General features: G+C 71.7%; 45 protein-coding genes and 1 pseudogene. 29 read left to right on the top strand and 17 right to left on the bottom strand.

Annotated elements, in window-relative coordinates:
• Positions 1 to 169: 169 nt before the first annotated feature.
• The gene (locus ACW9TB_RS36615) at positions 170 to 796 is read left to right on the top strand and encodes a hypothetical protein (protein ID WP_472752708.1); all 627 of its coding nucleotides are present in this window, start codon (positions 170 to 172) and stop codon (positions 794 to 796) included.
• A 79-nt stretch (positions 797 to 875) separates the two neighbouring features.
• Here ACW9TB_RS36615 and ACW9TB_RS36610 read toward each other — a convergent pair whose 3' ends face one another.
• The 3 genes and pseudogenes from ACW9TB_RS36610 to ACW9TB_RS36600 form a co-directional block, all read right to left on the bottom strand.
• Entirely contained in the window at positions 876 to 1130 is a 255-nt protein-coding gene (locus tag ACW9TB_RS36610) for a hypothetical protein (RefSeq protein ID WP_472752707.1), read from the bottom strand.
• Between the two features lie 248 nt (positions 1131 to 1378).
• A pseudogene (locus ACW9TB_RS36605) lies at positions 1379 to 1816 on the bottom strand (winged helix-turn-helix domain-containing protein); the annotation flags it as partial.
• 135 nt (positions 1817 to 1951) lie between these two features.
• Positions 1952 to 3229, bottom strand: a complete 1278-nt coding sequence (locus tag ACW9TB_RS36600) for an ROK family protein (protein ID WP_472752706.1) — start codon at positions 3227 to 3229, stop codon at positions 1952 to 1954.
• A 202-nt stretch (positions 3230 to 3431) separates the two neighbouring features.
• Between ACW9TB_RS36600 and ACW9TB_RS36595 the strand changes: the two genes are divergently transcribed.
• From ACW9TB_RS36595 to ACW9TB_RS36580, 4 genes are all read left to right on the top strand, one after another.
• Positions 3432 to 4649 (top strand): ABC transporter substrate-binding protein, encoded by a 1218-nt coding sequence (locus tag ACW9TB_RS36595; RefSeq protein ID WP_472752705.1) that lies wholly within the window; start codon positions 3432 to 3434, stop codon positions 4647 to 4649.
• 138 nt (positions 4650 to 4787) lie between these two features.
• On the top strand, positions 4788 to 5636 hold the full coding sequence (locus tag ACW9TB_RS36590) for a carbohydrate ABC transporter permease (RefSeq protein WP_472752704.1): 849 nt from the start codon (positions 4788 to 4790) through the stop codon (positions 5634 to 5636).
• The gene (locus ACW9TB_RS36585; protein ID WP_350966575.1) at positions 5633 to 6481 is read left to right on the top strand and encodes a carbohydrate ABC transporter permease; all 849 of its coding nucleotides are present in this window, start codon (positions 5633 to 5635) and stop codon (positions 6479 to 6481) included. Before ACW9TB_RS36590 ends, ACW9TB_RS36585 begins: the two co-directional genes overlap by 4 nt.
• Positions 6478 to 8379: a DUF2264 domain-containing protein gene (locus tag ACW9TB_RS36580; protein WP_472752703.1), complete on the top strand. Its 1902-nt coding sequence runs from the start codon at positions 6478 to 6480 to the stop codon at positions 8377 to 8379. The genes ACW9TB_RS36585 and ACW9TB_RS36580 overlap by 4 nt, the downstream gene beginning before the upstream one ends.
• Before the next feature lie 27 nt (positions 8380 to 8406).
• Here ACW9TB_RS36580 and ACW9TB_RS36575 read toward each other — a convergent pair whose 3' ends face one another.
• From ACW9TB_RS36575 to ACW9TB_RS36565, 3 genes are read right to left on the bottom strand one after another with little or no spacing between them, the layout of a single operon-like run.
• A complete protein-coding gene (locus ACW9TB_RS36575; RefSeq protein ID WP_472752702.1) occupies positions 8407 to 9402 on the bottom strand; it encodes a TIGR04500 family putative peptide maturation system protein in 996 nt (331 codons plus the stop codon).
• On the bottom strand, positions 9399 to 10391 hold the full coding sequence (locus ACW9TB_RS36570) for an MvdC/MvdD family ATP grasp protein (protein WP_472752701.1): 993 nt from the start codon (positions 10389 to 10391) through the stop codon (positions 9399 to 9401). Before ACW9TB_RS36570 ends, ACW9TB_RS36575 begins: the two co-directional genes overlap by 4 nt.
• A 53-nt stretch (positions 10392 to 10444) precedes the next feature.
• A complete protein-coding gene (locus ACW9TB_RS36565; protein ID WP_472752700.1) occupies positions 10445 to 10600 on the bottom strand; it encodes a hypothetical protein in 156 nt (51 codons plus the stop codon).
• Positions 10601 to 10944: 344 nt separating this feature from the next.
• Here ACW9TB_RS36565 and ACW9TB_RS36560 point away from each other — a divergent pair, with 344 nt between their 5' ends.
• The 6 genes from ACW9TB_RS36560 to egtD all read left to right on the top strand — a co-directional run bounded on the left by ACW9TB_RS36560 (position 10945) and on the right by egtD (position 17203).
• Positions 10945 to 11607 carry an RNA polymerase sigma factor gene (locus tag ACW9TB_RS36560; RefSeq protein ID WP_472752699.1) on the top strand — a complete coding sequence of 221 codons (663 nt, stop codon included), beginning with the start codon at positions 10945 to 10947 and terminating at the stop codon, positions 11605 to 11607.
• A gap of 167 nt (positions 11608 to 11774) precedes the next feature.
• Positions 11775 to 12140: a zf-HC2 domain-containing protein gene (locus ACW9TB_RS36555; protein WP_472752698.1), complete on the top strand. Its 366-nt coding sequence runs from the start codon at positions 11775 to 11777 to the stop codon at positions 12138 to 12140.
• A 431-nt stretch (positions 12141 to 12571) separates the two neighbouring features.
• On the top strand, positions 12572 to 13816 hold the full coding sequence (locus ACW9TB_RS36550) for a glutamate-cysteine ligase family protein (protein WP_472752697.1): 1245 nt from the start codon (positions 12572 to 12574) through the stop codon (positions 13814 to 13816).
• 161 nt (positions 13817 to 13977) lie between these two features.
• A complete protein-coding gene (egtB, locus tag ACW9TB_RS36545; protein WP_472752696.1) occupies positions 13978 to 15402 on the top strand; it encodes an ergothioneine biosynthesis protein EgtB in 1425 nt (474 codons plus the stop codon).
• Positions 15403 to 16119, top strand: a complete 717-nt coding sequence (egtC, locus tag ACW9TB_RS36540) for an ergothioneine biosynthesis protein EgtC (protein ID WP_472752695.1) — start codon at positions 15403 to 15405, stop codon at positions 16117 to 16119. It begins immediately after the preceding gene.
• Positions 16120 to 16222: 103 nt separating this feature from the next.
• On the top strand, positions 16223 to 17203 hold the full coding sequence (gene egtD, locus ACW9TB_RS36535) for an L-histidine N(alpha)-methyltransferase (protein ID WP_472752694.1): 981 nt from the start codon (positions 16223 to 16225) through the stop codon (positions 17201 to 17203).
• 37 nt (positions 17204 to 17240) lie between these two features.
• Here the strand turns inward: egtD and ACW9TB_RS36530 are convergent, their stop codons facing one another.
• Both ACW9TB_RS36530 and ACW9TB_RS36525 read right to left on the bottom strand, forming a co-directional pair.
• Positions 17241 to 18398 (bottom strand): hypothetical protein, encoded by a 1158-nt coding sequence (locus ACW9TB_RS36530; protein ID WP_472752693.1) that lies wholly within the window; start codon positions 18396 to 18398, stop codon positions 17241 to 17243.
• Complete coding sequence (locus tag ACW9TB_RS36525) at positions 18395 to 18913, bottom strand: SigE family RNA polymerase sigma factor (protein WP_472752692.1); 519 nt, start codon at positions 18911 to 18913, stop codon at positions 18395 to 18397. The genes ACW9TB_RS36530 and ACW9TB_RS36525 overlap by 4 nt, the downstream gene beginning before the upstream one ends.
• Before the next feature lie 302 nt (positions 18914 to 19215).
• Between ACW9TB_RS36525 and ACW9TB_RS36520 the strand changes: the two genes are divergently transcribed.
• Positions 19216 to 20649 (top strand): glycosyltransferase family 4 protein, encoded by a 1434-nt coding sequence (locus ACW9TB_RS36520; RefSeq protein ID WP_472752691.1) that lies wholly within the window; start codon positions 19216 to 19218, stop codon positions 20647 to 20649.
• A 246-nt stretch (positions 20650 to 20895) separates the two neighbouring features.
• Here ACW9TB_RS36520 and ACW9TB_RS36515 read toward each other — a convergent pair whose 3' ends face one another.
• Positions 20896 to 21186 carry a hypothetical protein gene (locus ACW9TB_RS36515; protein ID WP_472752690.1) on the bottom strand — a complete coding sequence of 97 codons (291 nt, stop codon included), beginning with the start codon at positions 21184 to 21186 and terminating at the stop codon, positions 20896 to 20898.
• 361 nt (positions 21187 to 21547) lie between these two features.
• Between ACW9TB_RS36515 and ACW9TB_RS36510 the strand changes: the two genes are divergently transcribed.
• The 3 genes from ACW9TB_RS36510 to ACW9TB_RS36500 all read left to right on the top strand — a co-directional run bounded on the left by ACW9TB_RS36510 (position 21548) and on the right by ACW9TB_RS36500 (position 23909).
• On the top strand, positions 21548 to 22891 hold the full coding sequence (locus tag ACW9TB_RS36510) for an XRE family transcriptional regulator (RefSeq protein WP_472752689.1): 1344 nt from the start codon (positions 21548 to 21550) through the stop codon (positions 22889 to 22891).
• Positions 22888 to 23430, top strand: coding sequence for a flavoprotein (locus ACW9TB_RS36505; protein WP_472752688.1), 543 nt, complete (start codon positions 22888 to 22890; stop codon positions 23428 to 23430). The genes ACW9TB_RS36510 and ACW9TB_RS36505 overlap by 4 nt, the downstream gene beginning before the upstream one ends.
• Before the next feature lie 107 nt (positions 23431 to 23537).
• Entirely contained in the window at positions 23538 to 23909 is a 372-nt protein-coding gene (locus ACW9TB_RS36500; protein ID WP_472752687.1) for a signal peptidase I, read from the top strand.
• Positions 23910 to 24009: 100 nt separating this feature from the next.
• Here the strand turns inward: ACW9TB_RS36500 and ACW9TB_RS36495 are convergent, their stop codons facing one another.
• Genes ACW9TB_RS36495 through ACW9TB_RS36475 form a run of 5 tightly spaced genes read right to left on the bottom strand, consistent with a single transcriptional unit; the run spans position 24010 to position 30040 of the window.
• Positions 24010 to 24606, bottom strand: a complete 597-nt coding sequence (locus tag ACW9TB_RS36495; protein ID WP_472752686.1) for a DUF1349 domain-containing protein — start codon at positions 24604 to 24606, stop codon at positions 24010 to 24012.
• On the bottom strand, positions 24603 to 25712 hold the full coding sequence (locus ACW9TB_RS36490) for a Gfo/Idh/MocA family protein (RefSeq protein WP_472752685.1): 1110 nt from the start codon (positions 25710 to 25712) through the stop codon (positions 24603 to 24605). The genes ACW9TB_RS36495 and ACW9TB_RS36490 overlap by 4 nt, the downstream gene beginning before the upstream one ends.
• The gene (locus ACW9TB_RS36485; RefSeq protein ID WP_472752684.1) at positions 25694 to 26704 is read right to left on the bottom strand and encodes a zinc-dependent alcohol dehydrogenase; all 1011 of its coding nucleotides are present in this window, start codon (positions 26702 to 26704) and stop codon (positions 25694 to 25696) included. Before ACW9TB_RS36485 ends, ACW9TB_RS36490 begins: the two co-directional genes overlap by 19 nt.
• A gap of 1 nt (position 26705) precedes the next feature.
• Positions 26706 to 28817 (bottom strand): N,N-dimethylformamidase beta subunit family domain-containing protein, encoded by a 2112-nt coding sequence (locus tag ACW9TB_RS36480; RefSeq protein ID WP_472752683.1) that lies wholly within the window; start codon positions 28815 to 28817, stop codon positions 26706 to 26708.
• The gene (locus ACW9TB_RS36475) at positions 28814 to 30040 is read right to left on the bottom strand and encodes a galactosyltransferase-related protein (RefSeq protein ID WP_472752682.1); all 1227 of its coding nucleotides are present in this window, start codon (positions 30038 to 30040) and stop codon (positions 28814 to 28816) included. Before ACW9TB_RS36475 ends, ACW9TB_RS36480 begins: the two co-directional genes overlap by 4 nt.
• A 301-nt stretch (positions 30041 to 30341) precedes the next feature.
• Here ACW9TB_RS36475 and ACW9TB_RS36470 point away from each other — a divergent pair, with 301 nt between their 5' ends.
• The 6 genes from ACW9TB_RS36470 to ACW9TB_RS36445 are packed head-to-tail and all read left to right on the top strand — an operon-like array spanning position 30342 to position 38061.
• Entirely contained in the window at positions 30342 to 31535 is a 1194-nt protein-coding gene (locus tag ACW9TB_RS36470) for a radical SAM protein (RefSeq protein ID WP_472752681.1), read from the top strand.
• A gap of 15 nt (positions 31536 to 31550) precedes the next feature.
• Positions 31551 to 33632 (top strand): DegT/DnrJ/EryC1/StrS family aminotransferase, encoded by a 2082-nt coding sequence (locus ACW9TB_RS36465; protein ID WP_472752680.1) that lies wholly within the window; start codon positions 31551 to 31553, stop codon positions 33630 to 33632.
• Positions 33629 to 34837, top strand: coding sequence for a hypothetical protein (locus ACW9TB_RS36460; protein WP_472752679.1), 1209 nt, complete (start codon positions 33629 to 33631; stop codon positions 34835 to 34837). Before ACW9TB_RS36465 ends, ACW9TB_RS36460 begins: the two co-directional genes overlap by 4 nt.
• Before the next feature lie 44 nt (positions 34838 to 34881).
• Complete coding sequence (locus ACW9TB_RS36455; protein WP_472752678.1) at positions 34882 to 35943, top strand: acyl-CoA synthetase family protein; 1062 nt, start codon at positions 34882 to 34884, stop codon at positions 35941 to 35943.
• Positions 35943 to 36812, top strand: a complete 870-nt coding sequence (locus ACW9TB_RS36450; RefSeq protein ID WP_472752677.1) for a phytanoyl-CoA dioxygenase family protein — start codon at positions 35943 to 35945, stop codon at positions 36810 to 36812. Before ACW9TB_RS36455 ends, ACW9TB_RS36450 begins: the two co-directional genes overlap by 1 nt.
• Positions 36799 to 38061 (top strand): MFS transporter, encoded by a 1263-nt coding sequence (locus tag ACW9TB_RS36445; protein ID WP_472752676.1) that lies wholly within the window; start codon positions 36799 to 36801, stop codon positions 38059 to 38061. Before ACW9TB_RS36450 ends, ACW9TB_RS36445 begins: the two co-directional genes overlap by 14 nt.
• Positions 38062 to 38229: 168 nt before the next feature.
• On the opposite strand, the gene ACW9TB_RS36440 is transcribed toward ACW9TB_RS36445, so the two are convergent.
• Entirely contained in the window at positions 38230 to 39432 is a 1203-nt protein-coding gene (locus ACW9TB_RS36440) for an ROK family transcriptional regulator (protein ID WP_472752675.1), read from the bottom strand.
• 147 nt (positions 39433 to 39579) lie between these two features.
• Here ACW9TB_RS36440 and zwf point away from each other — a divergent pair, with 147 nt between their 5' ends.
• The 7 genes from zwf (at position 39580) to ACW9TB_RS36405 (ending at position 48504) form a co-directional block, all read left to right on the top strand.
• On the top strand, positions 39580 to 41055 hold the full coding sequence (zwf, locus tag ACW9TB_RS36435) for a glucose-6-phosphate dehydrogenase (protein WP_472752674.1): 1476 nt from the start codon (positions 39580 to 39582) through the stop codon (positions 41053 to 41055).
• A 59-nt stretch (positions 41056 to 41114) separates the two neighbouring features.
• A complete protein-coding gene (gene edd, locus ACW9TB_RS36430; RefSeq protein WP_472752709.1) occupies positions 41115 to 43010 on the top strand; it encodes a phosphogluconate dehydratase in 1896 nt (631 codons plus the stop codon).
• 358 nt (positions 43011 to 43368) lie between these two features.
• Positions 43369 to 44325: a glucokinase gene (locus ACW9TB_RS36425; RefSeq protein WP_472752673.1), complete on the top strand. Its 957-nt coding sequence runs from the start codon at positions 43369 to 43371 to the stop codon at positions 44323 to 44325.
• A complete protein-coding gene (eda, locus tag ACW9TB_RS36420; protein WP_472752672.1) occupies positions 44322 to 44933 on the top strand; it encodes a bifunctional 4-hydroxy-2-oxoglutarate aldolase/2-dehydro-3-deoxy-phosphogluconate aldolase in 612 nt (203 codons plus the stop codon). Before ACW9TB_RS36425 ends, eda begins: the two co-directional genes overlap by 4 nt.
• A 419-nt stretch (positions 44934 to 45352) precedes the next feature.
• Positions 45353 to 46606, top strand: a complete 1254-nt coding sequence (locus ACW9TB_RS36415; RefSeq protein WP_472752671.1) for a TIGR03118 family protein — start codon at positions 45353 to 45355, stop codon at positions 46604 to 46606.
• Positions 46607 to 47483: 877 nt separating this feature from the next.
• Positions 47484 to 48104, top strand: coding sequence for an AAA family ATPase (locus ACW9TB_RS36410; protein WP_472752670.1), 621 nt, complete (start codon positions 47484 to 47486; stop codon positions 48102 to 48104).
• Positions 48105 to 48171: 67 nt separating this feature from the next.
• Positions 48172 to 48504, top strand: a complete 333-nt coding sequence (locus ACW9TB_RS36405) for a cupin (protein WP_472752669.1) — start codon at positions 48172 to 48174, stop codon at positions 48502 to 48504.
• Between the two features lie 66 nt (positions 48505 to 48570).
• Here the strand turns inward: ACW9TB_RS36405 and ACW9TB_RS36400 are convergent, their stop codons facing one another.
• Positions 48571 to 49647: a helix-turn-helix transcriptional regulator gene (locus ACW9TB_RS36400; RefSeq protein WP_472752668.1), complete on the bottom strand. Its 1077-nt coding sequence runs from the start codon at positions 49645 to 49647 to the stop codon at positions 48571 to 48573.
• A 121-nt stretch (positions 49648 to 49768) separates the two neighbouring features.
• On the opposite strand from ACW9TB_RS36400, the gene ACW9TB_RS36395 reads away from it, so the two are divergent.
• The gene (locus tag ACW9TB_RS36395; RefSeq protein ID WP_472752667.1) at positions 49769 to 50302 is read left to right on the top strand and encodes a hypothetical protein; all 534 of its coding nucleotides are present in this window, start codon (positions 49769 to 49771) and stop codon (positions 50300 to 50302) included.
• A gap of 111 nt (positions 50303 to 50413) precedes the next feature.
• Here ACW9TB_RS36395 and ACW9TB_RS36390 read toward each other — a convergent pair.
• Positions 50414 to 51415 (bottom strand): ABC transporter ATP-binding protein (locus ACW9TB_RS36390; RefSeq protein ID WP_472752666.1); only part of this gene is annotated, 1002 nt, incomplete at its 5' end.

Genomic DNA, 51415 nt, shown 5'->3' with positions numbered 1-51415 from the left:
TCCTCGGCCGGGTACCAGCCCTTGGCGACGGCCTTCTCGACGCTGACGACGGTCCGGGGCAGGAAAGCTCCCGCCGGGCCGTTTCGCCGGTCCTCCCCACATCCCGGGCCCGTGACGGCCCGCGTCGCGGAGGCCGGTGGGTGGCGCGGCACGTGCCCGGAAGGCGCCCATGCCCCCGACCGCCCCCTCCACCGACCGTACCGACAGCACAGCCCCCGCCGCCCGCCGCCCGGTGGTCGTCATGTCGCCCCCGGTCCGCAAGGCCGTCCTGACCCTGCACGTGGCGGTCTCGGTCGGCTGGCTCGGGCTCGACCTGGGACTGCTCAGCCTCGGGATCACCGCCCTGACGACCGGGAGTCCCGAGCTGCTGCGGGCCTCCTACCTGGCCATGGACGTCTTCGGTGACACGCTGATCGTCCCGGTGAGCCTCGGCGCGCTGCTGACCGGCGTGCTGCTCTGCCTGGGGACGCCGTGGGGACTCGTCAGGTATCACTGGGTGCTGATCAAGCTGGTGACCACGCTGGCCGCGGTCACCGCGTCCGTTCTCGCGCTGCGCCCGCACATCGAGACGGCCGCCGCCAAGGTGTCGGGAGTCCTCCCGTCGGAGCTGCTCTCCCTGGATCTCGACGGCGTGGACCGCGTCCTGGTCATCGCGCCGAGCGTCGCGCTGTTCCTCTACCTGCTCAACGTGGTGCTCTCGGTCTTCAAACCGTTCGGCCGGACCCCGTACGGACGGCGGCGGGCCAGGCCGGATCGTCCGGCCGGGCTCGGGCGGGCGGCGCCACCGGCGCCGTGACGGCGAACGGCGCCGGGCGCGGTGACCACGCCCGGCGCCGTCGCACCTCACCCATTACCGTTTTCTACCGTTTCCTGGCTTACCAGTAGGTGTGGAAGACATAGGGACGGTAGTACGACTGGAAGCCGAAAGGCACGTAATTGTTGTAGAGACCGAAGGGCGAGTAGCGGGGGTAGAAGCCGTACGGGTTGAAGGGGTCGAAGTTGCTGCTTCCGGCGACCACCGAGACCTGCTGGGTTACCGCGCTTGCCCCGGCGGGCTGGGCCGACACCGCCATGCCGACTACCAGGGTGGAGGCCGCCAGGATTCCGGCGGCGAGAGCCTGCTTGAACATGAAAGATCACTCCGTGTCTGATGATTGAACCCGGCATGCCGCCAGGATTTGCAGGGCGCCGACCAGATTTCCAGGAATATGCTGAATCGACGTCACGTAAGACGCTAGTTCAGAGCCATAACGGTCTTCGCCCCAGAAAAGACAAAGCCTTGGTCCGGGATCATTTCCCGGAAGGAAACGCGGAGGTTACACCGGAGTGGAGCTCACGATCCCGCTCCCTTCGGGGATCCGCCCCCCGGCCGTACGGTCCGCCGCGCGGCCCGGCGCACCGGCAGCTGGAAACGGCCGGTCCAGCCCAGCCGGTCCAGGAGATAGGCCACCCCGCGCGCCGTGTAGGACACCTGGAACCTCTCCGCGATCAGCACGGCGACGCGCGCGGCGGTCCAGTGGCTGTCGTCCCAGCCGTGGGCGGCGGCCCCCTCCGCCAGGGCCGCCTCCAGCCGTGCCAGCTGCTCGTCGGTGAGCTTGCGGCCGCTGCCGGTTCCCTTGGAGACCAGTGCCTCCTTGCCGCCCCGCCTCCAGAGCGCGTACCACTCGTAGGCGGACTTCCGGGTGATTCCCAGCAGGCGGGCCACCCGCGCGGGCGCGATCTCCCCCGCGAACATGTCAGCGGCCCGGAACCGCAGCCTCTCGCGCCTGGCCCGCTCCTGCGCGGACAGCCCACCGCCCCTGTCTGAATATCTCATACTTTAAGGCTCTCACCTGGGCAAATAGGATCTAACAGGCACCCACCCCGTGTCACCCCGGCCTTTCCCTCCCGGGTCCCGGCGGCCGGGCCGGACGAACCCTCCCCCGGCCAAAGGCGCGGGCGGAGGCTCCGGTCAGCGGGAGGCGGGGATCCGCGCGGAGGGGTGGGAGTTCAGGAACTCGTCCAGGACGAGGGTGGCGGCCCCGTGGGCCACGGCGTCGGGGCCGAGGCGGCCCAGCACGATGGAGGTCGCCGCGTACGGCTGGGACAGGGAGTTCTCCGCCGACGCGGCGCGGATGTCGTCGAGCAGGTGCCTGCCGAGCAGGAGCCCGAGCCAGCCGCCGATGACGATCCGCTCGGGGTTGATGAGGTTGATCAGGTTGGACAGGCCGACGCCCAGGTAGGTGACGGTCTGGGTGATCACCGGTGACCTGGACTCCACCAGGGCGGCCAACTCGGCCTGCCAGTCGGTCGTCCGGGTGGGCACCCCGGCGCGGTCGAGGACGCCCTCGGCCCCGATGTAGGCCTCCAGGCAGCCGCGCGCGCCGCACCGACAGGTCCGACCATTGACCACGATCTTGGTGTGGCCCCACTCCCCCGCGCTGCTGCTCACGCCCCGGAAGGTCACGCTGTCGGAGACGATGGCGGCCCCGACACCCGAGCCGATCAGCACGATCACCGCGTCACCGGACCCGCGTCCCGGCCCGCCGGAGCCGGTCACCGCCCCGGTGGGACCGTGCCCCGGGCCGCCAAGACCACCCGCGCCGTCGCGGCCCGGGTCGCCGCCCCGGCGGGGGTCGGCCCACAGCTCGGCGCGGCCCAGCGCCTTGGCGCCGTTCTCGACGAACAGCGGGAGCGTGGTGCCCGCGCGTAGGAGCGCTCCCAGGGGAACCCCGTCCCAGCCGAAGGTCCTGGTGTGGATGAGCGCGTCGGGACCGCCCTCGACGATGCCGGGGACGCCCACGCCCACCCCGAGGGCCTGGGCGGCGGGAACGCCCGCGTCGTCGAGGACGACCTCGATCCCGGCGAGGATGTGGCGCACCACGAGCTCGATCTGGTGCCCGGCGGGGCGCAGGGCGTACTCGACCCTCGCCCTCTCGTTCATCTCGAGGTCGAACAGCTCGACGCGTACGTGGGTCTCGGCGACGTCGACGCCGATCACGTAGCCGTACACGGGGTTGACGCGGAGGATGGCGCGGGGGCGTCCGCCGTCGGACTCGGCCTGTCCGGCCTCGACGACGATGTTCTCGGTGAGGAGGTCGCCCGTCATGCTGCTCACCGTGGCGGCGCTGAGGCCGGTGAGCCTGGTCAGCTCGTTGCGGGTCGCGGGGCCGCTGAAGTAGAGGGTTCGCAGCAGCATGGCCCGGTTGCCCTTGCGCACGTCGCGGACCGTCCTGCGCTCGGGCCTCACGATGGCCTACCTCCCCATGTCAGGGCACATGGTAGTTGAAGATCTGAAGATATTCGTCCGACCCCTGACCTCCGGATGGCCCCCGTCCCACGGGTGACCGACGTCCGTCTTTCCTCCGTGTTACCAAAGCGTTTCTTAAGGGGACTGAACTTTTTTCACATCTTACATTATCGTCCGTTGCACCCCCCATCAGGAGGAAGAAATGATCAGGAGAGTCACAGGGGCTGCGGCCGGTATGGCACTGCTCGCCGGACTCGTCGCCTGCGGCGGCGACAACGGGACGGCCTCGGAGGCCACGACACTGACCTACTGGATGTTCCAGGACCGCACCCCGCAGGCGGGGGAGGTCGTCGAGAAGCTGCGTACCGACTTCGAGAAGGCCAACAACGTCACCGTAAAAATCGTCAAGATCCCCAAGGACGACTACAACACCAAGCTGGGCAGCGCCGTCGCCGCCGGGACCGTCCCCGACGTCGGCATCCTGGACCAGCCGCTGGTGGCCAGGTACGCGCTGGACGGCACCATCAAGGAGGTGCCCGCCGGTACGGTCGACGAGAAGATCTACTACGAGGGCGCCCTCAACACCAACAAGGTGAACGACAAGCTCTACGGGCTGCCGCTCGACCACACCGCGGTGGCGCTCTTCTACAACAAGAAGCTGGTGCCGACGCCTCCCAAGACCTGGGACGAGCTCAAGGCGACGGCCGCGAAGGTCCACCAGGCCGACCCGAAGATCGCGGGCATGGTGGTGCCGAAGGGTGACGGCTACGGCGGCTGGATGTGGCCGGGCTTCCTCGGCGGCGCCGGAGGCTCCCTCGTCGACGAGAAGAACAAGAAGATCCTGTTCGACCAGCAGCCCGGAGTCGACGCGCTCCAGCTCTGGGTCGACCTGCTGCCCTCGTCGCCCCGCCAGATCACCGACTCGGACAAGCCCTTCGAGAACGGCCTGGCCGGAATGATGATCTCCGGTCCCTGGGACGTGGCCACGATCAAGGCCGACTTCCCCGACCTGGAGTTCACCACCGCCCCGCTGCCGTACAAGACCGAGCCCTCCGGCAACATCGGCGGCGAGAACGCGGTGGTCTTCAGCAAGGGCAAGAACGCCGAGCTGGCGTGGAAGTGGCTGACCTACCTGACGAACGCCCAGAACAACACCACGCTCGCACAGGCGCTGGGCGGCTTCCCGACCAACATCGAGGCGGCCGAGCGGGACGCGGCCACGTTCGGCCCCGACCAGGCGGCGTTCCTGGAGCAGCTCAAGGTCGCCCAGGCCAGGCCCGCCCTGCCGGAGTGGATCCAGATCAACGACGAGATCATCGCACCCGCCCTTGAGGCCGCGCTGAGCGGCAAGGTCACCTCCCAGCAGGCGCTGACCGAGGCCGCGGACAAGACGCGTGCGCTGCTCAAGTGGAACGGCTAACGCGAAAGCGAGGCAAACGTGGCATCTCCGGTGCTGGCTGACAAGCCCGCCGTGACGCCTCCTCCCGGGCGGCGACGCCGTCGCCCGGGTTTCGGGCGACGCGACCACGTCATCGGGTGGCTTCTGATCGCCCCCGCGGTGATCTACTTCGTCATCTTCCTGCTCTATCCCGCACTGGCCGCCCTCTACTACAGCTTCACCGACTGGAACCTGCGGACGGCGCCGAACTGGGTGGGCCTGGCCAACTACACCGACCTGCTGTTCGACGACGTGAAGTATCCGCACTTCTGGAAGTCGGTCCAGGTCACCCTGCAGTACACGCTGATCGCCGTGCCGCTCACGCTGGGCACCGCGCTCGTCCAGGCGCTGCTGATCAACGCGATCCGCCGGGGGTCCAACCTGTTCCGGCTGCTGCTGTTCCTGCCGGTCGTGACCGCCGAGGCGGCCGTGGGCGCCATCTGGCGATGGCTCTACGACCCGCAGTACGGCCTGGTCAACACCCTGATCGGCATCGTCGGCATCCCGCCGCAGAACTGGCTGAACACCCCCGACCTGGTCATCCCGGCGCTGTCGTTCATCGCCGCCTGGCAGTGCGGCATCTCGATGATCATCTATCTCGCCGGACTGAAGGGCATCCCCGACTCGATCCGCGAGGCCGCGATCATCGACGGCGCGGGGCCCGTCCAGCGGTTCTGGAAGATCGTCGTGCCGATGCTGCGGCCCACCACCTTCTACCTGCTGGTCACCGGCGTGATCGCGGCGCTCCAGGTCTTCGGCCTGGTGTACGTGATCTTCTCGGGCGGCGGCGGCAGGAGCGTCACCGGCGGCCCCGAGCAGGCGGGCCTGACCTACGTCCTGCACCTGTACCTGTTCGCGTTCCGTTACGACGCGATGGGCGCGGCCTGCGCGATGTCGTTCATCCTATTCGTCTTCATCATGATCATTACTGCGCTGCAGTTCAAGTTCGTCAAGCAGGAGGCGTCGTGAAGGCCGCGAGGAAAGTACGGCTCGCGCCCATCTACATCGCGCTGGTGCTGCTGGCCCTGGTGTCGGTCGTCCCGTTCCTGTGGATGCTGGCGACCTCGTTCAAGCACGGCTCGGACGTCTACACCAAGGTGCCCAGCCTGCTGCCGCTCGACCGCAAGACCGGCGAGTTCTCCCCCACCCTGGAGAACTACGACCACGTCCTTCAGGTCAGCGGGCTGGGCCAGGCGTTCGTCAACAGCGTCTGGGTCTGCCTGATCCTGGTACCGGCCAAGCTCCTCGTGGACGCGCTGGCCGCCTACGCCTTCGCCAGGATCCCCTTCCCCGGCAGGGACAAGCTGTTCGTCGTCCTGCTCGCGGGCATGATGGTCCCCACGATCACGCTGCTGGTGCCGCGCATCCACGTCACCCAGGCGCTCGGCATGTTCGACTCCGGGTGGGGGCTGATCCTGCCCAACGTGGCCTCGGTGCTGGACATCTTCCTGCTGCGCCAGTTCTTCATGTCGCTGCCCTCCGAACTGGAGGAGGCGGCGCGCATCGACGGCGCGGGGCGGATGCAGATCTTCTGGCGCATCATCATCCCGCTGTCGAAGCCGGTGCTGGCGGTCGTGACGATCACCAGCTTCATCTTCCACTGGAACGACCTGGTCTGGCCGCTGGTGGTGCTCAACGACCCCGAGCTCTACACGCTGCCGCTGGCCCTGCAGCAGCTGGCCAGCAGCGAGTCCGGACGGTCGTACTACATCATGGCGGGCGCGACCCTGGCGGTCGTCCCGGTCATCGTGGTGCTGCTGATCTTCCAGCGCCGCATCATGCAGGGGATCGCGTTCACCGGGCTCAAGAGTTGACCTCTCCGCAGGACGTGGGCGGGGCGACGCGCGACCGCGAGGACCCGCGAGGTACGGGCGGAGTGATGCGCGACCGCGAGGACATGCGCCGGCTCGTGACCGAGCTGGCCGAGCCGCTGGTCCCCCGCTTCAGCCCCGGGCGGGCGCGCCTGCGGCTCGGGGCGAACGCGGCCCACTACGGCGACGAGGCCGCCGAGCTGGAGGCGTTCGCCCGCCCGCTGTGGGGGCTGGCCCCGCTGGCGGCCGGAGGCGGGTCCTTCGAGCACTGGGAGCTGTGGCGGCGGGGGCTGGCCTCCGGGACCGACCCCGGGCACGGGGAGTTCTGGGGGGCGGCGACCGACGTCGACCAGCGGCTGGTGGAGACCGCCGCGATCGGCCTGGCGCTCGCCCTCGCGCCCGAGGTCGTGTGGGACCCGCTGAGCGGCGCGGAGCGGGACAACCTCGCGGCCTGGCTGCTCCACGCGATGACCCGCGAGACCGTCGACAACAACTGGCGGTTCTTCCCCGTACTGGTGGGGCTCGGGCTGGACCGGGTCGGGGTGCGCTTCGACCCGGCCCCCAACCTCGCCCGGCTGGAGCGCCTGGAGTCCTTCGCCCTGGGCGGCGGCTGGTACGGCGACGGCCCCACCGCGCAGCGCGACTACTACGTCCCCTTCGCGATGCACTTCTACGGCCTGATCTACGCCGCCCTGTCCGGCGACCGCGATTCCGGCCGGGCGGAGCGCCTGCGCGGGCGGGCGGCGGCGTTCGCGCTCGACTTCCAGCACTGGTTCACCTCGGACGGGGCCGCCGTGCCCTTCGGCCGGAGCATGACCTACCGCTTCGCGCAGGGGGCCTTCTGGGGCGCCCTGGGCTTCGCCGGGGTCGAGGCCCTGCCGTGGGGAGAGGTGCGAGGCCACCTGATGCGGCACCTGCGCTGGTGGCTGCGGCGGCCGGTCCGCGACTCCTCGGGCCTGCTGACCCTCGGGTACGGCTACGCCCAGCCCGCCCTGGCCGAGCAGTACAACGCCCCAGGCTCCCCGTACTGGGCGCTGAAGGCGTTCCTGCCGCTGGCGCTCGCCGACGGTCATCCCTTCTGGGCGGCGGGCGAGGAGCCCGCGCGGGAGCTGCCGGAGACCGGCGTCCAGCCCGAGGCCGGTGTCGCGCTGATGCGGTGCGAGGAGGGACGGCAGGTCGTCATGCTGAGCGCGGGGCAGCACCACACGTGGGTGCGGCACGGCGCGGCGAAGTACGCCAAGTTCGCCTACTCCACGTCCTTCGGGTTCAGCGTGCCCGCCGGTTCGTGGGGGCTGGAGCAGGGCGCCTTCGACAGCACCCTGGCCCTGAGCGACGACGGGACGCACTGGCGGCCCTGCGAGGTGCCCTGGGACTTCTCGGCGCGCGACGGCCTGCTCCACGCCCGGTGGGCGCCGTGGCCGGACGTGGAGATCGACACCTGGCTGCTCGCCCGCTCCCCGTGGCACGTGCGGGTGCACCGCGTACGGTCGGGGCGGGAGCTGCTGTCGGCCGAGGGGGCGTTCGCGGTCGACCGTGATCCCGTCGCGCACCGCGTCGCCGAGGGTCCCGGCCACGCCCGCCTCGACTCCCCGGCCGGGCTGTGCGTGATCGAGGACCTCGGCGGGCCCCCCGGGGCGGTAAGGACCGGGGAACTGGTCCGTCCCCTGCCGGGGACGAACGTCATCGTGCCGCGTACGGTCATCCCCACGCTGCGCGGCGAGCACGGGCCGGGCGAGCACTGGCTGGCCTGCGCGGTCCTCGGCCTCTCCTCCGTCCCTGGGCTTCCCGAGTCCGGCTCCGGGCTTTCCGGCGTCGGAGGGACCGTGGACTGGCCGGAGGCGCCCGGTCTGGAAGGCGTTCTGGGGCTCCTCCCCGCCGGTCACCCTTTCGGGACCGGCTGACTTCCCGGAAAACATGGGGCGCCGTGCTCAGAGCCAGTACCACTCGATCTTCGCCTCGGCCCGCCGTCCGGCCATGAAGGCGGAGAACGCGGCCCGCCCCGCCGCGGCGAGCGTCGCCGCGTCGGGGCTGGCCGGGCGTCGGTGGCGTACGGCGCCGAAGAGGAAGGTCTCCCGGTACGGCACGGGACCGACCGCCACGCCCTCGGCGGCGTCGCGCAGCGGCGCGGGCAGCTCGGCCGCGGCCCGCTCGGCCACCTGTACGGTCAGCTCCCCGGAGGGACGCGCCACCGCGGCGGCCAGCGCCGCGAAGGGGTCGCCCTCACCGGCCAGGACGCCGAGCCCGGACTCGGGGCCGACCGCCCACGTGGCCGACACCCGGTCGAAGTCCGCGGCGTGCTCCTCGAAGTAGGCCCTGGCCGACTCGGCCTCCTTGCGGATCCTGAACCGTCTCGTCCTGGCCAGGGAGTACAGGTGGTTCTGGTACGCCTGGGAGGTCAGGCCGACCTCCTGCAGCCATCGCAGCATGTCGGCGCGGCTGTGCAGCCCGCGCCGCCGCCGGAAGTCGTCGGACGCCCGCTGCAGCTCCTCCTCGGACGGCGCCTCCTCGTCCCAGGTCTCCAGCGTGAGGAGGCAGTGGTCGATCAGGTCGTCGTGCAGGGTCCGGTCGCGCTCACCGTACGCCCGCATCGTGAGCAGGGCCGTCTGCACCGACAGCTCCTGGCCGTCCACGCTCAGCACCTTGCTCGCCGCCCAGTGCGCGGAGTGGTCGATCGTCCACGGGACGCCGTCCTCGACGGACGCGGTGACCGCGACGGTGCCGCCGTCCGGGTGGTCGACGAGCAGGTCGTAGTCGACCATCGGCGTGCCCGGCCGCACGTCCACGACGAGCTGGGCGCGGGAGGCCGGATTGGCGGCGCGCCAGGCGGCCACGGTCGTGCGCGCGGCGGGTACGGCGTCGCGGTGGCGCGGCAGCCCGCGCAGCAGCTCGACGGCCGAGGCGAGCGTCTCCGGGTAGCCGGTCACGCGGGCACCTCCCGGGCGGCCGGGCGCTCTCCGGCGGCCAGCCAGTCGGCGACCGCGTCGGAGATGCGCAGGTCGGTGAACTCCTCCAGCCACCCCCACTGACCGTTGGGGTTGAGTTCCAGGTACACGTACTCGCCTTCCGGGGTGACGATCACATCGATGCAGCCGAAGGCCAGGCCCAGCGACCCGACCAGCTCGACGCAGCGCCGTTCCACGTCCTCGGGCAGGTCGCGGACGGCGTACTCGGTGAAGTTGCCTTCGTAGTGGCGGAAGTCCTCGCGGGTCATCCGCGACCCCTGGGAGTGGATCTCCGCGGTGAACACCCGCTCGCCCACGACGGTGATCCGCAGTTCCACGGCCTTCTCGATCCTCGGCTGGAGGATCACGGGGGCGTGCGCCAGGCGGTGGCGGCCGGTGAGGTGCCGCCGGGTGAGCGGCGTGGTGTAGAAGCTGTGACCCCTCCCGTCGACCTCGTACGGCACGAACTCGACCTCCTTGGCGATGAGCCGGCCCTCCCTCTCCTCCCACGCCTCGGCCAGCCCCTCGGGGTCGTTGGTGAAGGTGGTCTCGGGCACGGTGAAGCCGAGCCTGGCCCCGGCCGCGAGGTTGACCAGCTTGTTCTGGGTACGCAGCAGGACACCCGGGCGGGCGGGAAACCAGCGGGCGTCGAGCGTCTCCTCCCAGCCGGAGAGGTAGATGTGGCCGATCTTCTCCACGAAGTCGCGGTAGCCGGGGTCCTCGACGGTCGGCGCCGCCCGTGGCCGCCGGGGGCGGCGCACCCAGACGGTGCTGACGTCCGAGGAGTCGATCTCCGCGTCGTCGGTCACCAGCGTGTGCCGCCACGTCCCGCCGACCAGCCGGGAGGTGATCCGGGCGGCGGCGGGGTAGTCGCCGGGGTCCCACCAGTACACCTCGATGCCGCGCTCGACGAGCTTGGGCAGGACGAGGCCGACTCCCAGGTCGCTCTTCTCACTGAGTATCAGGATCACCGGGTTCTCCAGGGAAAACGGGCGGCACCCGCGCGGGTGCCGCCCTTGGCCGATCAGAAGTCGTAGCACCGGTCCGGCTGGCCGTTGTTGATGGAGGTGCACACCCTGGGACTGGGCGGAGTCATCGGCTCGCGTCCGCCGATGACGGTGTCCAGCGCGTCGTCGGACAGCTCGGCGGCGTCCCGCAGATCGTCGATACGGATGGTCATCGCCTCAACCTCGTTTCTCGTGTCACGGAATTTCCCTGCGCTTCCCGAGCCTGACAACGTGATCTTGCAGCGGGCTTGGATCCAACTTGGATCTTGCAAGTGAGGGCTTACCGGCGATCACCCGGTCCGGGTCCGGGAGGCCGGGATGATGGACGAAAAGGTGTCGAACCAGGTCAGAACGGGAATTTCCCCCCAGACTCACCATTCCCCCGGCGGCGCCCTCGACCGAGAGGGCGCCGCGACGACCGGACGGCCGAACGGGGCACCGCGTCGTCACGAGGGCCCGCGAGCGCGCCGACCGCGCACCGGCGGGTCCTCCGGACGCCCAGCGGGAGGAGGCGGGTGTGGAGTCCTTCACGGACGGCGCGTTGCCCTCGGACGACGTCGTCGTCGCGGCCCTGCGCGCCGGAGACGAGGAGATGTTCACGGCGCTGCTGGACACCTGGTCGCGGGGGATGCTGTGGCTGGCCCGCGCGCACGTGTCCACCAACGACTCGGCGGAGGAGGTCGTACAGGACACCTGGCTGGCGGTGATCCGGGGCATCGAGGGCTTCGAGGGCCGCTCGTCGGTCAAGACCTGGGTCTACCGGATCCTGATCAACACGGCCAGGAGGCGAGGCGTGCGCGAGAACCGCACGGTGCCCTGGAGCAGCGTCTTCGAACGGGAGAGCCAGACCGTCGACCGCTCGGGGTTCCAGGGGGTTTTCCAGGGGACGGACGCCCCCTTTCCCGGACATTGGAAAGATTTTCCGGCCGCCTGGCCAACCCCGGAGAGCGAGGTCCTCGCCGCCGAGGTACGCGGCCGGATCGCGGCCGCCCTGGCCGAGCTGCCGATCAGGCAGCGCACCGTGATCACGCTCCGCGACGTCGAGGGGTGCACCTCCGAGGAGGTCTGCGAGATCCTGGAGATCTCCGCGGCCAACCAGCGCGTCCTGCTGCACCGGGCCCGCACGGCCGTACGCGGGCGGCTGGAGGACTACTTCGAGACGGCGAGACGACCGGCGTAGCGCGGGTCGGCGCGAGGGACACGGGTGGTCGCGAGTCGACGCGGGTGGTCGCGGGTCGGCGCGAGTGGCACGGGTGGCCGCAGGTCGGCGCGAGTGGCACGGGTCGGCGCGGATGGCGCGGGTGGTGTGACAGGTCCGGTTGTCGGGACGGTGAGGTGGTCGGGATTGTGAAGCGGTTCAGCTGCGAGGAGGCGGTGGAACTCGTCACCGCCTTCATGGAGGGTGCGCTCGACGAGCCCGCACGGCACCGGTTCGAGGAGCACGTGGGCGGCTGCGAGGGCTGCGCGCGCTATCTCGACCAGTTCCGCGCCACCGTCGAGGCCCTCGGCGGCCTCAGGACCGCCGGGACCACCGACCGGGCCCGGACCGCCGACCCCGCAGACCCCACCGCCCCCGACGCCACGGAGACCGGGGGCACCGGGGAGACCGGGGACACCGCCGACGCCACCCCCGGCTCGCGGCGGCCGGGAGGTCTGCCGGAGAGCACGCGTGACCGGCTACTGGCCGCCTTCCGCGACCGGCGGCGCACCTGAGGCCCGGTTGGAGACTCAGCCGCCTCCCAAAACGCTGCCCCTCACACCCCACCACCTCCCAGAACAACCATCCCCAGACCCGCGCCTCCGCCACCTCCCGGAACACTGCCCCTCACACCCCGCCACCTCCCGGAACGCTGCCCCTCACGCCCCGCCACCTCCCGGAACGCTGCCCCTCACGCCTCACCGCCTCCTGGAACGGCCCTCCCCCGGCCGTGCCCCTACCACCTCGACGCCTCGCCATCTCCCGGAACGCCGTCCCCCGACCCGCATCTCACCCCTCGGCGCCTCCCGGAACGTCGTCCCCGGACCCGCGCCTCGCCCTTCGACGCCTCCTGGAACACCGTTCTTCGCGTTTCGCTGTAACGCCTGGGCGCCTCACGGCTCTATCAGTCCGTACACATCTGGATACCAGGCGAAAGGGAATGGAGATGACCGGTCTGGCGACCGAGGACACACTGATCCGGGACGCCTCGGATGTGGAGACCTTCGCGCGACGCTGCTTTCTCGGCTCCCCCGGTGACCAGGTGGGGATCGAGCTGGAGTTCCTGGTCTTCGACCGTACGGATCCCGCCCGCCAGGTCCCGATGGCCAGGATCAAAGACGCCCTGCCCCCGCTGCCCGGCGGGAGCCTGGTGACCTTCGAACCGGGGGGCCAGCTGGAACTCTCGGGGCCGCCCGGCTCGCTGCCGGGCGCGATCGCCCTCCTCGCCGCGGACGTGAACGCCGTACGCCGTACGCTGCGGGACGCCGGACTGGTGCTGGGCGGGGTGGGCCTCGACCCGCTGCGACCGGCCGGGCGGCAGCTGCGCCTGCCCAGGTACGAGGTGATGGCGCGGTTCCTCGGCACGCCGTACGGGGCGCTGATGATGTGCTCGACGGCGTCGATCCAGGTCAACCTGGACCTGGGTAACCGGCCCGCGGCACGCTGGGAACGCGCCCACCTGCTGGGGCCCGTCCTCGTGGCGGCCTTCGCGAACTCGCCGCTCAGCGAGGGCCGGCCGTGCGGGTGGATGTCGGGGCGCCAGGCGGTGTGGGAGCGGCTCGACCGCACGCGGACGGCCGCCGTCCCGGCGAGTGACGACCCCGGTGCCGCGTGGGCGGAGTATCTGCTCGACGCCCGTCTCATGGCCGTGCGCGACACCACCAAGGACGGGGACGGCGCGGAGTCGTACCGCCCGGTCCTCGACGGCTCGACCTTCCGCGACCGGCTGACCTCGTCGGAACACCCGCCGACCCTGGCGGACCTGAGCTACCACGCCACGACGCTCTTCCCGCCCGTACGGCCGCGCGGCTGGCTGGAGATCCGCTACCTCGACGCCCAGCACCCGGCGGCCTGGCCGGTGTGCGCGGCGGTGACCCACGCCCTGGTGACGGATGACCGCGCGGCCGACGCGGCGCTGGCCGCGGCCGGGCCGTGCGCGGGGATGTGGTCGGCGGCGGCGCTCCACGGCCTGGCGGAGCCCCGGTTGCGCAGGGCCGCCGACGCCTGTTTCCGTGCCGCCCTGGCGGCGCTGCCCCGGCTGGGGGCGGGCCCGGCCCTGGTCTGCGAGGTGGCCGCGTTCGCCGACCGCCACGTGTCCTCGGGGCGGTCCCCGGCCGCCGCACTGCTGGATCTGGTGGGAGAGCGGGAAGAGCGCCTGCCGGACTGGCTGGCCGAGGAAGGACGCGTCTGAGTCCTTCCCACAAGGCCCGCAAGGCCCGCAAGGCCCGCAAGGCCCATAACCGGCCCCGCGACCGACCCGGGGCCGGATCGGGGCCAGGTCGGAGCCAGGTCGGGGCCGGATCCGGGAGCCCGGGTTCGGAAGAGCCGGGGTCTCCACGCTGGAGGTATCTGATGAGCGACTTCAAGGAACGGATCGCCGCCGAGCTGACCGCCGCGCGGAACCGCTCCACGGCCTACACCGACGCCGAGGACGACCTGCTGGTCACCCAGCACTCGCCGCTGATGTCCCCGCTGGTGTGGGATCTGGCCCACGTGGGCAACTACGAGGAGCTGTGGGTGCTGCGGGAGGTCGGCGGGATCACCCCGCTCCGCCCGGAGATCGACGACCTGTACGACGCGTTCAAGCACCCGCGCGCGGACCGCCCGTCCCTGCCCATCCTGGGGCCGGTGGAGGCGCGCCACTACATCGAGGGCGTGCGCGGCCGGGTGCTGGACGTCCTGGACACGGTCGACCTGGAGGACACCGACCCCCTGCGGCGGGACGGCTTCGTCTTCGGCCTGGTGATCCAGCACGAGCATCAGCACGACGAGACGATGCTCGCCACCCTGCAGCTGTCGGGACGGCCGGGACTGGTCCGCGACGGCGATCTGCCGCCCGGCGGGCCGCCGGGCTCCGGCGAGGTGTTCGTCCCCGCGGGCCCCTTCATGATGGGCACCGACACCCAGCCGTGGGCCTACGACAACGAGCGCCCCGCCCACCGGCTCGACCTGCCCGGCTACTGGATCGACAGGCTGCCCGTCGGCAACCGCGCCTACGCGGACTTCGTCGAGGACGGCGGCTACGACGACCCCCGCTGGTGGGCCCCGGACGGCCTGCGCTGGCTGCAGCGGAGCCACGCCTCCGCCCCGCTGTTCTGGACCAGGGACGGCGACGGCTGGTGCCGTACCCGCTTCGGCAGGACCGAGCCCGTGCCCATGGACGAACCCGTACAGCACGTGTGCTGGTACGAGGCCGACGCCTACGCCCGGTGGGCGGGGCGGCGGCTGCCCACCGAGGCCGAGTGGGAGAAGGCGTGCGGCTGGGACGCCGAGGCCGGGCGGGCGCGTACGTACCCGTGGGGCGACGACATCCCGGGCCCCGGCGTTGCGAACCTCGGGCACCGGGCGGCACGGCCCGCGCCGCTCGGCGCCTTCCCCCCGGGAGCGAGTCCCTGCGGCGCCGAGCAGATGATCGGGGACGTGTGGGAGTGGACCGGCTCGTGGTTCCTGCCCCACCCCGGCTTCCGCAGCTTCCCCTACCGCGAGTACAGCGAGGTGTTCTTCGGCTCCCGCTACCGGGTGCTGCGCGGCGGATCCTGGGCGTCCGACCCGGCCGTGGTCCGCACCACGTTCAGGAACTGGGACCGCCCGGCCCGCAGGCAGATCTTCTCCGGCTTCCGCTGCGCCCGCTCGGCCTCCCCCGAACACTCCCCGGGTTCCGCGAAAAGCTCTCCCGAACGCTCCCCTGGCTCCACGGAGCACCCGCCCAGCCACGCCCCGGATCCCCCGAAGCGCTCCCCGGGGCGCTCCCGGGGACGCCCGGCGGAGCGAGGGTAGATGTGCCGCCACGCGTCCTGGCTGGGTGCTCCCCGTACCCTCGCCTCGCTGTTCCACGAGCCGGTCCACGGCCTGCTCCGGCAGGCCCACGCCCCGCGCCTGCAGCGCCACGGCACGATCAACGCCGACGGCTTCGGCATGGGCTGGTACGACGACGCCCGCGCGGAACCGGTCCGCTACCGCCGGACGATTCCCGCCTGGACGGACGCCAACCTGCCGGGGCTCGCGCGGGCGGCCCGTTCCAGCTGCCTGCTGGCCGCCGTACGGTCGGCCAGCGCCGGGATGCCGATCGAGGAGACCGCGACCGCGCCCTTCGCCGACGGGCCGTGGCTGCTCAGCCACAACGGCCGCGTCGCGCGGGAGGCGGTCAGGGAGCTCGCCGACGACGCGGAGAGCTCCTGTGACTCCGCGTGGCTCGCCGCCGCGGTGTTCGCCCGGCGGCGGGTGGGCGATCCGCTCGGCGAGGCCCTGGCGGAGGTCGTCACCCGCGCCGGGCTGAAGGATCCCCGCGCCCGCCTGAACCTGCTCGCCTGTGACGGTACGTCGATCGCCGCGACCGCCTGGGGCGACACGCTCTTCCTGCGCCTCGACGGCCACCCGCGCGACGGCGTGCTCGTGGCGAGCGAGCCGCTGGACGACCGGCCCGGCTGGCAGGCCGTACCGGACCACACCCTGGTCCTCGCCTCGCCCGACGGGGTGAGCGTCCAGCCGCTGTGACCTGGAAAACCGGGAGGAACGGGAGGAAGGAGAACGCGGGAAAGCACAACACCCGGCCACGGACCGGTGAACGGGATCGTGGCCCACACATCCGGGAGGCCCCGTGTCCGTCAGCCAGTCAGCCATCCGCCTGGTCAACCATCTCGGCCGCGACCATCTTCGCCAGGCACTCGAACACGACGTCCGCGCCGGGCTGACGTCGACGCCGAAGTGGCTACCGCCCAAGTGGTTCTACGACGAGGCGGGCAGCGAGCTGTTCTCCCGCATCACCCGGCTGCCCGAGTACTACCCCACCCGCCGCGAGCTGGACATCCTGCGCAGGGAGGCCCTCGACATCGCCGTGCGCGGCGGCGCGGACACCCTGGTCGAGCTGGGTTCCGGGACCAGCGAGAAGACCGTCCTGCTGCTGGACGCCCTCGCCGCGACGGGGACGCTGCGCGCGTACACGCCGGTGGACGTCGACGCGGCCACCCTGGGCGAGGCCGCGCACCGGCTCGCCTCCCGCTACCGGGGCCTGACCGTGCGCGCGATCTGCGCCGACTTCGAGGTGCACCTGGGCCTGCTGCCCCGTACGGGACGGCGGATGGTGGCCTTCCTCGGCGGGACCGTCGGCAACATGACCCCGGCGGCGCGCGAGGTGTTCCTGAAGGAGCTGCGCGCCACGCTCCGCCCCGGCGACACCTTCCTGCTCGGCGCGGACCTGGTCAAGGACACCCGTCGGCTGGTCGCGGCGTACGACGACGTGAGCGGGGTGACCGCCGCCTTCAACCGGAACGTCCTGCACGTGATCAACAGGGAGCTGGACGCCGACTTCGAGCCGGACGCCTTCGAGCACGTCGCGCTGTACGACGCGCGGCACGAGTGGGTCGAGATGCGGCTGCGCGCGAGCCACGACATGCGCGTGCGGATCGGCGATCTCGGCCTGCGGATCTCCTTCGCGGCCGGAGAGGAAATGCGGACCGAGATCAGCGCCAAGTTCCGCCCGGAGGGGCTGCGGCGGGAGCTCCTCGCGGCCGGTTTCGGGATGATCCGCCAGTACGTCGACCCGACCGGGGACTTCATCCTCGTCCTGGCCCATCCCTGACCGCCGCGACGCGGGGACGTCCCGCGCCTCGGTCCCGTCAGCGGCCCGCGACTCCGGGCAGGGTCAGGGTCGGTTCCGCGAACCCGGTGTAGCGGGCCAGCCGCCGGGCCTGTCCGGTGTTGACGTCGACCGCGTAGGTGCTGGCGTCCCCCTTGATCTCGTGGGCGATCGTGACCTCGGACCCGCTCCGCCAGATGGAGGTGTCGAAGATGCCCCCGCCCTTCGGCAGGCCACGGATGGTGACCTTCCGCAGGGTCCGCCCGCTCTTGGCGTCGAGAAGGGTGAGCTTGCGCTTCCCCATGTCCTTGAACTCGACGGCGGCCACCGTGCGGCCGTCCGGGGCGAGCTCGCTGAACATGATGAACACGCCGTCGAAGCGCACCGGCGAGCCCCCGCCCGTGACGGGCATCAGCCACAGGTCGGTCTTGATGTACCGGACCAGCGCGACGACGCCGTTCCTGATGCCGACCGGCTCGAACTTGCCGTTCACCGTGAGCGTCTTTCCGGTCCGCACGTCGATCAACAGGCCGGGATCCTTGGTCCCCTCCCGAGGGTCGAAGGCCACGTAGCGGCCGTCGTCGGAAACCGCGAGCATGGAGCCGATACCGATCTGTTCCCGCTTCACCGTGACGGGGGAGGTCACCTGGGAGCCGCTCACCAGGTCTCGGACCACATGCGCCCGTGCCTGGGCGCTGTAGTACGCGAGCATGCGCCCGTCCCGGCTGATCGCGACGGGTACGTGCTGCCCTCTGGCGTTCTTGACGAGCGCCTGCGGCACCCGGTACGTCGTGCCGGTGACGGTGACCACCCGCCACTCGACGGCGCTGCAGTCGAAGACCTTCGGCTGCTTCGGGTCGTCGGTCTTGCAGGACGTCTGGTACGCGTGGCTGAGCGCCCCCACCTTGCCGTCGGGCAGGTCGGGCATCGCGTCCACACCGTCCGCGTTGTCCGCGCCGCCCATGTTGTCCATGTTGTCCGCGCTGTCCACGCTCCGCGGCGTGGCCGTGTCGTCGCCACGCGACCCCGGCAGCACCACGACCGCCGTCGCCGCGCCGAGCACCGCGACCACCGCGACGGCGACCCGTGCCAGCGCGGCGCGCCGCCCGCGCCGGTGGCCCGCGGCGACCCGGTCGGCCAGGTCCACCAGGGGGGCCTCGTTGGCGATATCGTCCAGCGTGTCATGCAACCTGGTCATCGGGCGACCTCCCTGATCTCGGTATCGGACAGCAGATACTCCAGCTCGGGCGCGAGCGTGCGCAGGCGGCCCAGCGCGTGATGGGCCTGGCTTTTGACGGTGCCCACCGAGCAGCCGAGCGCCTCGGCCGCCTGGGTCTCGGTGAGGTCCTCCCAGAAGCGCAGCACGATCACGGCGCGCTGCTTGGGCGTCAGCTTGGCCAGCGCCTGGCGCAGCACGATCCGGTCGAGCGTGGCCTCGTCATGGGAGGCGCCGCGCTCCGGCGGGTCGGCGCTCGGTGACTCGGGACGTGGCCGACGCCACCAGGAGATGTACTGGTTGACCAGCGCCCTGCGCGTGTACGCCTCCGGATTGCCACTCCTGGACAGCTTGGGCCACTGCCCCATGACCTTGATCAGAACGCTCTGCAGCAGGTCCTCGGCGAGATGGGCGTCTCCCGTGAGCAGATAGGCGGTCCGCATCAGCGCCTGCTGGCGGGCGAGCACGAACTCGCGAAAGCCCTCGTGACGATTCAATGTGATGTCCTCCTGCCCGTTCCCAACGCGACCCACGGGACAAATGGTTGTAGGTCTGTCCTTTCTTCATGACCGCCTCTTCATGACCACGCCTCTTCACGGCCGCGCGGCGAAGATGTCCCCGGCGCTGGAGCCGTCGGCCAGGCCGTTGCGGACACGCACACAATCTGGGACCTGCTCGCACTTAAGCGTCCTTTGCAACCATCCACCCCATCGGAGCGTCTAGAAGGTGAAAGCGGGGAACGCGCCACGGGGACTGACAGGCGCGTGAACCCGGAGGCGAACGAGAAGGGGACTCTTAGGTGCGCGCACTGGCAGGCAAGGGCAAGGCGGCCGTTTACCAGCTGCTCAAAGCCCGCAACCGAAGGCGCGAACGATCCGCGCCGCCCCCGTCCACGCACCAGGTCAAAATCCTGATCCTGCACGCGTACGGCATGGGCGGCACCATCAGAACGGTTTTCAACCTGGCCGGTTACCTGGCCTCGACCGGGCATGACGTGGAGATCGTCTCCATCCTCAAGGAGGCGGAGGAGCCGTTCTTCCCCGTCGACCCGAGGGTGCGGTTCCGCTTCCTAGACGACAGGCTGGTCCCGCGGACCGGCCTGCGCGGCCGGCTGTCGAAGATGCCGAGCAGGCTCATCCCGCCGCAGGAGGCCGCCTACCACCGCTTCAACGTGTGGACCGACCTGCAACTGGCCCGGTGGATCCGCTCGGTCGACACCGGCGTCATCATGGCCACCAGGCCCGGGCTCAACCTGGCCCTGGCCCAGCTGGCCCCGCCGGGCGTCATCACCATCGGCCAGGAGCACGTGGCCCTGCGGGGACAGCCGCAGGAGATGCAGGAGATCGTCAAGCGCCGCTACCGCAACTTCGACGCGCTGGTCACCCTCACCAGGGCCGACATGCGCGACTACCGCGAGACACTGCGGCGCAAGCCCCGGAAGCTGGCCAGGATCCCCAACGCCGTACCGCCCATGACCGGCGGGATCTCCAGGCTGGAGGACAAGGTCGTGGTCGCCGTCGGCCGCATGACCAGGCTCAAGGGCTTCCACCGGCTGATCACCGCGTGGGAGAGCGTGGCCGCCGCCCATCCCGACTGGACCCTGCGCATCTTCGGCGCCGGGCCGCAGGAGGACAACCTGCGCGCCCAGATCGCCGAGGCGGGGCTGGAGGGCAGGGTCGAGCTGCCGGGCCCCACCGCCGACGTCGGCGCCGAACTGGAGAAAGCCTCGATCTTCGCGCTCAGCTCCCGCCACGAGGGCTTCCCCATGACGATCCTGGAGGCGATGGCCAAGGGGCTGGCGATCGTCAGCTTCAACAGCCCGCACGGCCCCAAGGAGATGATCACCGACGAGGTCGACGGGCTGCTGGTCAAGCCGCGCACCAACGCCAACCTCGCCCTCGCCCTCATCCGCGTCATCGAGGACGAGGAACTGCGCCACCGGCTGGCCGAAGGCGCCCTGGCGACCGCCACCACCTACGACGTGAATACCATCGGCGCCAAATGGGACGCCCTTCTGGAGGAACTACTGGCCCGCCGCAACGGCACCTACGTCAAACCCGCCCCCGCCGTACCGGCCTCCCCGGAGGAGCCACCGCCCGCAGCGGGCTCCCCCGGTCAAGCCGACTACGGCCCTCAAACCAGCTTCGGCCCTCAGACCGTCGCTGGCTCTCGGGCCGTCTCCGGCTCCACCGGCTCGGCGGTGATATTCACGAACGCGCCGTCGCGGAGTTGAGCCGCGCCTGATGTGATACACCCCGGTCCGGTGGGCCGGGGTCGAGGACGGAGAAGGTCCCGGCAGGTGGAGAGGGGGAAGAAGGACGCGCGGTCGCATGGGGGGCCGTACGCGTCGGCTCCGCCGCCTGCCGGGACCAGAGCTGATCAAGGGCATCGGGCCGAAGATGACCGAAGAGCGCGACGGGGCGGCGGTAACGCTCTCCGGCACCCTCCGGGCCGGAGGACACCACCCCGTCGCGCCCGCCTATCGACCGGCGTATTCGGCCAGGACCCGGGCCGCGCCCGCCACGTCGCTGATCGGGTGACGCCTCTCGGCCGACTGCCAGGAGTAGAAGGCGCCGCCGTAGCCGATGAACACCCACACGGGCAGGCCCACCCGCGGACGTTCCACCATCAGCGCACTGTCGTTGTCACGCAGCTCAGAGCGCACGCCGAGCCGCAGGAGCGCCTCCCGTAGCCGGGTGAGGACGAGGGCGTCGCCGTTCCGCCGCCGCTCGTGGAGACGAGTCGCGGCGGCCTGCATGATCGGGTTCATCCCGCCCCCCTCCCACCCCGGCCGAGCCCTTCCCGCCCGGTCGGCGAGGCCCACCGGCGAGATGGGCGGCGTGGCCCGACGTCTCCGCCACCCGGGGCGGAAACGTGGCTCGCCGGTCTCCTCTGGAGGGTCACCATTGCCATCTCCTCGAATTCGTCCACGCTTCCCGCGACGGAAAGCGGATTGACATACTGTGGTTGCTCGATGACAAGTTCACCGGCGAACCGGGGAGACGGCACCCCCCAAGGACCCCCCTCTTAACCCCTTTGATTTTTCGGCCGAAGGAGAGCCGCATATGGCCCGCAGCCCTAACAGTCGACTTCGGGCATGGCGTCAGAAGGCGGACTTATCGCGCGGCGAAATGGCCAAGATGATCAATCTGACGCTCAGTGGGATCAAATATCAGCTGGCGTGCGATGAGGAACGGGTCCGCAGGTGGGAGGCCGGTGAGGTCTTGTGGCCACGCGAGCCCTACCGTCTCGCACTGGAAGAGCTCACCCACCGGGACCCGGAAGACTTGGGTTTCTCCCCTACCAGGCGTGGCCGGACCGAGAATGGAACGGTCACAAGCGCGGTTCATCCCGTCGTCTCCAGCGACAGGATCAGCCACTTCTCTCGACCCGATGCTGTATATCTCTCCCCATCAGAAGAGAATGAGGAGGAAATGCGCCGTCGTGAATTTTTCGGATTGACCGGAGCCACCTTGTTCGGGGCGGTGCTCAATCATCCCGAGCAGCCTCACGACACGGTTCAGAGCATTGAGAACCTCGCCACGGCCCTTGTCGAACACTCCGGCTCGATTGACGGCTCCGTTGATTTGCCCCGGATCGCGGTTTCGGTCGCCGAAGCCAAGCGAAACTATCAGGCCGGGCGATACTCTCAGGTGACCGCCGGGCTCCCCTCGTTGCTGCGTACGCTGCGAGCCGCCTGCACCGCGCTGGAAGGTGACGAGAAACTACGGGCGAGCGTGCTGTCATCCGAAGCGCATCACGTGGCGGCCTCCATCTTGCTCAAGCGGGAGAGCAAAGGGCTTGCCCAACTCGCCGCCGACCGTAGTGCCCAGGCAGCCCACGCCAGCCAGAACCCCCTGGCGATCGGATCGAGTTCCCGCATCACCGCCAGAGCCTTGATGGACGAGGGACATCATCGGGTCGCCGCCGATATGGCCAGAACCGCGGCCATGCGCATGGACTCCGATCTCAAGGACCCTTCCGGTGACGAACTGTCGGTCTACGGGGCTCTGTTGCTCAGCGGAGCCGTCGCCGCGGCACTCAGCGGTGACCGGCACACCAGCGCCGAACTCCTCGACGAGGCCACCCAGGCGGCTCAACGGCTCGGCTATGACGGCAATCATCAATGGACCGCGTTCGGGCCGGTCAACGTGCTGTGCCACCGGGTGGACGTCGCCCTGAGACTTGGCGACGCGGGAACCGCGATCGACCACGCCCGTCAGATCGATCTCGACAAGCTCCAGGCCGACGAGCGCAAGGGCAGACTCCTGCTCGACACCGCGCGGGCGCTTTTCATATGCGGCAAGCACGACAAGGCCCTGCACATCGTACGGGCCGCCGAAGAGATCGCGGCCGAGGAGGTCACCGGCCGACCGGCCGCGCTGCGTCTCGTCCGCGACATCCTCGTCACAGCCCCGGCCGGTGTTCGCCGTGAGGCCCGTGAATACGCCACGTACCTGGGAGTGATCGCGTGACCGAGCCCGGCAAGGTCCTGTACGTCGTCGTGTGCGCGGCCGGTGCCGCCCGGGACGTCGGCCGTCTCGTCGCCCTCGCCCGGGACGAGGGCTGGATCGTCCAGGTCGTCGCCACCCCGTCCGCGCTGGACTTCATCGACGTCCCCGCCCTGGAACGACAAACCGGACGCCCCGTCCGCAGCCGATACCGCAGACCGGACGAGCCCAAGCCCCCCAGAGCCGACGCGATCATCGTCGCCCCCGCCACGTACAACACCGTCAACAAGTTCGCCCAGGGCATCGCCGACACCTACGCCCTCGGCCTCCTCGCCGAAGCCCCCGGCCTCGGCATCCCCGTGGTCGTCCTGCCCTTCGTCAACAGTGCCTTCGCCTCACGCGCGCCGTTCCGGCGAAGCGTCGAAAGCCTTCGAGCCGAAGGCGTCCCCGTCCTGCTCGGTCCCGGCCGGTTCGAGCCGCACGCGGCCGGGAGTGGTGGCGAGAATCTGGAGACCTATCCCTGGGCTCTCGCTCTCGAAGAGGTCAAGCGGCACCGTCGTTAGCGGGCGCAAATCACTGTTGAATTCCTTTCGCAGGTATGAAAGGCGGCTCCGCGTTCGGTCGGTGGAAGCCGCGTGAAACTCCCGACCGCCGAACCGGAGCCGTGAGCATGGCCGACAACTACTACACCGGCAACGCCACCGATGACGCCGACCAGTACAGGGGCTGGCTGATGGGCCACTTCGTCGACCCCGAGGCCGGAGGTATCCGCTCGACCGGTGTCCTTGAGGTGAAGTGGGGCATCCACCCCGCGGGCCAGCGGCGTCCCGAATGGACCGCCGACGACCGGCGCACCACCCTGCTTCTGCTCATCCAGGGCCGCTTCCGCCTCGACCTCACCACGGGCAGCACCACCCTGGAACGCCAGGGCGACTACGTCGTCTGGGGACCGGGCATCGACCACTCCTGGCAGGCCGAGGAGGACTCCACCGTACTGACCGTCCGCTGGCCGTCGACGGCCGACGCGGGCCTCCGGCGGTGACAGGGGTGGCAGGGGATAGCGGGGGTGGTGTCGGCGGTCGCGAGCCGGGCGGATCGGTGGACGTGCCACGCCCCGGTGGCCGACCGACGGGGAGAGGCGGCTACTCGCCGCCGCGCAGGTCGGCGAGGCGCTTGGGCGAGTACTCGATGTCCTCGAAACGCACGGTGCAGCCGTCGCCGGTGGGGCTCTGCGCGAGGAAGCCGACCTCCGGGTCGCCGTCGAGCGCGAAGTATCTGATGAGGTTCCAGAAACCGGACTCGTCGGCGACGTGGAAGGCGAAGGCGGAGCCGATGCGGGAGATCCGCAGCCGGATGTCCGTGCCGTCCATGGTCACGGAGTTGCAGTCGTCGGACACCCCCCGGGTGACCACCGAGACGATCGTGGGCTTGCCCTGCGGGGAGAGCTCCAGGCAGAACTTGGCCCACCGGTCGTCGTCGGCGTACAGCAGCAGGACGGCCGCGTCGTAGGTGGACAGCAGGTCGAGCCTGACCCGCGCGCTGAGCGTGAAGTCGCCGTCCAGGCGGCCGACGAGGGCGGGGGCGTTGGCGTAGCGGTTCGGCTCTCCGGGGTCGGAGAAGAGGTCGGTGCCCGCTCCCGCGACGATGGAGAGCGCGTCGCCGTCGGCGCTCCACTCCTCGGGCCGGTTCAGCCAGCGCAGCGGCGTGGGAAGGGCGGGCAGGGAGACGGTTTCGCTCACGGGTGTTCCTCCAGAGGCTTTGCGAGCGCGTAGGCGGTCGCGATGAGACGGTCGACGGTGGCGGCGTCGCGGACGGTGCAGACCGGATCGGTCCCGTCCCTGACGCTACGGGCGAAGTCGGCCATGAGGGGGAGATGCGGGTTCTCCGGCGGGGGAAAGAACTCGTCGACGGCGACCCCGTCGACGATCCCGCGCACGGTCCCCGAGTCCAGGGGGTCGAGCTCCAGGTGGCCGCCGTCGAAGGACAGAAGCAGCCGGTCGCGGCGGGCGCCGGGCGCCCACGCCGCCTCCAGGTCGGCCACACTTCCCGACGACCAGGCCAGCCCCACCCGGGCGACGCGCTCCCCGCCCAGGTCGAAGTACGGGCCCGTCCGCGCGCCGGTCACGACCGGCTCCCCCAGCAGCCAGCAGAGCAGGTCGAGGCGGTGGCTGCCCACGTCGGCGAGCACTCCCCCGCCGGAGAGCGCCGGGTCGGTACGCCAGAGCCTGGGATCGTCCGGCCCCGGATCGAAGGGGCTCCGAAACTCCACGGCCGCGTGGTGTACGGCACGCCCGCGCAGGGTCTCGCGTACCCACCCGAGCGCGGGCGCGAGACGGCGGTAGTAGGCGACACCCGCGTGAGCGGCGGCCAGCTCGGAAACCATCCCGTGGTGGTGGGGGGCCTCCGCGTGAGCGGCGGACGGCTCGGAAACCGTCTCGCGAGGGTGGGCGGCGCCCGCGTGGGGGGCAGCCGGGTGGTGGGCGCCATCCGCGTGGGCGGCGGGCAGGTGGTGGGCGGCATCCGCGTGGGCGGGTGGGTCGGGCAGCATTCCGCCGAGTGGCTTCTCCACGAGGACCGGCAGACCGGCGCGGGCCGCCGCGACCGCGAGGGGCAGGTGGAGCGCGACCGGGGTGGCGACGTAGACGACCTCGGCCACGTCGAGCAGCTCGGCGTAGTCGGACGTGCCGAAGGCGCCGGACCCGTCGCAGGCGGCCCGCGCCCGCGCGGCGTCCCTGCCCCACACGCAGGCCACGGTCTCGCCCAGGGCCAGCAGGGCGGGCAGGGCCTTCCTGCGGACGATGTCGCCGTACCCGGCGATTCCCCATTTCAATTTTTGTCCGGACATATGGCTATTTTCAGGGTTTCCGGGGGCGGGGTCTGGAAGGGCGTGGCGCCTCCGGCCGGGTGGAGGGTGGGGCTCTCGGAAAGGCGGTCGAGGGCGTCCTGGAGCCGTTCCAGCGGGTAGACGGCACTGAGGATCGCGTCGAGGCGCAGGCGCCCGGTGAAGGTGGCGGCCAGCCGCTCGGCCACGCGCATCGCCTCGGCCCTCGCGGTGTCGGTCGGCTCGGCGGAGCTGTGCACCCGCAGCCCCTTCTTCTCCCACTTGACCATGTCGAAGGTGACATGGGTGTCGATGTGGTGGGTGCCGAGGAAGACGACGAGGCCGTTCTGCCGGACCATGTCGACGCAGGCGTTGGCGGTGTGCGGGGTACCGACCGCCTCGACGGCGACGTCGAACTCCGTCCCCAGCTCCTCCGGTACGGCCTGCGGCGACTTCACCAGCACGGTACGGTCCGCGCCGAGGAGGGTCGAGCGCTCCAGGCGCCAGGGGTCCAGGTCGGCGACGGCGATCTCGGCCGCGCCACGCAGCCGCGCGACCTGCAGGGCCATCAGCCCGACCGGCCCCTGCCCCACGATGGCCACCCGGTCGCCCAGCCGTACCCCCCGGGTCGCGTGCACGGCCAGGGGCAGCAGTTGCAGGATCGCGCCCTGCTCGAAGGGCACGTCGTCGGGGAGGGCACCCACGCTGACCTCCCTCGCCGCCGCGTACTCGGCGAAACCCGAGGTGAGCGGGGTGCGGACGAACACCCGCTGTCCCGGCGCGACCCGGGTCACCCGCTCCCCCACGGCCTCGACGGTTCCGGCGACCTCGTGGCCGAAACAGCCGGTCGCGCAGTGGTCGCGCAGGCCGTAGTAGTGGTAGTAGGCCAGGTCACTGCGGTTGCAGACGGTGCAGGCCCCCACCCGGACGAGCACGTCGCCCGGCCCGATGGACGGGATCGGCGCGTCGCCGTCCAGGCGGATGCGGTGTCGGTCGACGAGTTCGATCCGGCGCACGTCACTCCTCGTTCTCGTGGTTTCCGGTCTGCGGATGTCCCGTGGTCCCGCCGTGGTCCGGTTCACGCCGGAAGCCGTGGACCAGTTCACGCCAGAACAGGTCGCCGTCCGGCGTGGCGCCGATCAGCCTGCCCGCCGTGCCGGTCAGCGTGGCCAGCCCGGGGGTGGTTCCCAGCGGAACCCACCCGCCGTCACCGTCCCCGGTCCGTGGCTCACCGTCGTCACCCCGCGCTCCGGCCAGCGACTCACCGTCAGCCCGCGCCCCGTGTGGCTCCCCATCGGCCCGCGCTCTGAGCCACGGCTCGCCGTCGTTGGCCTGTCGTCTGAAGCGCAGTTCCCCGTCGCGGGTCAGGCCGATCAGCCGTCCCCCCACGTGGGCGAGCGCGGCGAGCCTCGGCCCGCCGCCCGCGCGGGTCCACGGTTCGGACCGCCCGGCGGCGAGCGGGCGCCGCCACAGCTCGCCTTCGGCGCCGGTGGCGAACATGGTCTGGTCGATGGGGGCGATCCCGACCGCCCCCGGCGGGGCGTCGTACAGGTCCGTCCAGGGTGCCCGCCCGGTCACCGGCTCGCGGGCGACGACGCGTCCGTCGGCGTGCAGGCCGTACAGGAGAACGGGCGAGCCCGGCGTCGCCTCGCGTGGCGCGGCGAGCGCCACCAGGCCGGGCGCGGGCTCGATGCGCCGCCATCTCAGGTTCTGGGTGCGGTACGGCCGTGTCCAGAGATCGCCGTCGGTGAGGACGGCGAAGAGCTGTTGCTCGCAGGCGGCGAGCGCGAGCGCGGCGGCCCCGCGACCCATCGGCTCCCACCAGCCGGGGGCTCCGGCGAGCCTGGCGAGCACGTTGCGGGTGACGCGGTCGATGACCGGGTCGTCGAGGGCGTCGCCCCAGCCGATCGTGGCCGCGTTGAAGACGGTGCCCGCCCCCCGGCGCATGATGCCCATGGTGGCGTGGCCGCCCTGGCCCAGGTGCCGCCAGTGGCGCAGGTCGGCGGTGGCCAGGATGGCGAAGTCGGCGGGTGTGCCGTCGGCGCCCGTCGCCAGCGGGACGCCGTCGACCTCCACGTACTCCGCGGCGTCGGTCTCGTAGCCGACCGCGCCCCTGCCGAAGGTGTCGCCGTCGCGCAGCCCCGTGCCCTCGAACACCCAGTGCTCGGCGAAGCGCACCGTGTACGCCTCGGACTTCATCGCGTCCATGTCCTCCCAGCAGCCCGCGCCGCGCCGGAAGCTCACCCCGGTCAGGCTGTTCTCCGGGCGGCACACGGGGGAGCCGGACCACTCCACGGTGACCAGGCTCGGGTCGACCGTGGCCATCGGGTCGAGCAGGGCGTCACGGTGGCACACCATGGTGCGGCCGTCGTCCTCCAGCCGGATCTGCCACCAGCACGTGTTGCCGCCGAAGAAGGCGATGTTCCCCCCGGCCGCCACGAAGGACTCCGCGGCGTCACGCATCCGCCGGGTCCAGTACTCGTCGTGGCCGGGAATCACGAGCAGGCTCCGGCCGCGCAGCAGCGCCTCGGGATCCTCGTGCAGGTCCAGGTTAGAGCAGTAGTCGGCCCGCTGGCCGCCTCGGCTCAGCCACCGGTAGAAGTGGTCCTCCCAGTTGCCCGCCGGTCCGCCGCCGGGGCGGTCGAAGGTGACCCGGACGGCGCGTTCGTCGCCCTCGGTGGGATAGAGGCCCTCCCCTGGCACTCCGGCCCTGTTGTACGCCTGCCAGGTGAGGAAGGGCACCGACACCAGGATCGACCCGCCCCTCGGTTCGCGGGCCCTGACGACGAAATACGCCTCGTCGTCAGGATCGGGGGTGCCGGGGGGACCGGAGGTGCCGTGGGTGAACGCCACGGCGTAGAGCGAGCTGGGCCAGTCGCCGGGGATCTCCAGGGTCCACCAGGGCCCGGAGGCGTCCAGCTCGGCCCTGACCTCGCCGGTCACGGCGTCGCGCACCCGGGCACGGCAACCGGCCGCGCCACGCCCGCCGTGCCCGGGTGCGCCGCCCTCGCCCCCCGCGCCGTCGTCCGGGTCACCGTCCGCCGGATCCCCGGTCAGCAGGCGGAAGCGCAGCGATCCGCCCTGGGGCACCGACGTGCGCGCCGCGTAGGCGCGAACGGCCAGGGTCATCCCCTGGGACCCCGCAGGTCGCCGTACCCACCGGCGACGGTCCAGCTCAGCGGGTCGATGTGGGCGTTGAACGGCAGCCCGTCCAGGGTCATCTCCGGACGCGGGTGGGCCAGGTGCAGCAGCGGATCGTCGAACCGGGTGAACCGCCCGGCCAGGCTCAGCCGCGCCACGACGTCGTCGTCCTCGCCGCCCCAGCCCTGGTAGCGCTCGTCGAACCCGCCGATCGCGTCGAAGATCGTCCTCCTGGCCCAGAGGCAGGCCCCGGGCGGCTCCTTCAGCACCAGCGAGCGTACGGCGTCGAGCGGCACGTCGGCCTCGCCGCGCTCGCAGCGGCGGCGGATGGCGGCGGCGGAGGTCTCGGGGTCGAGGCAGTACATGCGGCGGTAGGGCAGGAAGGCCGAGAGCTCGGGCTCGCGCGCCATCCGGTCCAGGTTCCGGCTCAGGAACCGGCGGTCCGTCAGGATGTCGGTGTCCAGCACGCAGACCAGCTCGGCCTCGCCCGGGGTGTCGCGGACCCCGACGTTGACCGCCCAGGACTTGTTGAAGTGCCCGTCGTGCCGCGCGAACACGTAGTGGTCCACCAGCGGTTCGACGGTGTCGCGCCAGGTGGGCGCCGAGTCGGACTCGACCACGGTGACGCTGACCTCGTCGCCGTGACCGTCCTGGTCGCGCAGGGCGGCCAGGCAGGCCAGCAGGTTGCGGGTACGGGCGCCGCCGACGCGGTCCCGGAAGGGGATCACGATCACGGCCCGCGTCCCGGCCTGGCGCGTTCCCGGCGTCCCTGTCGCCCCCGACGTCCCCGTCGCTCCCGATGTCCTCGGCCGCGACCAGGCGGAGACCTCGGCCACCGGCACCTCGGCGGCGGAGCGGTCGGTCAGCGCGCCGTTGTGGTAGTCGACCAGCACGTGCGCGTCGGCCTCGGCGATCAGCTCCGCCAGGCGCGCGCGGTCGGCGGGTGAGCGCTCCAGCAGGGGGACGAGCGCGTCGGCCAGGGCGGTCTCCAGCCCGCGGTCCCCGGGGGAGGCGGCGAAACGAGCCAGGTCCTCCGCGGCGGGCTCTCCGGCCACGAAGTGGGCGAGGGCCTCGGCCACCGCGCCGTAGTGCGGGCCGCTGATCTCCCACCAGTCCGCGGCCACCAGGGGAACCGACGGGTCGTTGGCGAGGAAGACGTACGCGGCCAGCCTGGACCCGAGCGTCCGCGTGTCCGGAAAGGATCCCGGCATTTGGGATGACGCTATTGGGGTTTCTGTCATGCCGTTTCCCTCCACCTGCACGAATTCCCTCCGGCCGCGCGAATGTCGAACCGGATGTACCGTACCGTGCCCGAAAATGCCTCACAAGGGGACTTGACCCGGTTTAGGATATGTTTTAATCTCCCCGAAGAGCGCTCCCACGGCCGGAAAGTCATGCCTTCGGCCGGGGCTCGACCTACCCGAAGACGTATCGAAACGGCGGCCACCAGCACGCCGGCTTTGGCACACAAGGACCGGGATAATCGGCTTCCCGGTCGAACGGGGGACGTAAATGTCGGACGAGAGCTACCGGTCGGCGAGACCCACCAACGGAAACGGCCTGGCAGAGGTCGCCCTTGACCAGGCACACGCTCCCGACAAGGTCCTGGCCCACGAGGACCTGCTCAGGAAGTTCGTCAACGGCGAGAGCTTCAGGCCCGTCCATATGCGCATCGGCATCATGGGCGCCTGCAATATGCGCTGCAATTTCTGCAACTTCCACTCGCCGAACGAGGAGAATTTCTACGATCTGTTCTCCTTCAAGGACGCGATTCCCACCGACAAGAGCGTCAAGCTCATGCGGGAGTTCGCCGAATCCGGCGGCCGGGCCGTCACGTTCTGCGGCAGCGGCGAATGCACCATTCACCGTGGCTATACGGAGATCTGCAATTCCGGGCACGCGGCCGGGCTGCGTATCGGTCTCATCACCAACGGCTCCCGCCTGCACCGGGACGACATCGCCGACTGCGTGGTCAACACCCACACCTGGGTACGCATCGGCCTGAACGCGGGCACCGAGGCGACATTCAACGACATCACCCGGGACCGCGAGCAGACGTTCAAGTCCTTCCTCAACTCCGTCCGCAGGCTGCGCGACAACGCCGTCGATCCGGATTTCCGCATCGGGTTCAACTTCGTGATCACCATGCAGAACTACCGGGAGATCTCGGAGGCCGCCCGGATAGCGCGCGACTCGGGGGCCCACTACGTCCGGTTCGAGCCGGAGTTCTACAGCGGGATGGGCCACGAGACGATCGAGGACGTCATGGCGGAGGTCTCCGCCTCACTCGCCGACGTCTCCACGCTGTCGTCGGAGGATTTCGAGGTCTCGGTGCCCAAGCTCGACCGGGGTCCGATGGACCAGGTGGAGTCCGTCGAGGGCGACTTCGACCACTGCCACTACAGCCGCTTCGTCACGGCCGTCGGCGCGGACGGTCATCTCTACCCCTGCCCCCAGGTGCACCTGAACAGCCGCTACCGCATCGGCAACGTGCTCCAGGACGGCTATCTGAACGTCCTGGAGGGCGGCCCCAGGGCCGAGTGGGAGGCGAGCAACCCCCTCAGGACCGACCTGTGCAAATCCTGCTTCTACCGGCCGCAGAACGAGCTGCTCGAATGGCTGCGCAAGGGGCGGATCAAGCTGGACGACGCCCTGAACACATATCGCATCGAGGTCCCGCACGCGCTCCACGCCGACTTCGTCTGAGATCCGGGGTTCGCGTTGACGTCGATCGACCGGTTTCACCATCTCGGCCACTCCCCGGTCGATCCCGTCCCCGGCTCCCCCGCACCGGACCAGGCCGTCCGCAACGGCCAGGTCCGCAGAGCGGTGGCCAGGCTGGCCGCCGTCCGGCGGGTGCCCCTTCGCGTGCGCTCCACGCGCGCGCAGGAGGGCGCGGAGCCGAGGGTGGACCACTACCTCTTCGAGCACGACGGGCGCCGCGAGCTGCGCGCGGTCGTGCTGACCCCGCCGGGCCAGGGGCCCTGGCCGGCCGTCCTGGTCTGCCCGGGGCGCAACGCGACCCTGGAACGGGTCACCGGGCTGCTACCTCCCGACCATCCCGGCCGTGACGTCGCCGCGTACCTGACCGGGGCGGGTTTCCTCACGCTCACCCTCGACCACGGCCTCGACAGCTGGGCCGAGCCCGCCACGCTGGGCGGGCGCGACCCGGGCGACGTGCTGGACGGCACGCTGCGGCTGCGCGGCGGGAGCCTCCTCGGGGCGATGGCGGAGGACGCGGGAGCCGCGCTCGACTGGCTCCGCGCGCACCCGGACGTGGCCCCCGGCCGCGTCGGCCTGTTCGGGCACAGCATGGGCGCGGCCGTGGCGCTGCACACCGCGCTGCTGCGGGAGGAGCCGGTCCCGCTGTGCGCCGCCAGCCACCTGGGCACGTACGAGACGATGATCGGCCGGTCGCTGGCCTGGAACCAGTACGTCGCGCTGCCGTCCATCCTGCGCCACGCCGACCTGCCCGACCTGTACGCGGCGCTGGCCCCGGCCCCCCTGCAGATCCAGTACGGCACGGCCGACGGGCGCCTCGACCCCGGTGACGCCAAGACCGCGGGCGAGCGGATCGTGGGCGCCCACGAGACGGCCGAGATCCTGCCGCTGCCCATGGGGCACGGCACCGGCCTGGCCGAGGCGGCGGACTTCTTCACCCGCTCCCTGGCCGAGCCCGCCACCGGTACGCCGGACGTGCCCGCGGCCAGGGTGGGTTTCGACGTCCGGGCCCGGCTGGACATCCTCGACCTGGTCGACGACGCCCTGGCCACCGGGTCGCTCACCCTCGGGCCGCGCGGCACCCGGCTGGAGGCGCTCGCGAGCCGGGAGATCGGGCGCGGCACCGCGGCGGTGAGCTCGGGCTCCTCGGCCCTGGAGATCGCCCTGCGGATCGTTGGGGTCGAGGGACGCACCGTCCTGGTCCCGGCCAACACCTTCTTCGCGACCGCGGCCAGCGCCGTCCGCGCCGGTGCCCGGGTCGACTTCGTCGACATGGAGCCGGACGGCCTCGGCATGGACCCCGCGGGGCTGCGCGCCGCCCTGGCCGCCCACGAGGACGTGGCCGCGGTCGTGCCCGTGCACATCGCCGGGGTCGTCTCCGGCTCGCTGGCCGAGGTGCTGGCCGAGTGCGACCGGCAGGGCGTCGCCGTCGTCGAGGACGCCGCCCACGCCCTCGGCTCCTCGCTGCACGGGCGCCAGGCGGGCACCTTCGGCCGGTTGGCCGCCTTCTCGCTCTACCCCACCAAAATCATCACCAGTGGTGAGGGCGGCCTGCTCAGCGCCGACGGGGCCGACCTGAAGCGGATCATGCATCTGCGCGACCACGGCAAGCGGTCCTTCGAGGAGAACCTCCACGACGACCTCGGCAGCAACTGGCGGATGAGCGAGCTGCACGCGGCGGTGGGCCTGACCCATCTGGCCCGGCTGGCGGAGGTGCTGGCCGAGCGTACGGCGCTGGCGGCCCGGTACGACGAGGGCCTCGCCGGGGTGCCCTCCCTGACCCGTCCCGCCGTGCCCGAGGGGTGCGTGCCGAACCACTACAAGTACCTCGCCCTGCTGCCGGAGGGGGTCGACCGCGCGGCGCTCAAGCAGCGGCTGCGCGGCGAGGGGGTACGGCTGGCGGGCGAGGTGTACGACGTCCCGCTCCATCGCCAGCCCTACTTCGCCCCGCGCTTCGAGGACCGGTCCTTCCCGCACGCCGAGGCGTTCACCTCCCGCCACATCTGCCTGCCGCTCTTCCCCGGCATGACACGCGCCCAGCAGGAACGGGTCGTCCGCGCACTGCGGGACGCGCTGTCGTGACCGGCGAGACGGTCCTGCCGTTACTGCGCGCGGGACGGTGGTACCGGTCGATGGACACCGTGCCCGTCCCCGGTGGCCCGCTGCTCTCCCTGGCCCCGGAGATCCTCGTCCGCGACGACGGCGCGCGCCTGCGGTCGCGCCGCGCCGCGATGACCGTGCCGTCCCGCGCCCGGCGCCTGGAGCTGCTCCGCGAGGCCGTCGCGCTGTTCCGGCACGGCCGCGTACCCGTCGAGTCCCTCGGCGTCCAGGACGCCGGGGAGTTCGAGGCGGCGATGCGCGCCACGGCCGGACTTCCCCCCGCTCTCGTACGGCGCTGGTCGGCGATGCTCGGCGAGCGGCTGGAGGAGCTGGCGGAGGACACACGCGAGGTCGGCGGGCTCACCCTGGTCTCGCTGCCCGCCAACACCTTCACCTGCCTGGAGGGGGTGCTGGAGGCGGCGCTGTCCGGCGCGGCGGTGTGGATCCGCCCCAGCAGGCGCGAGCCGCTGTCGTCGGCCCGCCTGACCGGGGCCCTGCTGAGCGTGGGCTGGCCGCCCGAGACGCTGGGCTACTACCCGAGCGCGCCCCGGACCCTGCCCGCGATGATCCGGGCGACCGACCGGCAGATCGTCTACGGCGGCGACGGCCTGGCCGCCGAACCGGCCATGGGCACGCCCTCCCTCGATCTGCGCGGGCCAGGACGGGCCTGCGTGATCGTGGGCGAGCGGGAGCCGGTGGACCCCGAGGACCTCGCCGACCGGATCGCGCGGGACGCGGGACGCTTCTGCACCGGCGTCTCCACGGTGGTCTGCCTGCGGGCGTCCGAGGCCGACGCCCGCGAGGTCGCGGCCGTGCTCGACGGCATCTCCCTCGACCCGCCGGACCCGCGCCGACCGCAGGCGTCGTGGGCCGAGGCCGACGCCGCGCGGATGGCCGCGTTCGTCTCCGACCGGCTCGCCCCCGGCGGGCGCGTGCTCACCCGGCGGCCGATCGTGGTCAGGTCGGGCGGGATGACGTTCCTCGCGCCCACCCTCGTCCACGTCGACGACGTCGGCCATCCGCTCGTCGGCAGCGAGCTGCCCTTCCCCTTCGCCGTCGTCGTCTCCACCGACGAGGCGGGGGCGCGCGGCGTCGCCGCCGGGTCCCGCTTCGTCCACCCGGCCCGCTTCGCGACCGTCCCCGAGGCCCCCGGAATCCCTGAATTCGCCGAAGGAGTGTCGTCCTGAACCCGAGCACTCACCTCCCGCCCGCCGGCTCCCTGCTGGACGCCATGCGAGAGCAGATCCCCCCCATGCGCGAGTCCCTCGACGAGTGGACGGTACGCATGATGAGCTGGCACTTCGGCGAGGAGAGCGGCTCACCGTTCTGGCTGGCGCGCAGAAGCCGCCTGCCCTTCGACCCGATCCGCGACGTCACCGACTACGCCTCCCTGCGCCTGTTCGGCCTGTTCGACAAGACCGACCTGCGGGGGGTGAGCGCGCGCGACCTCGTACCCCGGGGCTTCGCGGGGCGGCCGTTCCGCGTCGTGGAGACCGGCGGGACGTCCGGGCCTCCGTACCGGGTCGTCGACGTGACCCGCGCGATCTACGACGTGGGGATGTACCGGGTGATGCTGGAGGCCCGCGGCCTGCTCGGCGGCGACATCCTGGCCATGACGCCCAGCGGCCCGCACGCCTACGGGCACTTCGTCAAGCTGCTCGGCGACAGCTGGGGGGCGGCCGTCTTCTCCGTGGACTTCGACCCGCGCTGGGTCAAGCACCTGGTACGCACCTCCGACGGCACCGACGCCTACGTCGACCACCTCATCGCGCAGACGGCCGACATCCTGCGGGAGGAGCGGATCAGCCTGCTCTTCACGACCGCCAAGCTGCTCCTGTCGCTCGCCCCGGCACTGGACAAGCCCCTCGCGGAGTACGGCGTCCGCGCCGTGTGCACCGGCGGCATCTCCTGCTCCCCCGAGGAGGCGCGCTACCTGCGCGAGGAGTATCTGGACGGGGTCCAGTGGATCGACACCTACGGCAACACCCTCGCCGGGCACGCCCTCCAGGGGGACGCCCCCTCCCCCGACGAGCCGCACAGCTACCACCTGCCGCCGCCCTTCGCGGTCATGCACGTCGTACGGCCCGACGACGTGTGGCGGGAGGTCGCCGTGGGCGAGCGGGGCCGGATCAGGGTCGTGACGCTCCTGGAGGACCTCTTCCTGCCCAACCTGCTGGAACGGGACAGCGCGATCTCCGCCCCGCCGCACCCCTGGTTCCCGTGGCCCGGGGTGGCGCGGGTGGGGCCCTACGAGGCGGAGGACGCCGACCAGATCACCGAGGGGGTCTACTGATGCCCGGAGACCGGCGAGCCGTCTCCTCCAACGGCGTGCCCATACCGTTCACCGACGAGCTGTTCGCCCCGCTTCCCGACAGCGGCGCGCTGCTCGGCGACCCCGAGGCGCTCAGGCGGCGCTTCCAGGACGACGGGATGGTGCTGCTGCGCGGGTTCCTCGACCGCGAGACGGTCCTCTCCCTGCGCGGGGCCTACCTGTCGGCGTTTCCCGAAGGCCTGCTCAAGCCGGGGTCCACCCCCGAGGAGGGCGTCTTCTCCGGCCGCCCGCCGGAGGGGCTGCCCGCCCACGGGGTGAAGGACCACCCGGCCTACGACTTCGTACGCACGGAGCGGTTCACCTCGTTCGCCCGGCAACCGGCCCTGACGGAGCTGGCCTCGACCCTGCTCGGCGGTCCCGTCCGGATCCTGCCCCGGGGCATCCTGCGCCACTTCTACGCGGGCTCGCTCCGGGCCTCCCGCGCCCACACCGACCACGCGTACATGTCCCGGGGCAGCGACCGCGTCCTGACGATGTGGATACCGGTCGGCGACTGCCCGGTGGAGACCGGGGGCCTGGTCTACCTGGAGGGCTCGCACCGGGAGTCCCCCGAACGGTTCGACGCGGCGCGGCTCGCGACCGACCGGGCCGACGACTCCCGGCCGATCAGCCACGACCTCCAGCTGACGGCCCGCGTCGTCGGCCGGAAATGGCTGTGGAGCGACTACCGGGCGGGCGACCTGACCGTGCACGGCCCGCACGTGGTGCACGCCTCCCTCGACACCGTGACCGACGTCATGCGGGTCTCCGCCGACGTGCGGTTCATCCGCGAGGAGGACCGGATGGACCCCCGGTGGACGAAGGAGTGGGCCGGCGATGACGGCGCCTGAGAACACCACCGAGCCCGGAGCACCGGGGCCTCCGGGGGCTCCTCCCGAGGCGGTGATGTCCCGGGCCGCGACCCGGACCCGCCTGGCCGCGATGGCCGCGTTCCTGATCGTGGGACTCTCGTACGCCAGCTTCCTGATCAGGGTTCCCTCGCTGAAGGTGGAGCACGAGCTCTCCGCCGGGCAGCTCGGCCTCCTGCTCGTCGTCCCCTCCGTCTCGGCGCTGGTCGCCATGCAGCTCGCCGGTGGCCTGGTGGCCCGGTACGGCAGCGCGCCGATCGCCCGGGTGACCGGGGTGGCGCTGCCGCTGTCCCTGGTCGGCCTCGCGCTGGCCGGTGATCCGATCCAGCTCGCCGTCGCGCTGGTGGTCTTCGGTGTGATCGACGGGCTTCTCGACGTCTCCATGAACGCCCACGCCATCGCGGTGGAGCGCGCCCACAAACGGTCCGTCATGAACCGCTGCCACGCCGCCTGGAGCATCGGCGCGATGGCCGCCTCCGTACTGGGCGGCCTCGCCATCCAGGCCGGTCTCTCCCCCATGACGCACTTCCTGGGGCTGGGCGTGGCCGTGGCCCTCCTCGCGCTGGTCACCGGGCTGTGGATGCTGCCGGCCTCGGCCGACCGGCACGCGAGCCAGGAGGGCGAGAAGAAGGTCCGCGTGAAGTGGCGGGACGGGTGGACCCCGCGGGTGCTGATGTTCGGCGCGATGGGCGCGGTCATCCTGATCGTCGAGGGCGCGGTCGGCAACTGGAGCGGCGTCTTCCTCCTGGAGGATCGCGGCGCCACCCTCGCCGCGGCCTCGCTGGGCTACACGTTCTTCAACCTGTGCCAGACCGGTGGCCGCCTCGTCGGGGACCGTCTCCACGAGCGGTACGGGGCGCCCGCCCTGGTCAGGGTGAGCGGCGGCATCGCCCTGTGCGGCCTGCTGATGGTCGTGCTCAGCCCGGGGATCGCCGTCGCGGTCGCGGGTTTCGCGGTGGTGGGGATCGGCCTCTCGGTCCTGCTCCCCCTCATCTTCAGCGCGGTGGGACACGGCGGCGCGGAGGGTCTCGGGGCGGCCGCGGCGCTGGCCAGGTTCACCACGCTGACGTACTCGGGGCTGCTGCTGGGCCCCGTCCTGGTCGGCTGGTTCGCCGAGCTGGTGGGCCTGGCCGTGACGTTCGCCGGGCTGCTCGCCCTGCTGGCGCTGGTGGTCCTCAACGCCAGGGCCACGGGCACCGCCGACCGGAGGGAGACCCCGCAGGAGGCGTAGCGGGGGACCGGCTCGGACGCGGGGCGGGCTCACACGCGGGCCCGCTCCAGACGCGGGATCGGTCCAGGCGCGGGATCGGTCCAGGCGCGGGATCGGTCCAGGCGCGGGACCGGTTGCTCACGTACGGGACCGGCTCACACGCGGGATCCGATCAGGCGCGAGTCCGGGTCAGACGAGGGAGCGGACGGAGCGCAGCGGCTGCCATCCGGCGGAGTCGACGGCCTCGGGCGACAGGATGTTGTCCAGGACCATGTGGGCGCAGCCGATGATCCCGGCGCTCGGGCCGAGCCTGCTGCGCTCTATCCGCAGGTTTCGGGTGGCCAGGGCCGTCGAGCGGCGGTGGATGACCTCGCGTACCCCGGAGACCATCGGCTGGAAGGTCTCCGCGACGTCGCCGCCGAGGACGACCACCGAGGGGTTGAGCAGGTTGACCGCGCTGGCGACGACCTCGCCGAGCATCCGGGCGGCGTTGCGCACCACGGTCATGGTCTCCGCGTCCCCGGCCCTGACCAGGCTCACCACGTCGGCCAGGGTCCTGACCTCGTGCCCCCTGGCGCGGAGCTGGCGCAGGATCGCGGTGCCGCTCGCGATGGAGTCGACGCAGTCGATGTTGCCGCAGCGGCAGAGGACTCCCCCGCCGTCGCGGACCGGGATGTGCCCGATCTCCCCCGCAGCGCCCAGCGCCCCCCGCAGGATCTCGCCCCCGGCGATCACCCCGGAGCCGATCCGGGTGGAGACCTTGATGAACAGCAGGTCGTCGGCCTCGCCCGCGTAGATCTCCCGGTGCTCGCCGATCGCGATGACGTTCACGTCGTTGTCGAGGAAGACGGGGACGGGGAAGCGCGCGGCGATGATCGGCGGGATGGCCACCCCGGTCCAGCTGGCCATGATCCGGGCGCTCTCGGTGCGTCCGGCCGCGAACTCCACCGTGGCCGGGACGCCCAGGCCGACCCCGCGGATCAGGGAGACGGGACGGTCGCCGAGCAGCTCGCCCCAGGTCTGCATGACCAGGGGCAGGACGACGTCCGGGCCCTCCTCCACGTCCACGGACAGGGCGGCACTGGCCAGCACCTGGCCCGCGAGGTCGCAGACGGCGATCTGCGCGCGGCTCGCGCCCAGGGAGCCGACCAGGACGACCCCGCCTGAGGCGTTGAAGGCCAGGCGGGTGGGCGGGCGGCCTCCGGTGGAGGGGCCCTCGCTGTCCTCCACGACGAGGCGCCGCTCCAGCAGCTCGGTGACGCGCAGGGTCACGGCGGGCCGGGAAAGGCCGGTGACACGCCCTATGTCCGCGCGGGTGACCGCCTCGCCGGAGCGGATGAGGCGCAGCACCTCACCGCTGGTGGCCAGCGCGGCAGCGGGACGTCGAGGCATCCGCCAAGTGAATCACACCCACTTAGGGAATGAAAACTTCGGACTTTCTTATCTCAACTTACAAAACTCCGCTTGTGTCGAGCGCAAGATCCAGCTAGTGTCCGGTCTATCCCTAATTTCGGTAGATCACCACGGAGCGCCGCGCCCATGTCTGAGAACCCGCAATCCGCCGACCTCATCGTCTTCGGCGGCACAGGCGACCTCTCCATGCGGAAACTTCTCCCGGCGCTCTACCACGCCGACCGCGACGGGCGTCTCGCCCCCGAGACCCGCGTGATCGCGATGTCCCGAGGTGGCCTCGACGACGCCGACTTCCGCGGCAAGGTGGACGCCCAGGTACGCGGCTCGGTGCCGGTGGACGACCCCGGCACCTGGCAGCGCTTCCTCGGCCGCCTGCACCACGTCACCGTCGACATCAGCGGCCAGGACCCGACGGGGTGGGCGAGGCTCGCCGGGATGCTCGGCGGGCACGAGCACCGCGACCGGGTGTTCTACCTGGCCAGCCCGCCCATGACGTTCGGCCCGTTCTGCCGGGAGGCGCACCGCGCCGGACTGGTCACCCCCGCCTCGCGGGTGGTGCTGGAGAAGCCCCTCGGACGCGACCTGGCCAGCGCGCTGCGCATCAACGACGAGGTCGGCGCCATCTTCGACGAGCGGCAGATCTACCGCATCGACCACTACCTGGGCAAGGAGACGGTCCAGAACCTCCTCGTGCTCCGGTTCGCCAACGCGTTCCTGGAGCCGATCTGGAACTCGCTCTGGATCGACCACGTCCAGATCACCGTCGCCGAGACCGTCGGCACCCCCGGCCGCCGCGGCTACTACGACCACGCGGGCGCGCTGCGCGACATGGTGCAGAACCACCTGCTCCAACTGCTGTGCCTGGTGGCGATGGAACCGCCCTCGCGCAACGACCGCGAGTCGATCCGCGACGAGAAGGTCAAGGTCCTCCAGTCGCTGCGGGCCATCACCGGCGGCGAGGTGGACCGCTTCACCGTACGCGGCCAGTACACGGCGGGCGAGTCCGGCGGCGTCCCGGTGCCCGGCTACCTCGACGAGCCCGACAACACCGCGCCCACCGAGGACTCCCGCCGGGTGGAGACCTTCGCCGCGATCCGCGCCGAGGTGAAGAACTGGCGCTGGGCCGGGGTGCCGTTCTACCTGCGTACGGGCAAGCGCATGCCGTACCGCTGCTCGGAGATCGTGGTGCAGTTCAAGGACGTGCCCCACTCGATCTTCCCCGGCAGCACGCCGAACCGGCTGGTGCTGCGGCTGCAGCCGAGCGAGGGCATCCAGCTGAACATCATGGCCAAGGAGCCGGGCGCGGGCGAGGTGGCGCTCAAGCCGGTCCCGCTGAGCCTGAGCTTCGCCGAGACCTTCACCGGCCGGGTGCCCGAGGCCTACGAGCGGCTGCTCCTGGACGTCCTCGGCGGCAACCCGACCCTGTTCATGCGCCGCGACGAGGTCGAGGCCGCCTGGCGGTGGATCGACCCGATCCTCCACGAGTGGGAGTCCCGGGGCGGCACGCCCGAGCCGTACCCGGCGGGCAGCGCGGGACCCGCCGCGGCCCACGAGCTCGTCGGCCGCAGCGACCGCGTCTGGCACGAGGAGGGGCTGGCGTGAGCGGCCGTACGGAGCACCCGAACCAGAACCAGCACACCGACCACGACCGAGGAGGCCGGATGCACCCCGTGATCCAGGAGGTGACCGACCGTCTGGTCGAGCGCAGCCGTCCCAGCCGTACCGCGTACCTGAGGCGGCTGCACGCCGAGGCCGAGGCGGCCCGGCTGCGCGGTCCCGCCAGGGCGAGCCTGGGCTGCGCCAACCTGGCGCACGGCTTCGCCGCCGTGGGCGAGAGCGACAAGCGGGACCTGCGCGCCAACGTCAAGCCGGGCGTGGCGATCGTGTCGAGCTACAACGACATGCTGTCGGCGCACCAGCCGTACGAGGCCTACCCGGCGATCCTCAAGGCGGCCGTCAGGAAGGCGGGCGGCGTCGCGCAGTTCGCCGGGGGCGTGCCCGCGATGTGCGACGGCGTCACGCAGGGCCGGGCGGGCATGGAGCTGTCGCTCTACAGCCGCGAGGTCATCGCGATGGCCACCGCGATCGCGCTCTCGCACGACATGTTCGACGCCTCCCTCCTGCTCGGCGTCTGCGACAAGATCGTTCCAGGTCTGCTGATCGGGGCGCTGCACTTCGGCCACCTGCCCGCGGTGTTCGTCCCGGCCGGGCCGATGACCTCCGGCCTGCCCAACAAGGTCAAGGCCCGCACCCGCCAGCTGTTCGCCGAGGGCAAGGTCGGCAAGGGCGAGCTGCTCGACGCCGAGGCGAAGTCGTACCACTCCCCCGGCACCTGCACCTTCTACGGCACCGCCAACTCCAACCAGGTCATGATCGAGGTCATGGGCCTACACCTGCCGGGGTCGACGTTCGTCAACCCGCGCACCGAGCTGCGCGAGGCCCTGACGAAGGCGGCGGGCAGGCGGGCGGTCGAGCTGACCGCGCACGGCGCCGAGTACACCCCCGTCGGCGAGGTCGTCGACGAGAAGGCGATCGTCAACGCCTGCGTGGCGCTGCTGGCGACCGGCGGCTCGACCAACCACACCATGCACATCGTCGCCATCGCCGCGGCGGCCGGGATCGAGCTCACCTGGGACGACCTGGCCGCGCTGTCGAAGGCGGTGCCGCTGCTGACCCGCATGTACCCCAACGGCCAGGCGGACGTGAACCACTTCCAGGCCGCGGGCGGCATGCAGGTGCTCATCGGCGACCTGCTGGACGCCGGGCTGCTGCACGGCGACGTGCTGACGATCGCCGGGCGGGGGCTGGACCACTACCGCTCGGCCGCCGACCTGAAGGAGGGCGAGCTGGTCTGGGAGGAGCGCACCGAGGGCAGCACCGACCTCGACGTGCTGCGCCCGGTCTCCAGCGCGTTCTCCGCCGACGGCGGCATCCACATGCTCGACGGCAACCTGGGCCGCGCGGTCAGCAAGGTCTCCGCGGTCAAGGACGAGCACCTGGTCATCGAGGCCCCCGCCAAGGTCTTCGACGACCAGCTGGAACTGCTGCGCGCCTTCGACGCGGGCGAGCTGGACGGGCAGGACTTCGTGGCGGTCATCCGCTACCAGGGCCCGAGCGCGAACGGCATGCCCGAGCTGCACAAGCTCACCCCGCCGATGGCGGTCCTGCTGGACAGGGGCCAGCGGGTCGCGATCGTCACCGACGGCCGCATGTCCGGCGCGTCCGGCAAGGTCCCCGCGGCCATCCACCTGTCGCCCGAGGCCGCCGACGGGGGTCCCATCGCGCTGGTGCGGGACGGCGACCCGATCCGCCTCGACGCCGCCGCGGGCACCCTGGAGCTGCTGGTCCCCGCCGAGGAACTGGCCGCCAGGCCCCTCCAGGGCGCGCCGCTCACCGACGCCCAGTGGGTGGGCACCGGCCGCGAGCTGTTCGGCGCCTTCCGCCGCGCGGCGGGCCCGGCCGAGCGCGGCGCGGGCGTCTTCGCGCTGAACGGCCACGCCGAGGCCGTCGCGAACGGCACCCGCCCGGCGACCGCCCCCAGCGGAATCCGCGCGTGAGCGCGACACACACCGTCTCCTTCACACGGTCCACGTTCGTACGGCTCGCGTCCGTACGGTCCACGTTCGTACGGTCCACGAACACCGCGTGGTCCGTGGAGGTCGCCCAGTCCGCGTCCGTACGGTCCACAAACGCCGCGCGGACTGTGGAGGTCGCACGGTCCACGAACGCCACGTGGTCCGTGAGGGTCGCTCGGCCCGTGGAGGTCACACGGTCCGCGTTCGTACGGTCCGTGTTCGTACGGTCCGCGTTCGTACGGTTCGCGAGCGCCGCGAACCCGGTGAACCCCGTGGCCCACGCGACCCCTGTGAACCCCGTGTGGCCCGCCACGGTCACACGGTCCGCGAAGGAGATCTCGTGAGCCTCCCCTGGCTCGTCGCCGACATCGGCGGCACCAACGCCCGGTTCGGGCTGATCACCGAGCCCGGTGGACAGCCCGAGGCGGTGGCCGTGCTCGCGGGCGCGGAACACGATGGCCTACCCGAAGCCGTAGCCGCCTATATCGCAGATCATGCGGGCGGAGTTCAGCCGGGAGCCGCGTGTGTCGCGATCGCGGGGCCCGTGAAGGGCGACCGCTACCGGCTCACCAACGCCGGGTGGACAGGGTCGGTACGCGACCTGGGCATCCCGAACGCCTGGCTGCTCAACGACTTCGAGGCCCTGGCCGCGTCCCTGCCGTACCTGCGGGGCGACGACCTGGTCTCCCTGGGCGGCCCCGAGCCCTCGCGCGGCGTCAAGGCCGTGCTCGGGCCGGGGACGGGCCTCGGCGTGGGCGGCCTGGTGCCCGCCGCCGAGGGCTGGGTGCCGATCCCCGGGGAGGGCGGGCACGTCACCGCGCCCGTCCTCGACAGGCGGGACCACGAGATCGTCCGGGCCCTGCGCGAGGACGGCCTGGAGCACGTGGTGGCCGAGCACCTGCTGTCCGGGCCGGGGCTGTCGCGCCTGCACCGGGCACTCGCGCTCGTCCACGGGACGGACGCGCCGGCGCTGTCCGCCTCCGACATCGTGACCCGGATGGACGACTCGCTGTGCGCGGAGACCATCGAGGTCTTCTGCGCCATGCTCGGCACCTTCGCCGGGAACGTCGCCCTCACCCTCGGCGCGCGGGGCGGTGTCTACCTGGGCGGCGGCGTGCTGCCGCGTATCGTGGACCGGGTCCGCTCCAGCGACTTCCGCCGTCGCTTCGAGGCCACCCCGACCCTGAACGACTACCTTTCCGGCATCGCCACGGCGCTGATCGTGGCCCCCCAGCCCGCCCTGACCGGCGCGGCGGCCTGGCTGAACCAGCGCCTGTCCACCCTGGAGTTCGCATGAGTCTGCTCGACATCGCCCCGGTCGTCCCGGTCGTCGTCATCGACGACCTGGAGACCGCGGTCCCCCTGGCCCGCGCCCTGGTCGCGGGCGGCCTGCCGGTCATCGAGGTGACCCTCCGCACCGCCGCCGCCCTGGACGCCATCGCGCGTATCGCCGCCGAGGTCCCGGAGGCGGTGATCGGCGCGGGGACCATCCGTACCCCGGCCGACGTGGCGGCCTCCGTGGCGGCCGGTTCGAAGTTCCTGGTCAGCCCGGGAACCACCCCGGGGCTGGTCGACGCGATGGAGGTCAGCGGGGTACCGTTCCTGCCCGGCGTGGCGACCGCGTCGGAGGTCATGGCGCTGGCCGACCGCGGGGTGACCGAGATGAAGTTCTTCCCCGCCGAGGCCGCCGGTGGCCTGCCGTACCTGAAGGCGCTCGGCGGCCCGCTGCCGCAGGTCAGGTTCTGCCCGACGGGCGGCATCAAGCTCGCGACGGCCCCCGACTACCTCGCGCTGCCGAACGTCGGCTGCGTGGGCGGGACCTGGCTCACCCCGGCCGACGCGCTCGCCTCCGGCGACTACTCGCGCATCGAGAAACTGGCCTCCGAGGCCGCCGCCCTGCGCTGACCTTCCCGCCCGGCGAATAGCTGGCTTTCCCCGCCCGGCGAGTACCCGCGAGACCGATCCTTCCCGTCCGGCGAGTCCTCGCGAGGCTGATCCCTCCCGTTCGGGACCGGTCCTTCTCGTCCGGCGATTTCTCCCGGGATCGACCCCCGGCGAGTCCTCGTGAGCCCCCGCGTGCGCGCTTTTTCTCATCCGGCCCGTACGCGGGCCCGACCCCGGCCCGCGCGCGGCTCCGAGGCGCCGTGACCCGCTGTGACGCCCCCTGAATCCGTTCCACGACCGCCCCGCCGGGCGGTCGTGGACCGCTCTTTCCGGCTCCTCCGGCTCCTCCCAGGTCCGGGCCTTTCAGAAACGGACTGAACCGCGCACGAACCCCACGCGTATCTCGCGGCGAAAGGCACTCCCTCACAGAGGAGCCATGTATGCGAGTACGCATCGTCACGATCTGCGCCACGGTTCTGGTCATGGGCGTCGCCGGTACGGCGTCCGCCGGGACCCATCAGGCGCAGGCCGGAGCGAAACAGACCAAGGCTGGAAGCGGTCAGGAGAAGACCGGCAAACAGACTCTGCGCAACCACTTCGCGGTCACCAACCTGGTCTCGGACGTCAGCGGCCGGGCCGCGGTCACCGACCCCACGCTGGTCAACCCGTGGGGACTGGCCATGGGCAAGACCCTCTGGGTCTCGGCCGCGGGCACCGGCCTGGCCACGGTCTACTCCGGCGGCGCGGGCACCGTGAAGCAGGAGAAGACGCAGGTCCGCGTCCCCGGCGGCAGGCCCACCGGGCAGGTCGTCAACATGGGCGAGGAGTTCGTCGTCAAGGGTCCCGGTGGCTCCGGGCCGGCCACGTTCATCTTCGCCAGCCCCAGCGGGGCGATCACCGGCTGGAACGCCGAGGCCGACCCGGATGACGCGATCATCAGCGCGTTCGTCAAGGGCGCCGACTTCAAGGGCCTGGCCCTGGCCCAGACGAACCGGGGGCCGATGCTGCTGGCCGCCGACTTCGCCCACAACCGGGTCCACGTCTTCGACGGCGACTTCGACCGGATCTCGATGGGCCGCCGCGCGTTCCAGGACCCCGGCATGCCGGAGGACTACGCGCCGTTCAACGTGGAGGTCGTGGGCAACTCCATCCTCGTCGCGTACGCCAAGCGCGACCCCGCGACCGGCAAGTCGGTGGCCGGGCAGGGCAAGGGGTTCGTCAGCCAGTTCAACGGCTCCGGCCGCTTCGTCGGCCGCTTCGCCGCGCGCGGAGCCCTCAACGCCCCCTGGGCGATGACGCTGGCTCCGAAGGGGTTCGGCGCCCTCTCGGGGGCCCTGCTGGTCGGCAACTTCGGCGACGGCCGGATCAACGCCTACAACCCGCGCAACGGCCGCCCGCTCGGCCCGCTGCGCTCCTCCGACGGCAAGGCCATCACCCTGGGCGGCCTGTGGGACCTGGAGCGCGGCACCGAGACCGTCGGCGGCGCGAACTCCCTGTGGTTCAGCGCGGGCAGCGACGGCGGCACGCACGGCCTGCTCGGCCTGATCAGGCCCTCGGGAGCGGCCACCTCGTCGTCCTCCCCCTCGGGCAACCCCTCTCCCTCGCCCTCCGCCTCGCACCCGAGTTCCCACAACTCCAACAACTCGGGTTCCAACAACTCGAACAACTCCAACAACTCCGGTTACAACTACTGACGGACCACCGACGGGCGTCAGAGCCCGGGGTTTCTCCGGCGGCGCCGGCACCCCCCACACCAGCGGACCGCGAGGCCGAGCCGACAGGCCGGCCCGCGCGGATCGCCGGAGGGGTGCCGGCGCCGCGGCGCGTCCGGGCCGAAACCAGGTACCGCCGCGGCGCGTCCGGGCCGATGACCGGCCACGTCGCGAACCAAAACGGCCGGAAACCAGGTACCGCCGTGACACGTCCAAGCCGATACTCGTAAACCGTGGAACCCGGAAAGCAGGTGCCGCCGCCGTGGCACGTCCAGGCCGGTGACCGGAGATCGGACTCTCCCGCCCCATGACGCGGGGCCCCGGCGGGGCGTCGTTCAGGAGAGTCACCCCTCGGTGAACGCGAGATCTCCCGGCTTCCTTTAACCTTGAACGAACGAGGGGAGTACTTCCCAAGAACCGGCCCGGTCAATACGGACGCCCTGCGGCGTCCCCGGACGGTCGCCCGCGAGGTGCGGGTGAAGGAGACCTCGAATGGCCGAGCGCATTCGAGGAGCGAACATGCCCCCGACAGTCCCCTCTCCCTCCGGACACCTCCTTCACCACCTCACCGGCGTCCCCCCGCCGCGACGCCCCTCCCCGCGGTACCGGGTCCTCCCGCGCGACGCCCCTCCTCGCCGTACCCCCACCGCGACACGTTCCGCGGCCGTCGCCGGTCCCCGCTGTCCCGGTCGCCGCACACCACCATCTCCGGACGCGCCTCACGAGTAGCCCTCGGTCCGATCCTCACCAGGTTCGTCCCCTCCGGTGACCGCCGGGCAGGCGGCGAACTCGATCCCGCCACTGGAAGGCTGCGAGACGCACTATGAGAGAAGTCCCCCATACCAGCGAGGTGCACGTGATGGCGACCACACCGGCCAGCCGGTCCTCCGTCGAGGACCTGCGCTATCCGGCGGGATCGCTGGTGCTCCTGGCGGGGCTCCCCGGCGCGGGCAAGAGCACCCTGCTCGACCGGCTGTACGGGCTGCGCGGCGACGAGAGGGAGCCGGTGCGCGCCGGTGAGGCCCGCGTCATCGACTCACGCCAGTCCCGCAACTGGTGGGCCCGCTACCTGGGCCCGGTCCCCCCGAGAGCCCGCATTCCGCTCGTGCACACCACCCACGTGGTACGGATCGCCCGCGCCCTGCTGAAGGGGCACGGCGTCGTCGCGCACACCCGCGGCACGTGGCCGCACATCCTGTACGGGTTCGCCTGGCTGGCCCGCAGGGTCGGCAGCGAGGTCCACCTGATCCTGCTCGACGTGGAGCCGAGGCTGGCCCGCGAGGGGCAGCTCTCGCGCGGCCGGGTCGTCACGAGCACGACCTTCGCCCGGCACTGCCGCCGCTGGCGAGTGATCATCGACCGTGCCCGCGGCGGCTCGCTCCCCCCGGCGGCGAGTGTCACGATCCTCGACCGTCCGGCCGCCGACCTGCTCAGGGCCATCCGCTTCGACGAGCGGCCCTCCGCGCGACGGGACGGATGACTTTACCTCCGCCTGGCTCTGCGTCCCGCCCGCCCCGGGCAGGTTCAGAACGACCGGGAGGAGTCCAATGATCGACGTACCGGCTCTCGCCGAGGAGCATCTCACCCTCGCCAGGGCGAGCGCGCACGGCCGCAGCGCCCACACCTACATCAACGAGGGCACCCTGCGGCAGGCGGTCATCGCGCTGACCGCGGGAACGGTCCTCGGCGACCACGAGGCACCCCCGGCCGGAAGCCTGTACGTCCTGTCGGGGCGGGTCCGGTTCGTCGGCGGTGGCGGCGAGGAGGTCGTCTCGCTCCGCGCGGGGCACGCCGCCCCGATCCCGCGACGGCGGCACTCGCTGGAGGCCGACGAGGAGTCGGTGGTCATCTTCACCGGCGTCGTCAACATCGGCGACTGAGACCCCGTACGGACGGGGCGGTCCGAGACCGTCGTGCCCGCGCGGCGGTGAGGTGAGCCGGGTCGCCTACCCCACGAGGCGCCGCCCGTCCGTCGACAGCGGCCCGTCGCCGAAGTGCGGCAGGTAGTGGCGGAAGAAGATGTCCGCGACGAGCGCGCGCCTGCTGCCCAGGCCCGTCTTGGCGAAGACGCTCTTGAGGTGGTCCTGGACCGTGTGGGGGCTGATGTTCAGCCCGCCCGCGATCTGGGCCGTGGAGTGGCCGCGCATGACGTGCTGGGTGATCTGCCGCTCGCGCTCGCTCAGGCCGTAGGCGCCGAGGATGACCGCGGTCAGCTCGCCCGGCTCGGGAGGGCTGAGGGAGACGGCGACGAGTCCCTCCTCCCCCTGCCCCATCGACCACGCCTGGAGGGCCACCCACCGGCCGGACCGGGTCAGCGCGCGGGAACGTGCCATTCCCGACGCGAGCGCGGCGGCGGCCACCGCGCGCAGCGGCCTGGCGTGCTCCGGGGTTCCGTCCTGGAGGAGTTCCAGCCAGGTGCGCGCCGTCGGCGACATCGACCGGACCGCTCCCTCCCGGTCGAGGACGACCAGGCCGGGCGCGTCCGGAATCGCGCCGGTGTCCACCCCGGACAGGAGCAGCGAACGCCGCAGCGCGGCCGTGGCCGGGCGGCCCAGCCGCGCGGCGGCCGTCTCGTCGGCGTCGGTGAACGGCGCCGCGCCCCGTTCCCTGCACATCACCAGCAGCCCCCAGACGTGCGGGCCGTCGCGGAGGGCGACCCGTAGCTCGTCACCGAGCCCCTGTGGGCGCAAAATGTCCTGATAGTACTTACTAGAGTGGATATTTCCGTCTGTCGCCCGGCTGAGCAGGCTGGTCGTTGACGCGCCATTCGCCAGCTCGCGGAGATTACCCGGATCATCCGCCTCGACGTGTTCGATCTCGAACAGGCGAGGGAGATATTCCGCGGGGAAACCCGCCTCGTTCTGCCCGCCGGTGTCCAGCAGGGTGGACGGATCGATCAGGACCGTACACCATACGTCGGCGGGCACCCGCCTCAGGACGGCGGACGCGGTGACGTCGAGCACGTCGAGGGCGCTGCGCTGCCGGGCAAGCCTCTGCTCGAAACCGGCTGAATCAGGGAGCATGCCGCAAATCATAAAGCCGACTTACCGGCTATCCCAGATAGCTGGGATATACGGCCACCCCCTTGTGCGGATAAACCTAGGCATACGCACTCTCACACCAATCAGTACAAATGGGGGAAAAATGAAAAGAACGGGCTTCGCGCGCCTGAGAATGATCGCGCTGCTGGTTCTCGCGGCGGCACAGTTACCGGCGGCTCCCGCCTCTGCGGAGGCCACCGGCTCCTCGGTCACCTCGGTGAACTGCCGCTCCCTGGCCGGCTCGGGCTCCTACTCCGATCCACTGCGGCTGGGCACCGTCCGCGGCACCATCGTGGCGGTGGGCTGTTACCCGCTGACCTCGGGCGCCGGGTACAACCACCGATACTTCATCTTCTCCACCGTCCGCACCGCCGGGTCGGACTCGGCGGCGGGCGCCCGGTTCCGGTTGTCGGGCAACCTCTCCGCCGTCCACCCGCGCCTGGCGTCGGGGCCCGTGACGGTCCTCCGCTCGCTGCAGCACGGCTTCTGGACCGGCAGTAGCTCGAACCCCACCGGCCGCTACCTGCCCATCGGCGGGCTCAACCCCGGCACCTACCGGCTGGGCGTGGAGAAACTGCGCAGCCCGCTGTCGTCCCTGTCGACCCCGCGGTTCGACGTCGTCATCGTCATCAGCTGACCACGGCCGGACCCCGGGCACGGCCCGCGAACGGCTGGGACGCGCCCGCCCCGCCCCTCACGAGGATCGCGAGGGGCGGGCCCTGATCTTCGGGGGGCGGCCGGAAAGCGGTCAGGTGACGGGCAACCTCGGCACGCTGTCGATCAGCCGCCGGGTGTAGGGGTGGGCCGGGGCACCGAGCACGGTGGCGGTGTCGCCCTGCTCCACGATCCGGCCGCGTTCGAGGACCGCCGTGTGGTCGCAGAGCATCGCGACCACGGCGAGGTCGTGGGAGACCATCACGACGGTGAGCCCGTGGCTCTCGCGCAGCTCGGCCAGCAGGTCGATGACGCGTACGCGCGTGGAGACGTCCAGGGCGCTGACGGGTTCGTCGGCCAGCAGGACCCGGGGCTCGCACACGATGGCCCGCGCGATGGCGACGCGCTGGCGCTGCCCGCCGGAGAACTCGTGCGGGTAGCGGCGCGCGGCGTCGGCGGGTAGCCCCACGGCTTCGAGCGCGGCGGCGACGCGCAGGTCCGCGGCCGAGGAGTTCCACCGCGACGCCGGTACCAGGCCGAGCGAACGGAGCGGTTCCGCGACGATCCTGCTCACGCGCTGCCGGGGGTCGAGCGAGGAGTACGGGTCCTGGAACACGGTCTGCACGCTGCGGCGGAACGCGCGCATCCGCCCGCGGTCGCGCGGCGAGAGCGGCGTCCCGTCGAAGAGGATCCGTCCCTCCGTGGGTACGGCCAGGCCGAGCAGCAGGCGCAGGAGCGTCGTCTTGCCCGCCCCCGACTCCCCGACCAGGGCCGTGCTGCGCCCCGGCAGCACCTGGAAGGAGACGTCGGAGAGCACGGGGGCCGCCCCTCGGTAGGCGAAGCCCACCTGACGCGCCTCCAGGATGGGCTGAACCACCCCGTCGTCGGGGACGGGCCCGGCGGCGTCCGGTACGACCCCGTCCGCCACGCCACCAACGGCCCCAGCAGGCCCGGACCGCCCGGACGGCTCGGTGTGCCCGGACGGCTTGGTAAGCCCGGCAAACCCGGACGGCTCGGACGGCTCGGACGGCTCGGACGGCTCGGACGGCTCGGACGGCTCGGACGGCTCGGACGGCTCGGACGGCTCGGACGGCTC

It is taken from the genome of Streptosporangium sp. H13245, assembly GCF_055690525.1.
The sequence above is the reverse complement of the archived record's forward strand: the minus strand, read 5'-3'. Positions and strand labels throughout refer to the sequence as shown.

Bases quoted from the DNA above. Each gene is read 5' to 3' on its own strand.
- ACW9TB_RS36455 (WP_472752678.1), top strand. From the start codon at position 34,882: ATGCGAGAGCAGATCCCCCCCATGCGCGAGTCCCTCGACGAGTGGACG.
- zwf (WP_472752674.1), top strand. From the start codon at position 39,580: ATGTCTGAGAACCCGCAATCCGCCGACCTCATCGTCTTCGGCGGCACA.
- egtB (WP_472752696.1), top strand. From the start codon at position 13,978: ATGAGCGACTTCAAGGAACGGATCGCCGCCGAGCTGACCGCCGCGCGG.
- egtC (WP_472752695.1), top strand. From the start codon at position 15,403: ATGTGCCGCCACGCGTCCTGGCTGGGTGCTCCCCGTACCCTCGCCTCG.
- ACW9TB_RS36530 (WP_472752693.1), bottom strand. From the start codon at position 18,398: ATGACCAGGTTGCATGACACGCTGGACGATATCGCCAACGAGGCCCCC.
- ACW9TB_RS36470 (WP_472752681.1), top strand. From the start codon at position 30,342: ATGTCGGACGAGAGCTACCGGTCGGCGAGACCCACCAACGGAAACGGC.
- ACW9TB_RS36510 (WP_472752689.1), top strand. From the start codon at position 21,548: ATGGCCAAGATGATCAATCTGACGCTCAGTGGGATCAAATATCAGCTG.
- ACW9TB_RS36410 (WP_472752670.1), top strand. From the start codon at position 47,484: ATGGCGACCACACCGGCCAGCCGGTCCTCCGTCGAGGACCTGCGCTAT.
- ACW9TB_RS36515 (WP_472752690.1), bottom strand. From the start codon at position 21,186: ATGAACCCGATCATGCAGGCCGCCGCGACTCGTCTCCACGAGCGGCGG.
- ACW9TB_RS36450 (WP_472752677.1), top strand. From the start codon at position 35,943: ATGCCCGGAGACCGGCGAGCCGTCTCCTCCAACGGCGTGCCCATACCG.
- ACW9TB_RS36415 (WP_472752671.1), top strand. From the start codon at position 45,353: ATGCGAGTACGCATCGTCACGATCTGCGCCACGGTTCTGGTCATGGGC.
- ACW9TB_RS36490 (WP_472752685.1), bottom strand. From the start codon at position 25,712: ATGTCCGGACAAAAATTGAAATGGGGAATCGCCGGGTACGGCGACATC.
- ACW9TB_RS36565 (WP_472752700.1), bottom strand. From the start codon at position 10,600: ATGACCATCCGTATCGACGATCTGCGGGACGCCGCCGAGCTGTCCGAC.
- edd (WP_472752709.1), top strand. From the start codon at position 41,115: ATGCACCCCGTGATCCAGGAGGTGACCGACCGTCTGGTCGAGCGCAGC.
- ACW9TB_RS36610 (WP_472752707.1), bottom strand. From the start codon at position 1,130: ATGTTCAAGCAGGCTCTCGCCGCCGGAATCCTGGCGGCCTCCACCCTG.
- ACW9TB_RS36405 (WP_472752669.1), top strand. From the start codon at position 48,172: ATGATCGACGTACCGGCTCTCGCCGAGGAGCATCTCACCCTCGCCAGG.
- ACW9TB_RS36550 (WP_472752697.1), top strand. From the start codon at position 12,572: ATGACCGGTCTGGCGACCGAGGACACACTGATCCGGGACGCCTCGGAT.
- ACW9TB_RS36480 (WP_472752683.1), bottom strand. From the start codon at position 28,817: ATGACCCTGGCCGTTCGCGCCTACGCGGCGCGCACGTCGGTGCCCCAG.
- ACW9TB_RS36475 (WP_472752682.1), bottom strand. From the start codon at position 30,040: ATGCCGGGATCCTTTCCGGACACGCGGACGCTCGGGTCCAGGCTGGCC.
- ACW9TB_RS36445 (WP_472752676.1), top strand. From the start codon at position 36,799: ATGACGGCGCCTGAGAACACCACCGAGCCCGGAGCACCGGGGCCTCCG.
- ACW9TB_RS36615 (WP_472752708.1), top strand. From the start codon at position 170: ATGCCCCCGACCGCCCCCTCCACCGACCGTACCGACAGCACAGCCCCC.
- ACW9TB_RS36440 (WP_472752675.1), bottom strand. From the start codon at position 39,432: ATGCCTCGACGTCCCGCTGCCGCGCTGGCCACCAGCGGTGAGGTGCTG.
- ACW9TB_RS36400 (WP_472752668.1), bottom strand. From the start codon at position 49,647: ATGCTCCCTGATTCAGCCGGTTTCGAGCAGAGGCTTGCCCGGCAGCGC.
- ACW9TB_RS36500 (WP_472752687.1), top strand. From the start codon at position 23,538: ATGGCCGACAACTACTACACCGGCAACGCCACCGATGACGCCGACCAG.
- ACW9TB_RS36395 (WP_472752667.1), top strand. From the start codon at position 49,769: ATGAAAAGAACGGGCTTCGCGCGCCTGAGAATGATCGCGCTGCTGGTT.
- eda (WP_472752672.1), top strand. From the start codon at position 44,322: ATGAGTCTGCTCGACATCGCCCCGGTCGTCCCGGTCGTCGTCATCGAC.
- ACW9TB_RS36595 (WP_472752705.1), top strand. From the start codon at position 3,432: ATGATCAGGAGAGTCACAGGGGCTGCGGCCGGTATGGCACTGCTCGCC.